The sequence below is a fragment of the Pseudomonas sp. JY-Q genome (assembly GCF_001655295.1).
Classification (GTDB): Bacteria; Pseudomonadota; Gammaproteobacteria; order Pseudomonadales; family Pseudomonadaceae; genus Aquipseudomonas; species Aquipseudomonas alloputida.
In genome coordinates this window covers 3,418,682-3,475,310 of sequence record NZ_CP011525.1, presented here as the reverse complement: position 1 = coordinate 3,475,310, position 56,629 = coordinate 3,418,682, and the positions used below count along the sequence as shown (strand labels likewise).

Genomic DNA, 56,629 nt, shown 5'->3' with positions numbered 1-56,629 from the left:
ACTACCTGCATAACTTCCGCCAGGTCGTGCTGTGGGTCGAACAGCGCTACCAGGACCTGCTCGATGACCAGGAACTGGCCTTCATCCGTGCCTTCAGTCAACTGCAAGCGCCAGCCCAGGCCTTGATGGTGCGCATGGTGATGCGCAAAGGCGAGTTGTTTCGCAGCGATCGGCTCGACTACGCCGAAATCGGCGATACTGCGCTGGCGCTGCAGCCGTTGCTGGCCCTCGGCTGGGTACGGGAGCCCGAGCAACTGGACCTTGAACAGCTGTTCGCGTTGCTGCGCAAGGAAGAACTGGCCCGCTGCTTCGCCCGGCAACTGAACCGCCCGCGCGCGGCCAAGCATGAGTTGTTGGCACAGCTGCAACCCCTGGCGCTGGCAGCCCGGTCACTGGTCGAGTGGTTTCCTGACAGCGAGGTGCGCATCCTCCAGTGGTGCCTGCAACCTCTGTGCGACCGCATGCGCCTGCTGTTCTTCGGCAACCTGTACCAGGACTGGTCAGACTTCGTCCTTGCCGACCTGGGCTTGCTGCGTTACGAGCAGGTGCCGTTCAGCTCCGATTCGCGTGCCTTGCAGCAACGTGACGATGTCGACCTGGCCATGGCGCTGCACCAGTGCGCCGAGCGCCTGGAGCAGGGCGGCGACCCCCTGCCGATCCTTGCCACCCTGCAGGGCCTGCACAGCAGCAACCCCTGGCTGGCCCGGCGCCATGCGCGGCTGCAATTCGCTGTGGGCCAACAATGCGAACGCCTGGGTGAATGGGACCTGGCCACGACGGTGTATGCGCAATGCAACCATCCCCAGGCGCGCATTCGCCAGGTGAGGGTGCTGGAGCGCACCGAACAGTGGCACCAGGCCCATGCACTGGCGGTGCAACTGGCTGCGGCACCTGCCAACGCGCTGGAGGTGCAGGCGCTGCAGCGCATGCTGCCACGCCTGGCGCGCAAACTCGGCGGCCCGCCACAGCGGCGCCAGCGCACCACGCCGCTGGAACTGATCGAGCTCGAACTGCCCCGCGGGGACGCTGCACTGGGCGTTGAAGAAGCCGTGCGTCAGCACCTGATGCAAGAGGGGGGGCAGGCGCATTACGTGGAAAACACGCTGTTCAACAGCCTGTTTGGCCTGTTGTGCTGGGAGGCCATCTTCGCCCCGGTGCCCGGCGCATTCTTCAACCCGTTCCAGGCCGCGCCACAGGACCTGCACGACAGCGACTTCCAGCAACGGCGCAGTGCACTGTTCGAACGCTGCCTCGGGAGGCTCGACGAGGGTAGCCATCGCCAGGCGATTCTCGACTGCTACGTGGCCAAACAGGGGCTGCAGTCACCGTTCGTGTTCTGGTCCATGCTCAGCGAGGAACTGCTGGAGCAGGCCTTGGCTTGCCTGCCGGCCGCGGCGCTCAAGCAATGTTTCCTGCGCCTGTTGCAGGACATTCGCAACAACCGTACCGGCATGCCCGACCTGATTCAGTTCTGGCCCGAGCAGGGCCGTTATCGCATGGTCGAGGTCAAGGGGCCCGGTGACCGCCTGCAGGACAATCAGCTGCGCTGGCTGGAGTTCTGCAGGCAGCACGGCCTGCCGGTCGCGGTGTGCCACGTGCGCTGGAGCGAAACGCCTTGAGCTACAGCGTAGCGGTGCGCGCCTTGTGTGAGTTCAGCGCCAAGGTCGGCGACCTGGACCTGCGCTTCACGCCATCGCCCACCGCCCAGGAGGGTATCGAAGGGCATCAGCGGGTGGTGGCACGGCGGGCTGCTGGCTACGAGTCGGAAATCGCCCTTGAAGGCCAGTTCGAAACCCTCAGGGTGCGGGGCCGCGCCGATGGCTATGACCCTGGCAGCAATCGCCTGGAAGAGATCAAGACGCACCGTGGCGATCTGGCGCGTCAACCGGCCAATCACCGTCAGTTGCACTGGGCGCAGGCCAAGGTCTATGGCTGGTTGATGTGCCAGGCACGACAACTGCCCGCCATCGAGGTGGCGCTGGTGTACCTCGACGTGGACAGCGACAGCCAGACGCTGTTCACGGAGCACTGTTCGGCTGCCGAGCTGCAGGCCTTCTTCGAAACCCAGTGCCAGCGCTTTCTGGGCTGGGCCCGATCGCAGCAACGACGCCTGGCCGACCGTGACCAAGGCCTGCTGGCGCTGAGTTTCCCCTACCCACAGTTCCGAAAGGGCCAGCGGCAGTTGGCTGAAACCTTGTACAAGGCGGTGAGCACCGGCCGTTGCCTGATGGCCCAGGCCAGCACCGGCATTGGCAAAACCCTTGGTACCTTGTTCCCGCTGCTGAAGGCCATGGTGCCGCAGCAGCTGGACAAGCTGTTTTTTCTCACCGCCAAGACACCAGGCCGGGCACTCGCCCTGGATGCCCTGCGCCAGATCACCGATGCCACGCCGCAACCTGCCCTGCGCACATTGGAGTTGATCGCCCGCGACAAAGCCTGTGAGTACCCGGACAAGGCCTGTCATGGTGAGTCCTGCCCATTGGCCGCAGGTTTCTACGACCGTTTGCCGGCTGCGCGCGAGGCTGCAGCAGCACTGCCGTTGCTCGACCGCGCCAACCTGCGTGAAGTGGCTTTGGCGCACCAGGTGTGCCCGTACTACCTGGGCCAGGAGATGGCGCGTTGGGCCGACGTGCTGGTCGCCGACTACAACTACTACTTCGATGCGCATGCTTTGCTGTTCGGCCTGACCCAGCTCAACCAGTGGCGAGTGGCAGTACTGGTGGACGAAGCGCATAACCTGGTCGAGCGGGGGCGCGGCATGTATAGCGCCAGCCTTGACCAGGGCCAGCTGCTGGCGTTGCGCCAGAGCAAACCGCCTGGGCTGGTCAGTGCGCTGGACCGCCTGAACAGGCAGTGGAACGCGCTGTATAAAGAGCAGCGTGCGCCGTACCAGGCCAGTGAGTCGCTGCCTGAAGGCCTGCTGCGCGCCCTGCAGCAGTGCGTCGGGGTGATTCAGGAGCAGATGAACCAGGCCCCCACGCACATCGACCCCCAGGTGTTGCAGTTCTACTATCAGGCCTTGCAGTTCTGCCGGGTTGCCGAGCTGTTCGACGAGCACTTTCTGTTCGACATCAGCCAACGCCAGGGCCCGCGCAAGCGGCGGCTGGCCACGCTGTGCCTGCGCAATGTCACCCCGGCGCGGCTGCTGGCACCGCGCATGCAGGCGGCGCGCAGTGTGACGCTGTTTTCCGCCACGTTGAGCCCACGGCACTTCTACAGCGACCTGCTGGGCATGCCAGCCGATACCGCCTGGCTGGACGTGGCCGCGCCGTTCCGTGCCGAACAGCTGGAGGTGCGCATTGCCAGCCAGGTGTCCACCCGTTACCAGCAGCGCCAAGCCTCCCTGGCGCCGATCGTTGACCTGATTGCCCGGCAGTATGAGCGCATGCCGGGTAACTACCTGGCGTTCTTCAGCAGCTTCGAATACCTGCAACAGGTGGCAGGGCTGTTGGCCGAGCAGCATGGGCAGATTCCGCTGTGGTCACAGGAGCCGGGCATGGACGAGGCAGCTCGCCAGGCATTTCTCGATCGCTTTGTCGCCGATGGCCGAGGTGTGGGCTTTGCCGTATTGGGCGGCGCTTTCGGCGAAGGGGTGGATTTGCCCGGCACGCGGCTGATTGGTGCGTTTGTCGCTACCCTGGGGCTGCCTCAGGTCAACCCGGTCAACGAGCAGTTCAAACAGCGCCTGGGGCGGCAATTTGGCGCGGGTTTCGATTACGCGTACCTCTACCCGGGCGTGCGCAAGGTGATCCAGGCGGCGGGCCGGGTTATTCGAGGTGACCAGGACCGCGGCGTACTGGTGCTGATTGACGAACGCTTCGCCGAGCCCCGGGTGCAGCAGATGTTTCCAGGGTGGTGGGCGGCGGCTATTGTCTAGCGGTCTTTCGCCTTGGGCGATCAGACGCAGTCAGGAGGGTGAGCAAACCACCCACCAAGTTCCCCTCATGGCACACCGCCGCACGGCGGCCCAAGCACGTCAACCGGGCATTCCGTCTGCCCGGGGCCGCAGCAGGATGGGCAGGTAATGGCGCAGGAACAGCAACAGCGCCAGGCTCCAGCACAGTGCCGAAACGCTTACCCCCAGCGATGTGAACAGCGGCAGAATCACCCGGGCCAAGGTCGCCAGTTGCATCAGGGCAAAGGCCCAGGCAATGCTGGTCGGCACCTGCAATGGCCTGCCGGTGTGGCCCAGGCTGACCCGCGCCATCATAGCCAGGATCAGCCCGGTCATGGCGCCAACGGTCAGCGCGTGGGTCACCAGGCTCGGGCTCAGGGCCACCCCGCTATGCCACAACGCCATGCCCAGGCAGGCCAGGGCGAGCCAGGCGTAGGCCAGGTGTAGCGACCATAGCAACGGTACGCGCCACAGGCCACGGTCGTGCCACAGCATCAGTCGGGTCGCATGCAGCGCGAACAAGGCAAAAAACAGCACCGCCAGGCTTGCTTGCGGCGTATCGGCCAGGCCGGTGGCAAACGCCAGCGGTACTGCGACGCCGAGCAACAGGCAGGCTCGGTCCAGCCATGGGCGGGCAGGGGCCGCGTCAAGGTAACCCAGGCCACGGCGGGTAAAGAATGGTATGACCCGGCCGCCGAGTACGGTCATCATCGCCGTCACCAGCCACAGCCCGGCAAATATTCCACGACGCTGCCACAGTTCGTCCTGGTGTAACCAGCCGGCCAAGGTCAGCCACTGGCAGGCGGCAATCAACAGCACCAGTACGACGATCGGGTAGTTGTTGCGCAGGCGCCGTTGCAGGATCGGTCGTGCCAGGCTCAATGCCACCAATGGCAGGAAGCTGCCCTCGACCAGTACCAGCAAGCTACCCGGTAGTGGCATAAACCAGCTTACCCGCCCCAGCAGCCAAAGCAGGAACACACCCTGCAGCGCCCGCCCGCTCAAGCCTGGGATGCCGCTCCAGTTCTGCACGGCGGTCAGCAGAAAACCCGCGATAATGGCGGCGGCGAAGCCGTAAAGCATCTCGTGGCGGTGCCAGGCGAGCATACCCCCGGGCGGTGCAGGGGCCAGTGCCCCAGCCAGTACGCCGGCCCACAACAGCAGGGCGATCAGCGCAAACAAACTGCCACCCAGGAAGAACGGGCGAAAACCCAGGCTCCAGACGGCTTGGCGTGGGCGTGAAGCAGTGGGTTGCACGAGCATGGGCAGTCCTTGGTTCGTTCAGTAGGCTTCAATTGGGGTAAGATCACGATCCGTGCCAGTTGCAAAGCCCTTGAATATCAAGGTGATGGCACTTCTCAGGGTCCGAATGACACGCGCGTATTGCGGTCATTCAGACTGGCTTGTATGTCGTTTTGACTTGCTTCAGGGTTTGCCTGGTTCAGTGCCGGCTGACGCTTCGCTACAGGATTCACGTTTTGTCCGACCTCTCGAAAAATCCGCTGCTGCAGTACATGGCCCGTCTGGCCCCATCCAGCCAGCAAACCATGCGCTACATTCTTCAGGACGCCGCCGACCGGCTAGGTTTTGTCGACTGCAACATTGTCGATGTGCCTTGGCATCGGCTCGAGCCGGGCCATGTGATTGCACTGGTGGCTGCCCTGCGTGCCGATGGCTACGCGCCCAACAGCTCGTCGCTGTACGTCAACGCGATTCGCGGGGTGATGAACGAGGCCTGGCGTCAGGGCCTGATCGACCACGAGCAGCTGTTGCGTATTCGCGAGGTCAAGCCCGCCACGGGCAGCCGCCTGCCGCCAGGGCGCAACCTGCGCCGCAGCCTGATCCGCGAGCTGATGGATGTGTGCGCCGCCGACCCGCGGCCACAGGGGGTACGTGATGCGGCGATCATTGCCTTGCTGTACGGCACCGGCATGCGCAAGTCGGAGTCGGTCGACATCGACCTCGACCAGGTCGACTTCGAGGCGCGCAGACTGCAGGTAGTGGGCAAGGGCAACCACCAGCTGGTCAAGTACGCACCGCCGTGGGCGTTCGAGAAGCTGCAGGCCTGGCTTGAACTGCGCCGCCAGGACCTGCCTGCCGGGGCGGAAGATGACCCGTTCCTGTTCAACCGCATCCGTCGCGGCAACCACATTACCCGGGCGCGCATTACCAAGCATGCGATCTACTACATTGCCCGCCAGCGCGGCGCGCAGGTGGGGGTGAAGATCATGCCGCACGATTTTCGCCGGGCATTCATTACCCGGGTGATCGAAGAGCACGACCTGTCGATTGCGCAGAAGCTGGCGCACCATGCCAATATCCAGACTACGGCCATCTATGACCGGCGTGATGACAACGAGCGTCGGCGTGCCGTGGACCGCTTCGATTACTGAGGCTTGATATTGTGGGGCTCAAAGCAGCCCCCTTTTCACGTATGCCGGCACCGAAACAGGGCCGACACACGCCCCTGCTTTGTGCGCCATTCCCCCGCGTGCCCGATGCCAGAGCGGGCACCGCACAGGTTTCATCATCGTTCACCTGCGAAGTTGGCCCGCAACCTGCTATATCCAGCCTGCGAATTTGATCGAGTGGTCAGGCCGTGCGCGCTAGCAGGCGCCCGCGCCGGACCCTCTAAACGGCCAGCAGGCCACGGATTTCAGGGGCCGCAGGATGTCGCTCGCGGAGCAGATCGAACAACAGCAAGACGATGCAGGCTGGAGTGCTCACCTGCAGTTGCGCTTTGTGCAGCGTGACGGCGTGACCCGCCTTGGTGCGTGGAAGCATTTCGGACCTCTTTTGGTGCAGCGGCCTTTCTATCCTGAAGGTGCGCCGTGCCATGTCTATGTCCTGCACCCGCCGGGCGGTATCGTCGCCGGCGACCGCCTGGAACTGGACATTCACCTGGAGCCGGGTAGCCACGCGCTGCTGACCATGCCCGGCGCCAGCAAGTTCTACCGCAGCATTGGCCCGACCGCGCGGTTGACCCAACGCTTCCACATGGCCACGGGCAGCACCCTGGAGTGGCTGCCGCAGGACAGCATCTTCTTCTCCGGCGCCCGCGCCAGCCTCGCCAGCCGTTTTACCCTCGAGCCGGGCGCCCGCCTGCTGGCCTGGGAAACCCTGTGCCTGGGCCGTCCGGTCATGAACGAGCGTTTCGGCCACGGCGCCCTCGACAGCCTTTTGCACATCGAACTGCCTGACGAAGTTGGCCTGCATGAGCGCCTGCGGCTCGCAGGCGGGCACCTGGGCAAGCTGGGTGGGCATCCGCTACTCGCCACCTTTTGTGCCGCACCTGCCGATCAGGCAGTACTGGAGCAGGTGCGCCCGCTACTCGATGAACTGGGCAACCCGGCCGGTGCGACCCTGCTCGGGTCGTTGCTGGTGATCCGCGTGCTCGACCATGACAACCAACACCTGCAACGCACCCTGCAACGCCTGTGGCATGTGCTGCGCCCGGCCATCCTCGGCCTGCCAGCCTGTCCGCCGCGTATCTGGGCTACCTGAGAGAGCGCCATGGAGCTTACCCCGAGAGAGAAAGACAAACTGCTGCTGTTCACTGCCGCGCTGCTGGCGGAGCGGCGTCTGGCCCGTGGCCTGAAGCTCAACTACCCGGAGGCCGTGGCGCTGATCAGTGCCGCGGTGCTCGAAGGCGCCCGCGATGGCCGCACAGTCGCCGAACTGATGAGCCTGGGGCGTGAAGTGCTGACCCGTGAGCAGGTAATGCCCGGTATCGCTGAGATGCTTCACGACGTGCAGGTCGAAGCGACCTTCCCGGATGGCACCAAGTTGGTGACCGTGCATGACCCCATCGTCTGAAACCGCCAAGGAGCGTCGCATGATCCCAGGTGAAATCCAGGTCGCCACGGGCGACATCGAGTTGAACAGTGGCCGAGAAACGGTCAGCGTCAGTGTGGCCAACCATGGCGACCGGCCGGTGCAGGTCGGCTCGCACTACCACTTCTACGAGGTCAACGACGCGCTGGTATTCGACCGTGCGCCAACCCTGGGCTTTCGCCTGGACATCCCGGCCGGCACTGCCGTGCGCTTCGAGCCGGGTCAGGCGCGTACCGTGCAACTGGTGGCGTACGCCGGCAAGCGTGAGGTCTATGGTTTTCAGGGCAAGGTGATGGGCGCGCTGGAGGGCAGGGCATGAGCCGTATTTCCCGTCAGGCCTATGCCGACATGTTCGGCCCCACGGTTGGCGACCGCGTGCGCCTGGCCGACACTGCGCTGTGGGTGGAGGTCGAGAAAGACTTCACGATCTACGGCGAAGAGGTGAAGTTCGGCGGCGGCAAGGTTATTCGTGATGGCATGGGGCAGGGCCAGATGCTGGCGGCCGAGGCCATGGACCTGGTGTTGACCAATGCGCTGATCATCGACCACTGGGGCATTGTCAAAGCCGACATCGGCATCAAGCATGGACGCATTGCGGTGATCGGCAAGGCCGGCAACCCCGATGTGCAGCCGGGCGTGAACGTGCCGGTTGGGCCGGGGACCGAGGTGATCGCGGCCGAGGGCAAGATCGTCACTGCCGGGGGTGTCGATTCGCATATCCACTTCATTTGCCCGCAGCAGGTGGACGAGGCATTGAACAGCGGTGTCACCACGTTCATCGGCGGTGGAACCGGGCCGGCCACTGGCACCAATGCCACCACCTGCACGCCCGGCCCTTGGTACCTTGCGCGCATGTTGCAGGCCGCCGACAGCTTGCCGATCAACATCGGGTTGCTGGGCAAGGGCAATGCCTCGCGGCCGGACGCGCTGCGCGAGCAGATTGCCGCAGGTGCTGTCGGGCTCAAACTGCATGAAGACTGGGGCTCTACGCCAGCAGCCATCGACTGTTGCCTGGGCGTGGCCGAGGAAATGGATATCCAGGTGGCGATTCACACCGACACCCTCAACGAGTCGGGCTGTATCGAAGACACGTTGGCGGCCATCGGCGACCGCACCATCCACACCTTCCATACCGAAGGTGCCGGTGGCGGCCATGCCCCGGACATCATCCGTGCGGCGGGGCAGGCCAACGTGCTGCCATCCTCGACCAACCCGACCCTGCCGTACACGATCAACACCGTGGACGAGCACCTGGACATGCTCATGGTCTGCCACCACCTGGACCCGAGCATCGCCGAGGACGTGGCCTTCGCCGAGTCGCGCATTCGCCGCGAAACCATCGCTGCCGAGGACATCCTCCACGACATGGGCGCCTTTGCCATGACCTCGTCCGACTCCCAGGCCATGGGCCGGGTTGGCGAGGTGGTGCTGCGCACCTGGCAGGTGGCGCACCAGATGAAGCTGCGTCGCGGGCCGCTGGCACCGGACACCCCATACAGCGACAACTTCCGGGTCAAGCGCTACATCGCCAAGTACACCATCAACCCGGCACTCACCCACGGCATCGGTCACGAAGTGGGCTCGGTGGAGGTCGGCAAACTGGCCGACCTGGTGCTGTGGTCGCCAGCGTTCTTTGCGGTCAAGCCGGCTTTGGTGCTCAAGGGCGGGATGATCGTCACTGCGCCCATGGGTGACATCAACGGCTCTATTCCCACCCCGCAGCCGGTGCACTATCGGCCGATGTTCGGCGCGCTGGGGGCGGCTCGGCATGCCACACGCATGACATTCCTGCCCCAGGCGGCAATGGACCGCGGGCTGGCCGAGGCGCTGAACCTGCGCAGCCTGATTGGCGTGGTCAACGGCTGCCGGCGGGTACGCAAGCCGGACATGGTCCACAACACCCTGCAGCCGCTGATCGAAGTCGATGCGCAGACCTATCAGGTGCGTGCCGATGGCGAGCTGCTGGTCTGCGAACCGGCCAGCGAACTGCCGCTGGCCCAGCGCTATTTCCTGTTCTGAGGAGCACAAATGATTGTCTTGAGCCGCCGTATCTCCGAACCCGGCACGCGGGTTGTCAGTGGCACTGTCACCCTTGACGTGGACAGCCGTATCAAGAGCCGCCTGCGAGTAACCCTGGACGATGGCCGCGAAGCCGGGCTGATGCTGGAGCGCGGCCACCTGCTGCGCGGAGGTGAATTGCTGGCCGATGCCGAGGGCACCCAGCTGATCCGCGTGCTGGCGGCGCCCGAGGCGGTGTCGACGGTGCGCTGTGCCGATCCACACCTGTTGGCCCGCGCCGCCTACCACCTGGGTAACCGCCATGTGCCGCTGCAGATCGAACCCGGACTGTTGCGCTTCCAGCACGACCATGTGCTGGACGACATGCTGCGGGGGCTGGGCCTGACGGTAGAGGCCGAACAGGCCCCGTTCGAGCCTGAAGCGGGCGCTTACCAAAGTGCACCGCATGGCCACAGCCACAGTCATGCCCATGGCCACGATCACCCGTTCGTACGCCTGCCTGCCCATTCCTGAACTGCCCTGGAGCAACCGATGAAAAAGACTTTCGCCCTGTTTCTGTTGATGCTGGCACTGCCAGCCTTCGCCCATCCGGGCCATGACAGCAACCCGCTGCAGGACGGCCTGCTGCACCCGCTGACCGGGCTTGATCACCTGCTGATGCTGCTGGGCACCGGCGTGCTCGCCGCGTTGACCCGGCGCAACCTGACATTGCCCCTGGCGACCCTGGCGGCCATGTTCGGTGGCGCCGTGTGCGGTCACCTGTTCGGCGATGTGCTGGGCATGGAAACCCTGATTGCCGTGTCGCTGCTGGTGGCTGCCGGGGCGGTGCTGCTGCCGAGCCGCCAGTCGCTGCTGGCCATGGCCATGCCGGTGTTCGCCTTGTTCCATGGTTGGGCACATGGCGTAGAAGCCACGCCGAGCGCGTTTTGGCAATTCAGCGCGGGGTTTGTCGTGGTCAGCGGCTTGCTGCTGGCGGCGGGCTTTGCAGTCGGTTGCCTGCTGCGCCGCCACAGCGGCCTGCAGAAGGCCTTTGGCGGTGGCCTGTTGGCCGGCGCCGCGCTGGTGCTGGCCGGTTGATGAACAGCGACCTGGCGCTGCTGCGCCTGCTGCAGTTGGCCAGCCCCGGCTTGCCGGTGGGTGGTTTTACCTATTCGCAAGGCCTGGAGTGGGCGGTCGAGGCCGGCTGGGTTCGGGGCGTGGACAGTTTTGTCGGCTGGCAGCGTGAGCAGGTTCACGACACCCTGGCCTGCCTCGACTGGCCGGTGCTGGCGCGTCTGTACCACGCCTGCCAGGCTGAGGACGCCGAAGCGTTCGGTCACTGGAGCCGGTTCTTGCTGGCCAACCGCGAAACCGCCGAGCTGCGCCTGGAAGAACAGCAGCGCGGCGCAGCGCTGGCGCGGTTGCTCGACGGCTGGCAACTGGGCCAGGCACCGGCCTGGCGCGCCAGCCTTGAGCTGACCCAGTTGGGCGGTATGGCCTGGCTGGCTGCACACTGGGCCATCCCGCTGCGCCAGCTGGCATTGGGCCATGGCTTTGCCTGGTTGGAGGGCGCGGTCATGGCTGGCGTCAAGCTGGTGCCCTTCGGCCAACAGGCTGCCCAGACCTTGCTGCGCGACCTTGGCGCCGACTTGCCCGCTGCACTGGACCAGGCGCTGGCCCTGGGCGATGGCCAGCTCGGCGGCGGCCTGCCGCTGCTGGCCATCGCTTCATCGCGTCACGAAACCCAATACACCCGTTTGTTCCGTTCCTGAGGACTGCCTGCATGCAAAGCTATCAACAACCCCTGCGCGTCGGTGTCGGCGGCCCGGTCGGCTCTGGCAAGACCGCTCTGCTGGAAGCGCTGTGCAAGGCCATGCGCGATCACTACCAGATTGCCGTGGTTACCAACGACATCTATACCAAGGAAGACCAGCGCATCCTCACCGAGGCCGGCGCCCTTGAGCCGGAGCGCATCGTTGGCGTTGAAACTGGCGGCTGCCCGCACACGGCCATTCGTGAAGACGCCTCGATGAACCTGGCGGCGGTCGAAGCGCTGGCGCGCAAGTTCGGTAACCTCGAAGTCATTTTCGTGGAAAGCGGCGGTGACAACCTCAGCGCCACGTTCAGCCCGGAGCTGGCTGACTTGACCATTTACGTGATCGACGTGGCCGAGGGCGAGAAAATCCCGCGCAAGGGCGGCCCAGGCATTACCAAGTCCGACTTCCTGGTGATCAACAAGACCGACCTGGCGCCTTATGTAGGGGCTTCACTGGAGGTGATGGAGCGCGACACCCAGCGCATGCGGCCACAGCGGCCCTGGACCTTCAGCAACCTGAAGAAGGGCGAGGGGTTGCAGGCGGTGATCGACTTTATCGTCGAGCGCGGGATGCTGGGTGTGCGAGCCTGACAGATCGAGGTCTCTGTGCGGTCATGTCCGCACAGAGACCAACGCGGTGGCTGGCACCGGCTCTGCCGGTGTTCGCGGGTGAACCCGCTCCTACGACGGGCTGTGTCCAATCACCGATGTGTGTCCACCAACGATCTGTGTGTAGGAGCGGGTTTACCCGCGAATACGGTAGCGGCTGCGACGGTGAACGGCGGGTCGAGATTGGCCAGCAGGCCCGGCCCTTTCGCGGGTGAACCCGCTCCTACACGACGGGCTGTGTCAAACCACCGATGTGTGTCCACCAATGATCGTGTGTAGGAGCGGGTTTACCCGCGAATACGGTAGCGGCGGCAACGGTGAACGGCGGGTCGAGATTGGCCAGCAGGCCCGGCCCTTTCGCGGGTGAACCCACTCCTACACGACGGGCTGTGTCCAATCACCGATGTGTGTCCACCCCCGATCAGGTGTAGGAGCGGGTTTACCCGCGAATACGGTAGCGGCGGCAACGGTGAACGGCAGGTCGAGATTGGCCAGCAGGGCCGGCCCTTTCGCGGGTGAACCCGCTCCTACGGGGCGACCGCGCAAGCCTTCGAATGTTGATCAAGACAGTTGCCCCACAGGTGTGTGTTGCCTGCATCATTTGTGACAGCAGTGAGGCTTGTCCGGTTGCCCTTCATAGCGGTCATGGTGCCGCACCCAGTCCATGGTCCCACCTTCATTGCGCCCCAGTGGCGCAATGTCGAGGAAGTTGTAGGTGTTGACCAGAATGTCCAGCCCGCGAGCGTAGGTTGAGTAGGTGTGGTACACGCTGCCGTCGCCTTCGCGGAAAAACGCACTCAAGCCGGGCAGCTCGCTTTCATTGCCCACATACGGCTCATAGTTGTACTGCCGCTGGCCTTCACTGCCGACACTGACGCCAAAGTCCTCGTTGAAGGGGCTGCCATGCGACGAATACCACGGGAACTGCCAGCCCATGCGCTGGCGAAATGCCTGAAATTCGGCATACGGGGCCCGTGACACCGCCACCAGCGACACATCGTGGTGGGCCAGGTGCAGGTTGGCGCCGTCAAAGTGGTCGGCCAGAAAAGAGCAGCCGGGGCAGCCCTCGCTCCAACCCTCGGCGAACATGAAGTGGTAAAGCAACAACTGGCTGCGGCCTGCGAACAGGTCGGCCAGGCTCAACGCGCCGTTCGGGCCGAAGAAGCGGTAATCCTGCTCGACCTTTACCCAAGGCAGGGCGCGACGGGCTGCAGCTAGCGCGTCGCGGTGGTGGGTAAACGCCTTTTCGTGCAGCCACAGTTGCTGGCGGGCTGCCAGCCACTGGCTGCGGGAAACCACCGGGTGCCTGCTTTCGCGGGTGCTCATGGTGCTGTCTCCTCGCTGGGGGATTCACACCTTGGTCGAGTACGACCAGGTCGATTCGACAAGCACCGGTGACCGGGCGATGAGCGGTACCTGCTTAGCCCGAATGAGCGAAATGCCCCTCGGCCAGCTCATCGGCGCCGTCATCCTCACCCGGCAGGGCGGTGATCACGCTGAAGTCGCTGACTTCTACCTTGCCGCCGCCATAGCCCAGCAAGTGGAAGGAAAACGCCTTGCGCTCGGTCGGGTTGTCGAAGCTGAACTCCATCTCCAGTGGCGCGTCGGCAGTGACCTTTACCTCTTCTGGCAGGCCCAGCGGCACGTCCTGTTCCAACTGCTTGGCCTTGAGCCGGATATAAGCCGCACGTTCAGGGTCCAGCGAGCGGACCTTGACCCGCACGCGGGTATGCGAGCCTCCGGGCATTTCCAGATACTGGGCGCCAATGAGGTTGTCGGCCCAGTCATCGTCAATGCGCTTGCGCAACTTGATCGGCGAAGGGCCGCCGAACTGGTAGCGCAGGTTGAGCGGGGTTTGCAGCAAGGATTGGTCGAGCACCCCGGCCAAGGCGCCGATCTGTTGGCCCAGCAGGCTGTCGGCCGGACCGAGGTAGCGGGCCTGGTCGGCGATAAAGCCCTCACTGGCATAACGCCGGCAGCGCTGTTGGAAGTCACATTCAGTGAACAGGCCCTGGCCATTGTGGTAGCGCAGCATGCCGTTGGTGTAGGAGATCATTTCGCGGCCGCTGTCGTAGTCGCGGTACAACGAGCGACCGCCAAGCGCCACAGGAATGGGCAGTGCGAAGTAGTCGAGCAGCGAGGTGGCCAGGTCGATATGGCCGTAGGTGCCGCGCTTGATGGTTGGCAGCTGGGCTTGCTCCGGCGCCAGGGTAAGGTTGAAGCCCCAGGACGACGCCAGGCGCACGCCATCGATGCCGTGAGACTCGTCGGAAGTCACCACCACCAGTGTGTCCTTGAGGACGCCCTGGCGCTCGAGATTGTCAAGAAATGCCCCGACTGCGTCATCCAGGTAGGCGACCGCTGCCTGTTTCGGTGTGTCGAAGCGCTCGAGGTACTCGGCCGGTGCCGAATAGGGCTGGTGGGTGCCCACGGTGAGCAACGTCAGCATCCATGGCTTGTCCTGCTTCTGCAGCTGGCCCACATAGCCCAGGGCACCTTCGAAGAAGGCGCGGTCATCCTTGCCCCACGGGAAGTCCAGGTAGTTCTTGTTGGCGAACCACTCCTGGCCATGCACCGAATCGAAACCGATGTGCGGCATGATGCGGTCCTTGGCCATGAAGCGCAGGCCCGCGCCTTGCAGGTAGTGGGTGGTGAAGCCGGCCTGGCGCAATTGCGCCGGCAGGCAGGCCTGGTTGCGTTCGTTTTGGGTCAGCAGTTCTACGCCCTTGGGCGTGCCGTTGGCCAGCTTGTCGTAATCGCCGCACAGCATCGCATACAGGCCACGGATGGTCTGGTGGGTGTGCAGCACGTAGTCTGGGGTGTTCATGCCGCGCTCGGCCCACTTGCTGAGCTTGGGCATCAAGTCGTCGTTGAAACGGCTGTTCAGCGCCTGGCGGTTAGGCTGCAGGTAGGCGCCCGGGATGCCTTCCAGGGTAATCACCAGCAAGTTGCGGGCGCTTCCCGGGCCGGCAAGCAGCCTTTGCCCATGCAGGTCGGATTGAGTCAGGCCGCTGCTGGCCAGCGGGGTGAAGGGTTGCGTGCGGCCCATCCAGCCTTCGACCTGGCGTTGCAGGTTACCGACGCCGGCAGACATCAACTGGTGGGGGAGGTTGTATTGCCGCCACTGGTCGGCATCGGAAGGTAGCAACTGCTGGCTGCCCCAATGCGCGCCGAACAGCAGTACGGGTATGGCCCAGGCTTTGCGCGGCAGTGGCAGGTTACGCCGTGCACGGCTGCGCCACGCACAGGCCAGCCAGGCCAGCAAGCCGCCACCCAGGGCCCAGGGCAACCAGGCATGGGCCAGGCCGCCACCGGTCGAATTCTCCATGAATTGCGGGTCGGTCAGGTAATTAAGGTCGGCGCTGGTGGGCAGTCGGCCCACTGCGCTTACCAGCTCGGCCGAGGCCACCCACAGCGCCGCCCAGGCCAGCAGCACGGGCAGCGCCAGCCACCACGGCCTGCGGTGTAGCAGCACTATCAACAGGCTGCCGAGGGCGAGATCGGACAGGTAACCGAACGGGTTGGACCAACCCAGCATGGCGCGCGTACCCAGTGGGATCACCAGCACCAGGGCCGCCAAAGCGGCAAGCCGGGTGCTTGGGTGGTCGGACAGGTTCTTCACAAAAACTTCCCTTTTGCCATTAAATCGTCATGCATCTGTGCTTGATGATATCAGGCCTGGGCAGGGAAGGCGGCCGGTTACAAGGCTTGTAACCAAAGCCGGGCCCGTTCGCACAGGCCCGGCCGATGGCAACTATCAGAAGTAATAAGGGAATTTCAGGCTGAAAGAAAAGTCAGGTGCGTCATCGGTCAGACCAATGGACAGGTTGGGCACGATGGTCAGGTTGTCGGTGGCGGCGAAGGTCAGGCCAATGTTGAAGTTGGCGGCGTTGTAGTCACTGTTGGAGATCGATTGCCAGTCGCCGCCATCAGGTTTGATCTTGCTCTTGCGGGCGAACTGGTCGGATACCGAGAACGACATACTCATCTTTTCGTTCAGGGCAAAGGCGATGCCACCGCCGATCTGCCACGAGTCGCCAAGCTTGACGTCACCCGGCACCTTGCTGTTCACCTGCGGACTGATGTCGCTGAACGAGTCTTGCATGTTGTAGGTGTAGGACAGGCTGCCGAACAGCACGGCCGGGTCGAAGGTCTTGACCAGCGAGATGCCCGGTGTGATCGACCATACACCGTTGCCGGTCGGTAGGCTTTCCGGTACCGCGAGGTTGTTGTTGCCGTCCACCTCGCGCAGTTTGATGCCATAGGGGTCTTTGCCGGTCGGCGCCTTGATTCGCAGGGTGGCCACTGCGTCAGGCCAGGTATCGTCCTCGTCGAGGAATTTATAGGCCACCCCAACGTTGATATCGCCGATTTCCGGGTCGCGGGTCACGCTGGCATCGGAAGTGGTTGCCCCGGCTCCCCCCGCACCGCCAGACGAGTAGGTGGATTCGCGGTAAACCACGGGGACGTTGATATCGAACTGCCAGCGCTGCGCCAGGTTGTAGCGCGCGGTCATGTCCAGGGTCCAGTTGTCAGCCTTGATCCGGTCAAGGTTGATGCTGCCGAGGAAGATCGAGTCCAGTGCCAGAAAGCCATTGAGGGTCAGCGCACGGGTATCGTAATGGGTATAGGTGACGCCGGTTTCGAAGCTGAACTTGCCCCCGCCAAAGAATCCGCTGGCTTCGTCATACAGGTTGGAAACGCTTTGCGCCGGCTCGGAATCGGCTGTCAGCGCCTGGCCGTAGGAGCTCCCTGTAGTGCCCGGTGCGCCAGAGGCGACGGTCTGCGCACCTTTCACCCCCTCGGCCGGAGACTTGACCAAGCGTTTGGGTTGCGCGGCAGCAGGGGCCTCCTCGACCTGACGCACACGTTGCTCCAGCACCATCAGTGCCTGTTGCTGTGCCTCATAGCGGCGTTTGAGTTCAATCAGTTCCTGTTTCAGCGCTTCGACTTGTGGGTCGGCGGCTGCGTAAAGTGCGGTGGCGGGGGCCAAGGTAGTCAAGCACACAAAAGCTCTGAGCGTAAAAGATCGGTACATGGAGTTGCCGTCCCTTCCAACTACTTTTGATGAGACTGAGCGTAGATCAGTATCCGAAGGTGCGAAGACCTTTGAGCTGGTCGAGGCTACCGTTGAGGGAAGCCGCTGTCGGCACGCTCTCGCGCATGACAACGTTCAGGGTGGTGACGTTGTTGACCAGGTTGCCGTTGCCAAGCAGCGTCGAGTTCTGCAACAGGCCACCTTGAGCCAGGCGTTGTACGCTGCTGCCCTGGTTATTGCTGGCATTGATGTTGAGCTGCACGCCCACACCGCTTGAGGAGACACTGAGCGCGCCGGCGCCATTTTCCCCGACCAGGGTCTGGCCGGCGGCCAGTACCTGGCCTTGCTGTTGTGCAGCGGGGGCCTGGTTGGCTTTGGTCACGTTGATGTCGACGTTGTTGTAAGCGGCGTTGTTGTCACCGGCTGCACGGACCACCTGGGTCACACCTTCGGTGGTGGTCAGGCCGTTGCCGCCCGTTACCACGCCAGTCCCGGCCGCAGACGCGCTGCTCGGCGCCGCACCTGCGCCTTTTCTATCGATCATCGATACATAGAACTGGGGTTTGATGGTCGATTGCTGAACCTGCAGCGTGGACGTTGCCCCGATCACATCCCCTTTTGCATTTTGCCAGGTGCTGGACATGACAATGCCGAAGCTCACGATTCGTCCGGGCATCACATAGCGGCCCCGCAGGTTGGCCAGCTCCTGGTCCTTCAGTTCGATGGGTTTCAACGCCTCTGCGTGACTGGGCAGGCTGGCTGCCAGGCAGGCGATGGCCAACCACAATGAAGTCTTCATGAAATGCTCCCTGGAGCCTCATGCTCCTTGTCATTAGAACAGTCGTTAGAAGAAGTCGCTTCTGATGAAGCCGAAGTCCAGCAGCTCTGAGTCCTGCACGGGGGTGAAGTTGTTCACCCGGCCCTTGGCGGTCAGTGGCAGGGGCGGGTCGAGCAGGATGTTGTTCTTGTCGTAACCCTGGCCGATCACCGCGAAGATGATGCCGTTCCAGCCCTTGAGGAAATCATCGACCTTGTATCGCCTGTGGCCCAGCACCGGATCACCGATGTACACCCAACCTTTGTCGACTTTCTGCATGACCACGAAGTGCTTGTAGCCGCGCACATCCATCAGCACCACGACAGGAATGCGTACGCTGTGCAGGGTTTCAGGCGCCACCCGGTAACCGCGGGCACGCATCCCGAGGCTTTCGACGTAGCGCTTCATGTCGAGCATCGAGAAGCCTTGCGTACGCACAAGGTCCTGGTCGGCGTGGGCCAGCATGCCTTCGATGATCTGATGTTCGTCCACATCCAGCCAGTACGCCTGGCGCAGGATGGTCGCCAGCGCGGCGGCGCCGCAGCTGAAGTCGGTCTTTTGTTGCACCAGGTCGGCGAACTTGCGTTCACGCAAGCTCTGGATCGGTTTGAACACCACAGCGCCGCCCGGCAGGACGGACAGCGGCATTTGTGCAGCTTCGCTCACGCTGGCCAGGCACAGCAAAAACGCCAAGGCGAAAATACGCATGATCGGATGCCTTAGGGTGTGTTGAAGAAAGGCCCCCCGAAGGGGGCCTCAAGCACAGCGGTCAGAACGAAGTGTTGGAGATGGCCAGCGAGTTGCTTTGCTGGTTGCCCACACCGGCTGCTACGTTCACGCCCAGGTTACCGCTGCCACCGTTCACCGAACCGCTAAGGGTTGCAGTGTTGGTAACTGGGTTGGCCCAGCCGGTCGGGGTCAGCACTTGGAAGGACACAGTATTGCTCAAGTCGTAGGCGCTGCTTTCGCTGTAGCTCTTCGAAACGTCGTTCGAGGATTGTTTCGATTTCTCGCCAGACTTCGAGAACTCAGACGCCGAAGCATTCTCGTACGAAGAGTCGTGAGACTTGGTGTACGAAGATTCTTTGGACTTGTCATACGCCGATTGATGCGACTTGTCGTAGTTGGAGTCGAATGCTTTCTCGAACGACGAGTCGTATGCACTTTCGTGCGACTTGTCGACCGACACATCCAGCGACGCGCTCAGCGAACCATCGAAGGTGCTGGAGCGGGTGCGCTCGCGACGGCCATCATCGGTGGTAAAGGTACGCGTGGCGTTGGCTGCAGCGTCCAGCGAAGCTGCCAGGCTGGCGCTGCTCGAGGCGCTGTGGCTGCCGCTGGCAGAGCCACTGGCACCCCAGCCGCTCGAGCCACTTGCGCTCGAACTGTTGGAGCCGCTGGCATTGCTGGATTGCGAGCCGCTGGAGTTCCAGCCACTGGAGCCGCTGGAACTGGCGCTTTGCGCACCGGCGACGCTGAAGCTCGAAGACGAGCTGCGGTCGTCGGTCGAGTTGAAGCTGCCTTCCTTCGAGCTTGAACCGCTGGCCGATTTGGTGATGGTAATCGTATCCACCCGATAGGTGCGGTCGGCGCTGTTGTTTACAATCAGGCCTGGGCCGTCCTGATTGGCTGAAGCCGTGGCAGTGGCGTTACCCAGCGGGGCACCGGTGTTGGCGATGGCCATGGTGTTTTTCTGCTGGTTGAGGTCGCCACCGGCAACGTTGATGCCAATGTTGCCCTCAGCCCCGCTGGCCGAGCCGCTCATCACAGCCGAAGACTGGGTCGAATAGTTGTCGACCCGGTTGTTTCTGCTGGTTTGCACAACGTCAGCTGTGGCACTGGCCATGCCGAACACGAAGCTGTTGTCCAGGCTCGAGTCGGAGCCTGCGTTGGCAATGGCAGCGGCGTTATCTTGCTGGTTGCCGTTACCGGCCGCCACGTTTATGCCAACGTTGCCGCTGGAGCCGGTGCCAGAGTCACTCATCTCGGCTTCGTTGATGGTGCCTTCATTGGAGATGCGGTTGCCAGTGCTGGTTTGGGTGTCCCAGGCATTGGCCGTTGCATACACAGGGATCTTGGTGGGTGGAGGCGTGTGATGACCATTGTTGTGGTGGCCGTTATGGTGGTCATTACGCCGATCATTTTGCCCAGCTTGTACAGCAACAGCCATGACCGCAGCAATTGCGAAAACCAGAGGCTTGATTGCCATCGAGGGTTTCATGGTGATTCTCCGTACGCTATTAGGTTAAGTGTCGTTCTTAACTGCAGGGTCAATCCGCGACCCGGATGCTCAAGGTGTTGGCCATTCGGTTTCCCACCCCGGCACTCTGGTTCAACTGGATCACCCCTCGGCTACCGGTGAAGGCCTGGTCACTGGTGGTGACCTGGCGATAGCCTGCTGGAATGTCAGTTGCTCCGGAGTTGTTGATCAGCGCCACGTTCTGCTGCATGAGGACGCTGTCGTCGATGCTTTGCGGTTGTGCACCAATGCTGATGTTCAGTGCGTTGGCTTGCTGGGTGTTGGCACCTGCGCTCTGGTTGACCCCCAGGGCACCGCTGCCGTTGCTGAAAGCGTTGCCCTGGATGGTTGAGCGGGCGTCCATCGCGGGGTCGGCGGGCGTGTCGAGCCGTTGCCGGATCTGGGTGCTTGCATTGGCTTCGGGGCCGACGGCGATGGCGCGCGCATTGACTTGCTGCTGTTTGTCGCCAGCGGCCTGGTTGACAGAGAGGTTGCCCTGATAGCGGCTGCCTGAGCTGTCGATATCGGCGTTGTTGATGACGGGAACCAGGGATTGCGCAAAGGCCGGTGCAGTGCAAAGGGCGGCCAGCATCAGCAGTGTGCGCTTCATCTCACTTGCCCCCGCCGGTCAGAATCTGCAGCGGCGCGAGGCCACGCTGCACGCTCGAGTTGACCATGTTCGAAATACCGTTACCCGACCCCGTGCCGCGTCCGCCCGCCAAGTTGGGAAGCTGGTTCTGGTTGCCGAGGTTGCCACCCAGGTTGTTGGTCTGCTGGGTGACCAGGTTGCTGATGCCTGCACCGCTGCTGATGCCGGCGAAGTCGCCATCGCTCAGCTCGTTGGTTTGCTTGAGCACGTGGGCAGAAGGGTTGGCATTGACGGTGGTAGGGCTCGGGTCTGGGATCAGAGGGGGGATGGTCGCGTTGCGCACCTGCACATCGCGCTTGATGATGATGATCCCCTTGTCCGCCTGAGCCGTCAGGCTGAGTGACCCCAGTACACAACCCACCAGTAATAGGTGATAGAGGCGTTTGTCACGTTTCCTCACGACGGCAACTCCTTCTTTGAGCGCTGGCCCTGTTCAGCGATGCGAACGACAGAGCAGAAGGTGTGCCGCTTTTTAGAATCTGTTTTAGATCAGATAGTTAGGGCAAGAGGCTGACAAAGTGCGACGCATGCTGTCTCAGGCTTGAAACAGCTTGCTTCGAGCGTTGCCGGCAAAGGCAGCTGTGGCCTTGATTGGAAGGGTTTTTGCAGGTGTGTTTCACAGGCTTGACACTGCACCCAGGACAGGGGGAAGCCCCGCAATTTCGGGGGCTTTGCCCCAACGGGGTGTGTCAGTGGTTTAACACTCGGCTGGGCATGCTGGCGCATCGCTACCAAGCAGCATAGCAACCGATTGCAAGGCCAGCAATTGGCGCTGCGGCCAATTGCCATCAAGTATTTGGTGCGGCTGGTTGTGCCGTGTCAGCCACGCCTGGCTGTCGTCGAAAAAGCGTTGACGATCGCTGAGGTCGGGTTGGCAACGCTGACCATCGGCAATCCAGTCCACCCCTTGCGGGCTGAGCAACAGGTGCAGGTCGTAACGCCGTGCCAGCAGTGCCTCTTCCAGCCAGGTTGGGCAGTCGTCGAACAGTGCCTGGCTCCAGAGCATGTTGCTCAGCAGGTGGGTGTCCAGAATTAGCAGTGGGGGTGCCTGCTCACGCGCACGGTCCTCCCATGCCAGTTGCCCGCGGGCGATGGCGGGAATATCGGCGTAGCAGGTGTCACGGCATTGCTGGTCGATGAAATGGCGCACGTACTCGCCCACCACCACGCCACCAAAATGTGCCTGGATCACCCCGCTAAGCCAGCTTTTGCCACTGGATTCTGGGCCGCACAGTACCAGCACTTTCATTGCTTGCTGCGCACTCATGGCTGTACCAACGCCGGGTCGCGGCGCCATTCCAGCCAGCCGCGTACAGCAATGAGGGTGAGCACGGCGAAGAAGCCTGCGGTGAAATACAACTGCTGATGCAGGTATTGGCCCACATAGATGATGTCGACCACCACCCACAGTGGCCAGCACTGCAGGCGTTTCTGCGCCATCCACAGCTGCGCTACCAGGCTGAATCCGGTCAGGGTGGCATCCAGCCAGGGCAGGGCGGCATCGGTCCAGTTGGCCATGGCCGCGCCCAGGGCGGCGCTCAGCAGCACCCCGGTGGCCAGGCCGGTGAACAGTGCCGGGCGTTGCAGGCGGGAGACCTGACGGGCGTCTTCAGCGTGGCCGGGGCGCTTCCATTGCCACCAGCCGTACAGTTGCAGGATGGCGTAGGCCACTTGCAGCAACATGCCCGAGTACAGCTTTACCTCGTAGAACAGCCAGCCATAAATCAGCACCATGACCAGGCCAATTGGCCAGCACCAGGCGTTCTGCTTGACCGTGAGCCAGACAGCGGTTACGCCGAGGAGGGCGGCAATGAGTTCAAGGCCGGACATCGGCGATCCTTGGAGGCTACGGGGAAGGGGCGAGATTGTAGCGGGTCGGCCGGTGAAGGTGTAGGGCGCAGCCGGTTGTAGGAGCGGGTTTACCCGCGAACACCGGCAGCGCCGGTGCCATCCACCGCGTTGCTTCCTTCGCGGGCATGCCCACAAAGGATCGGCGGCGCCTTGATTACCAGCGCCCCGCCGCATCCTGGTCACTCTGCTTCCCCTCCACCCATCCAGTGGTGTGTCAATCAGCTTTGCCGGTGAAGATGACGCGTATCATCACTGACCTTCAGCGGGCTACACGCGCCCTGTGGGAGCGGCCTTGTGTCGCGATTGGGCCGCAAAGCGGCCCCGGGATTTCGGCTTTGATGCGCAGATTGTCGGGGGCCGCTACGCGGCCCTTTCGCGACACAAGGCCGCTCCCACTCCAATCGCGCCAGCTTTCAGAAATTGAGCAAGACAGTTGCTCCCACAGGTTGCAGCGCAGGCTTGAAGGTCACTCGATACCTGCGGGAGCAGGCATGCCCGCTCCCACAAAGGGCTTGTTCTCAGACCCGGAACTGCCGCAACAACTGCTCCAGCTCTTCGCTCAACCGCCCCAATGCCACCCCGGCATCGCTGGACTGACGCGCCGCATCGGCGGTCTGCTGCGACAACCCGGCAGTATCCAGCACATTGCGGTTGATCTCTTCGACCACATGCGACTGCTGCAAGGTAGCGCTGGCAATGGAGGCATTCAATGCGGTGAGGTTGTTCAGCACCTGGTTGATGGCGTCCAGGCTGGCGCCGGCCTCGCGGGCTTGTTCGACAGTCTGGCGCGATGCCTCGCTGCTGGTGTCTATGGCCTTGACCGCAGCGTCCGACTGACTCTGCAGGTGCTCGATCATGGTATGAATCTCGGCCGTCGATTGTGCTGTACGCTGGGCCAGCAGGCGCACCTCGTCGGCGACCACGGCAAAGCCTCGGCCTTGCTCGCCAGCCCGTGCAGCCTCGATGGCGGCATTCAGCGCCAGCAGGTTGGTCTGTTCGGCAATGGAACGAATCACGTCCAGCACGCCGCCGATGCGCGTGCTGTGGCCGGCCAGGTCGCGGATTACCTGTACGGCCTCATCGATGGTCAGCGACAGGCGGTCGATCTGCGCCAGGCTGCCGTGGATGGCCTGCTGGCCGTGCGTCACCTGTTGTTGTGCCGTCCGCATCTCTCCGGCGGCCTGTTCAGCGGTCTTGGCCACGTCCTGCACGGCGTAGGTCACCTCATTGACTGCAGTGGCCACCTGGTCCATCTGCAACGATTGCTGGGCACTGCGCTGTTGTGCGGCACCCGCATTGTCACCGACGTGCCCGGCGGACTGGGCCAATGCGTGGGCCGCGCCTTGCAGTTGGCCGACGACACCTTGCAGTTTGCCGTTGAAGCGGTTGAAGTGCTCGCCCAGGTGGGTGATCTCGTCGCTGCCATGGGTGTCCAGGCGCCGGGTCAGGTCGCTTTCGCCGCTGGCGATGTTGCCCATCGCCTGCACCGCTTCCTGCAGCGGGCGGGCGATGCTGCGGGCGATCAGCATGACCACCAGCGCCATCAGCAGGGCAATGCCCACGCCAACCAGCGAAGCGTCGCGCAACTGGCGAGCGAATTCGGCCTGCACGTCATCGACGTACACGCCCGAACCGATGATCCAGCCCCACGGCTTGAACAACTGAATATACGAGGTCTTGGCTACCGGCTCACTGGCGCCGGGCTTGGGCCAGCGATAGTTGACCGGGCCGGCGTCCTGCTGGCGGGCAAGGGCGACCATTTCGTTGAACACGGCGAAACCATCGGGGTCGCGGATGGCTGAAAGGTCCTGGCCGTCGAGCTTGGGGTTGGCCGGATGCATGATCATCTTCGGCCCCAGGTCGTTGATCCAGAAATAGTCGTCATGGTCGTAGCGCAGCGCGCGCACTACCTGCAGCGCCTGTTGCTGGGCGGCTTCGCGGCTGAGCGTGCCGGCAGCTTCCAGGCCTTGGTAATAGGCCAGCACACCCGCGGCGGTTTGCACCACATGGCGGGTTTTCTCCGCCTTGGCCTGGTACAGGTCGCCATGGATCTGCCGCAGCATCAGCAGGCCCAGTACCACCAGCATGGCCACTGCCACCACAAGGATCAGCCACAGGCGCTGACTGATTGACATCGATCTCAGAGTGTTCATCCATCAGCTCCCGCATTGTTCTTTTTATTGAGGTGCATCGAAGCATGCTTTGCAGCGAGCCCACACCCGACTAATGGCTAAGTGCTATGTTGGTGATAGTCTGCAACGGGTCGGGTAAAGCAATTGCCAAGGGGCTCTGTCAGGATTTCGGCCGCGCAAGATGAAACCTTTAACAGGCATGAACTTTTCCGCTGGCGTTGCGCCCAACAGTCGCTGTAAAACAGCCGGGCCGTGTAAGGCAATTTCAAGCAAATCAAGAACAAGGGGCCTGCGACAAGCAGCGCTCCATCCGGGGGAATGATGGATTTTTGGACTGCCTTCCAGGCAATCATCTTAGGCGTGGTCGAAGGGCTGACGGAGTTTCTGCCGATCTCCAGTACCGGTCACCAGATTATCGTCGCCGACCTGATCGGTTTTGGCGGCGAACGGGCCATGGCTTTCAACATCATCATTCAGCTGGCGGCAATCCTGGCGGTGGTGTGGGAGTTTCGCAGCAAGATTTTCGAAGTGGTCTTCGGCCTGACCCACCAGCCCAAGGCGCGCCGCTTCACGGGCAACCTGCTGCTGGCGTTCATGCCGGCGGTGGTCCTGGGTGTGCTGTTCGCCGACCTTATTCACGAATACCTGTTCAACCCCGTCACCGTGGCGGCGGCTTTGGTGGTGGGGGGCGTCATCATGCTCTGGGCCGAGCGCCGTGAGCACCGCGTGGAGGTGGACCATGTGGACGACATGCGCTGGAGCCATGCGCTGAAAATAGGCTTCATCCAGTGCCTGGCGATGATCCCGGGCACGTCGCGCTCCGGTTCGACCATTATCGGTGGCCTGCTGTTCGGCCTGTCGCGCAAGGCAGCGACCGAGTTCTCGTTCTTCCTGGCAATGCCGACCATGGTCGGTGCGGCGGTATATTCGGGCTATAAATACCGTGACTTGTTCCAGCCCGGCGATCTGCCGGTGTTCGCGCTCGGCTTCGTGACTTCGTTCATCTTCGCCATGATTGCCGTACGGGCGTTGCTCAAGTTCATTGCCAACCATAGTTACGCGGCATTTGCCTGGTATCGCATTGTGTTCGGCCTGTTCATTCTGGCGACCTGGCAGTTCGGTTGGGTTGACTGGTCCACGGCACATGGCTGAGGCGCTTCGTGGGCAACGGGCTGAAGGCGTGCGCAATGTGCGCCTGAAGCTGCTGCTGTTGGGCGTGCTTTGCCTGTTGCCCGGCCTGGGGGCGGCGCGCATGGCCTGGAACGATCAGGCCTGGTGGCCGTTGGCGTTGTACCCGGCCATGAGCCTGATCAGCCTGTTGCTGTATTGGCAGGACAAGCAGCAGGCACGTAACCAGGCCTGGCGTACACCCGAGAAAGTGCTGCATGCCAGCGAGTTGCTCGGTGGTTGGCCGGGGGCGCTGTTGGCGCAGCAGCTGTTTCGGCACAAGACCCGCAAGGTGTCGTTCCAGTTGGTGTGCTGGGGGATTGTGCTGCTGCACCAGGTGTTCTGGGCAGACTGGCTGTTTCTTGACGGGCGTTATCTGCCCCTTGGTTGATGTGCAGTTGTGCCGGCCTCTTTGCGGGTAATGCCGCGAAAGGGCCGGTACAGGTAGATCACATGACCAACCCCACCTGCAACCGCTTGGGCAACCGACGCACGACCAGCTGGTGCGACCGCTGCAACACATCACACAGTTCATCACGCCCCATGGGGTAGGGCGGCGCCATGCTGACCCATCGCGCCCGCGCCAGGTAAGGCGCCGGCCGTATCCCGGGGCGATCGCAATAACCCAGAAACAGCTCGTCGGCTACCTTGAACGACAACCCGGCACCCGCCAGGTCGAGCACCGCGAACATCTTGTTTTCGGCCACCGAAAACACTCGGATGCCGCCCCATTTGTAGTCTTCCCGCGCCCCCGGCAGGCTCAGGCAAAATGCCGCCACCTGGGCCTCGCTCATCTTCCGTTCAGACATACCGCTCTCCACAAGCCTCGAATGACGCCGCCAGGTGATCGATCCACACTCGGACCGCAGGCAGCAGGCCGCGCCGGTGTGGGTAAACCGCCTGCAGGTAGCCACCCGGCAGCGACCAGTCTGGCAGCAGGCGCACCAGTTCGCCGCGTTCCAGTTCCTCTTCACAGAACATGCTGGGCAGCGCAGTGAACCCCAGCCCGGCACGTACAGCAGCGTTACGTACTACGAAATCATCGATCGCCAAGCGTGGCTCCAGCGCTATTTCCTGCTGCTTGCCATGGGGGCCGAACAGGCGGAAGTGTACCAGCCGATCCGCTTCGGCTGCGCCCAGCACGGGCAATGATGCCAGCTCGCCCGGTTCGCGAATGTGGTCGGCAAAACCGGGTGCAGCCACCAGTTGCATTTGTGCCTGGCGCAGGCGGCGGGTGACCAGGGCCGGGTCTTCGTCGCCCAGGTCGCGTACGCGCAACGCTACGTCAATGCCTTCGGAAATCAGGTCGACCCGGCGGTTGAGCAATACCATGTCCAGTTGCACCAGCGGGTACTGCTCGAGAAAGCGGCTGATCACATCCGGCAGGAAGGCGTGTGCCAGTGCCACCGGGCAGGAAACCCGCAAACGCCCGCGCGGTTCACTGCTCATGCTGGCCACGGTTTCGTCGGCGGCTTCGGCCTCCAGCAGCATGGCCTGACAATGATGCAAGTAACGTTCACCTACTGCGGTGAGCTTGAGTTGCCGGGTGGTGCGCTGCAACAGGCGTGTGCCCAGGCGCTCTTCAAGCTCGGCGATACGCCGCGACAGGCGCGACTTGGGGATGCCCAGCTGGCGCCCGGCGGCGGCAAATCCGCCGGCTTCGACGACGCGCGCGAAGTAGAAGAGGTCGTTGAGGTCTTGCATGGGGAATGTCTCACTGTTCCATCTGTGGGACAAACTAACGCATTTTTGCTTACTTATCAGCTATTGATCACTTCGATAGGATTCTCCCCATCGTGATCGCCCACAGATGCGGTCTTCACTCACAGGAGAGTCCCATGAAACTGTTGCACATCGATTCGAGCATCCTGGGCGACAATTCCGCCTCGCGTCAGCTGAGCCGCGAAGTGGTCGAAGCCTGGAAGGCTGCAGACCCTAGCGTTGAGGTGGTTTACCGCGACCTGGCTGCCGATGCCATTGCCCACTTCTCCGCCGCCACCCTGGTCGCTGCAGGCACCCCTGAAGACGTACGCGACGCGGCCCAGGCTTTCGAAGCCAAGCTGAGCGCCGAGACGCTCGAAGAGTTTCTGGCTGCCGATGCCGTGGTGATTGGCGCGCCAATGTACAACTTCACCGTGCCGACCCAGCTAAAAGCCTGGATTGACCGTGTGGCCGTCGCCGGCAAGACCTTCAGCTACACCGAAGCCGGCCCGCAAGGCCTGTGCGGCAACAAGAAAGTGGTGCTGGTTTCCACCGCGGGTGGCCTGCACGCTGGCCAGCCGACTGGCGCCGGGCATGAAGACTTTCTGAAAGTGTTCCTGGGCTTCATCGGTATTACCGACCTGGAAATCGTCCGGGCCCACGGCCTGGCCTATGGCCCGGAGCAGCGCAGCCAGGCGATCGATGCTGCACAGGCGCAGATTGCCAACGAGCTGTTTGCGGCTGCCTGATCAAGGGAGCGGTTGGTTGCAAGCGTGGCCCTGTCGAGGGACAAGGCCACTCCAACCTGTAGAAGCGTTCAGGCTACCGGAATAAGCGGATCAGCTGCTGCCAAGGCTGCTGCACGGTCGGCCGCTGGCGGATAAATCCACACTGAATTGATCTGGCGCTTCAGCGCCTTGGCTTCGGCCTTGTCCTCCGGTGGCGAAACCTCACGGTCCCATCCTTCGGTGTACACCGCGCCCCAGGCCCCCAGGTCCAGGCACGTCACGTACTTGGGCTGGCTGTAAGCCATTGGTGCTACGCCAAGCAACTCGGCAGCGGCATTGTTGCCCGCATGGCGCCCCAGCGGAATCGCATGTTGGCACGACATCACGGCATGATTGCCAAGCTCGTCACAGGTGGCGTAAGCCACGTCTCCAGCTGCATACACGGCATCATTGCCCTTGACCTTCAGGTTGCCATCGACATGCAAGCGGCCGCGGTTGTCGCGCTCGCCGCTGATCTGTTCGGTGAGCGGGTTGGCCTTGAAGCCAACCGTCCAGACCACCGTGCTGGCGTCGATACGCTGGCCGTTGTCCAACTGCACACCGGCAGGGTCTACCGAAACCACCGTGGCACCGCAAACCCACTCCACGCCCAGGGCCTCGCATGCCTGCTCGATGGCTGGGCGAATGCCGTTACCCAAGGCTGCACCAATCCTGGCGCCGCGGTCGATTACCACTATGCGCAACGCGGCGTCTTCACCCAGTATCGCGCGCAAGCGGGCCGGCAATTCGGTGGCCGTCTCGATGCCGGTAAAACCGCCCCCGGCTACCACCACGGTATTGCGTGCCGGCGTGTTCGGCAGGCTGGCCAGTGACTTCAGGTGGGTTTCCAGGCGTGCGGCGCTGTCGAGCTTGTCGACGTCGAAGGCATGCTCGATGCCGACCATGTCAGGGCGCTCGAGCTCACTGCCGCAGGCCATGATCAGACGGTCATAGGGCAGGGTGCAGCGAGTGCCGCTGCGGGTGCGATAGCCCACGCGGCGGGCCGCTTCATCGATGTGGTATGCCGTGCCCTGCACGAAACGGACATTGACAGCGTCGAACAGCGCCTGCAGGGGTGCGGCCAGGGTATGCACGTCTGGCTCGTAGAAGCGCGGACGCACATGCAGTTCAGCCTGGGGCGCGAGCGAGGTGACCTCGACGCCCTTGCTGCCGTTGAGGTCAAGCTGGCGGATGGCGCTGAGTGCGCTCCACAGGCCGGCAAAGCCCGCACCAATGATCAGGATCTGCTTCATGGTTGTGCTCCTTTGAAGTTCGGTGGACAAGGTAGACCGTATTGCCGGTCAACGGTGTTACCAGTGCTTGCCGGAGTGCTTCAGAATGTTGGCGGTGTGATCACCCAGATCACCACGGCATCCACTTCACCGGGGTTGCCGTAGCGATGGGGTTCATGGCTCGAGAAGCTGAAGCTGTCGCCTTCACTCAGCTGGAAATGCCGCTCGCCCACCCACAGCTCAAACGTGCCGCTGAGCAGGTAACCGGCTTCTTCGCCGTCGTGGCTGTAGCTTTGCTGGCTGTAAGTACCTGGCGGGAAACGTGAGTGCAGCATCTCCAGCTGGCGGTTGGGCTGGGGAGTGAGCAGTTGATCGACGATGCCATCTTCGTAATGCACGCTCAGGCGGCTGTTGCGTCGCACCACATAGCCTTGGTCTTCGGGCGCGGTGGTGGCTTCGCTGGCGAAGAACCACTGGATGGTCACGCCCAGGCTGCGGGCGATATTGAACAGCGCCGGGATCGACGGGTAGGAGAGGTTGCGCTCCAGCTGGCTGATGTAGCCTGCGGTCAGTTCACTGTGTGCGGCCAGCTCCGCCAAGGTCATGCCGCGGCGCTTGCGCAGGCCGCGGATGCGGGTGCCGAGGAACTGCGGCGCGGCGCCCCCGGGTTCGCTGGCGGTGGGCTGGGAGGGTTGGCTCATGCGCGTCGGTCCATCGCAAAAGCCGCAGTATGTACAGCCTCAGAGTGCCCAGGCAACCGTCAGGCCATCGTGAATCGCTTCTTCGGCTGTGCGCGGCGCCAGGCAGTCGCCAATCCGCCGTACGTCCACCACACCTGCCAGTTCAGTGGCCAGGCGGTCTTGCGGTTGATGCCCCATGCACAGCACCAGGGTGTCGATGCCTTCGAAGATCATCGGATCGCCGCTGGCGGTGTGCTGCAGATACACCGTGTTGTCGTCGCTGCCATACAGGCGTGCGTATGGGGTGACAGGGATACCCAGGCGATGCAGCTCGCCGGCCAGTTGGTCACGTACATAAAGCGGCAGGCTCTCGCCGCAATGAGTGCCGTTGACCGCCAACTGGACCTGATGACCTTCGCGCACCAGGCGTTCGGCGATACCGGGGCCGATCCAGTCACAGCGCCAGTCGATCACCAGCACCGAACGCCCCGGTTTCACCTCATTGCGCAGCACTTGCCAGGCGTCCACTACCTGAAGCTCGCCGGTACGCTCGAACGCCGGCCAGTAGGGGGTGGCGCCGGTAGCGGCAATGACCAGATCAGGGCGCTCACGTTCGACCAGCGCGCGGTCGACCCGGGTGTTGCGCACCACTTCTACGCCTGCCAGGGCCATTTCCCGTTGAAGGTTGGTGCTGGCACCCCCGAACTCGCTACGCCGTGGCAGTAGCTGGGCCAGCAGCACCTGCCCACCGAGCTGCGGGCCCGCCTCGTACAGCGTGACCTGGTGCCCGCGCGCGGCGGCCACGGCGGCGGCCTTCATGCCGGCAGGCCCGCCGCCGGCGACCATTATGCGCTTGGGCGAGGAAGTGGGCGTGAGGTGCCCATACTGCAACTCACGCCCGGTTTCCGGGCGCTGGATGCAGGAAATGGGCAAACCACGATGGAAATGGCCGATGCATGCCTGGTTGCAGGCGATGCAGGCGCGCACGTCTTCGACCTGGCCGCGTTCGGTCTTGCCTGGCATCGACGGATCGCAGATCAGCGCCCGGGTCATGCCGCACACATCAGCCTGGCCGCGGGCCAGGATCAGCTCGGCTTCCTGGGGCTGGTTGATGCGCCCGGTGACGAACAGGGGGATAGCCAGCTGTTGCTTGAAGGTGCCAGCCTCGCGGGCCAGGTACGCCGGTTCGATGGCCATTGGTGGCACGATATGGACCGCGCCACCCAGCGAGGCCGAGGTACCGGCGACGATATGCAGGTAGTCGAGTTGGCCCTGCAAGGCCACGGCAGCAGCCAGTGACTCGTCTTCACTCAGGCCCTGGCTGTCGCGCTCGTCAGCGCTGATGCGCAGGCCAATGATGAACTGCTCATCGGTGGCGGCGCGCACCGCGGCCAGCACTTCGCGCAAGAACCTCAGGCGCTGATCCAGGTCACCGTTGTAGCCATCACTGCGTAGGTTCACCCGGGGGTTGAGAAACTGCGCGGGCAGGTAGCCATGGCTGGCCACCACCTCGACGCCATCCAGGCCGGCCTGGTGCAGGCGGCGTGCGGCGCCGGCATAGCCCTGGACGATTTCGTCGATCATTGCCTGGTCCAGCGCCCGTGGCATCACCCGGAAGCGCTCATTGGGCACCGCAGAGGCCGAGTAGGCTACCGCCAACAGGCCGTCTGCCGATTCCATGATCTCCCGCCCGGGGTGAAACAGTTGCGACAGCACCACGGTGCCGTGCGCGTGGCAGGCCTCGGCAAGCTGGCGGTAGCCGTCGATGCAGGCATCGTCCGTGGCCATTAGCACATGCGAGGTGTAGCGGGCACTGTCGTGCACCCCGGCGACCTGCAGCACGATCAGGCCAACGCCGCCGGCAGCGCGGTCGCGCTGGTAGGCGATCAGTTTGTCGTTGACCAGGTTGTCGGTGGGCAGGCAGGTGTCGTGCCCGGTGGACATGATGCGGTTTTTCAAACGTTTGCCGCGGATCTGCAAGGGCTCGAACAAGTGTGGGAAGGCGGTCTGCATACAGGCGGCTCCGGTACGGTGTTGTTATTTTTCTATCAAAGTGTAGCGATAGTAAAAAATCAACTTGTTTTTTTACTGGCGTCTGTCTAGGTTTTCCTCACTCGCATGGCGAGGGTGTGACCTCAAAACAACAAGAAAACGGGCCCGTCGGGCACCGCCAGGAGGAAACTACGATGCAGCTATATCCACGTGTGACCGGCCTTTGTGCAGCCTTGCTGGCCCTTGGCCTGAGCACTGCGCAAGCTGCGCAGCAGATGGTTGTGGTCGGTTATGGCGGCGCGGGCCAGAAGGCCCAGGATGAGGCGATTTTCAAGCCCTTCATTGCCCAGGACGGCAGCCAGCTGATCCAGAGTGAATACAACGGTGAAATGGCGCGGATCCAGGTCATGGCAGACACCGGCAACGTCGATTGGGATGTGGTGCAGATCGAAGGCCCTGACTTGATGCGCGGCTGCGACGAGGGGATCTACGAGCACCTGGACTGGCAGCGCCTGGGCCATGCCGCCGAACTGATCCCGGCAGCCGCACAGGATTGTGGGTCGGCCGCGCTGGTCTGGAGCGTGGCTATTGCCTACGACCGCAGCAAGCTGGCCCAGGCGCCGGCGTCGTGGGCCGACTTCTGGGACGTCGACAAGTACCCTGGCAAGCGCGGCCTGCGCAAACGTGCGGTGTACAACCTGGAATTCGCGCTGTTGGCTGACGGGGTCAAGGTCGAGGACGTATACCGGGTATTGTCCACGCCGGCAGGTGTCGAGCGGGCCTTCGCCAAACTCAGCGAACTCAAACCCCATATCCAGTGGTGGGACGCCGGCGCTCAACCCGCGCAATGGCTGGCAGCCGGTGACGTGGTGATGACCTCCACCTACAGCGGACGAATTGCGGTGGCGGCGCAGCAGGGCAGCCCGTTGGCCGTGGTATGGCCTGGCAGCCTGTACGGTATGGACTATTGGGCGATCATCAAAGGCTCGCGGCATGTCGACCAGGCCAAGCGGCTGATTGCCTATGCCAATCAGCCGGATACCCAGGTGCGGTATGTACAACAAATCCCCTATGGGCCAACCAATACCCAAGCTGCGGCCAGGCTTGACCCGGCGCTGGCCAACTGGGTACCCACTTCGCCACAGAACCTGCAAGGGGCGCTGGCCATGAACGTGGAATTCTGGGTCGATCATGGCGAAGAACTGGAGCAACGCTTCAACGCCTGGGCCAGCAAATAGCGCTCAGTAAAGGGGCAACAAGATGACTGAAACGGAACTAAGCCTGCGTCGGGAGCTGGCTGCCTGCTACCGGCTGATCGCGCACTTTCGCATGAGCGATCTCATCTTCACGCATATCTCCTTGCGCCTGCCTGGGCCGGAGCACCATTTCCTGATCAACCCGTATGGCCTGCTCTTCGAGGAGATCACAGCGTCCAGCCTGGTGACGATCGACCTGCAGGGGCGGCCGGTGGGGGCTGCCCGTCACCCGGTCAACCCGGCCGGGTTCGTCATTCACAGTGCCATTCACGCTGCCCGCGAGGATGCCCAGTGCGTGCTGCACACCCACACCCGCGCAGGTTGCGCGGTGGCCGCACTGGAATGTGGCCTGCTGCCGGTCAACCAGATGTCCATGGAGTTTTACGGCAATGTGGCTTACCACGCCTACGAGGGCGTCGCGCTGGACATGGATGAACAGCAACGGCTGGTGGTCGACCTTGGCAACAAGCCGGTGATGATGCTGCGCAACCATGGCCTGTTGACCACGGGGCGCAGTGTGGCTGAAGCCTTCTTGCGCATGTACTACCTGGAGAAGGCTTGCGAGATCCAGTTGGCGGCGCAAAGTGCTGGGCAACTGATATTGCCGACGACCGAAGTGTGCGTGCGTACCGAACGGCAGTTCAACGCGCCGGAGAGAGGGTTGAAGCAGGGGGAACTGACCGACCCGGATGCGCTGCAATTGGCGTGGGCGGCGTTGTTGCGAATGTTGGAAAAGGTGGCGCCTGGTTATCAGGATTGAACCTGTGCTTGCTGATTTGGCAGTTAGTCGTCCAAACGACAGCGGGCAGACGGAACAGTCACTGTAGTGCAACCATTGGTTTCAACTGTGCTGGTCCCTTCTCAAGGAGTACCGTTATGCTGTAACGAAATATGTCTAAAAAGCCTGCAGAAGGAAGTCGCAATGCCACTCAAGGACCTGCTTATCGCCCTGGTGGTGATTGTCGCCTGGGGCGTCAACTTTGTGGTCATCAAGGTTGGCCTCGACGGGCTGCCACCGATGTTGCTGGGGGCATTGCGTTTCTTGCTGGTGGCGTTTCCGGCGATCTTGCTGGTCAGGCGGCCCAAACTGCCGTGGCGCTGGCTGATCGCTTACGGTGCGACCATTTCACTGGGCCAGTTCGCGTTCCTGTTTCAGGCCATGTACAGCGGCATGCCGCCAGGGTTGGCTTCGTTGATCCTGCAGTCGCAAGCCTTTTTCACCCTCGGTTTTGCGGCGTTGTTTCTCGGTGAGCGGCTGCGCCTGGCCAGCGTGCTGGGGCTGCTGGTGGCGGCCGGCGGCTTGGCACTGATCGGCAGCGAAGACGGCGGCCATGTGCCCATGCTGGCGTTGGTGCTGACCCTGTGTGGCGGTGCAATGTGGGGCCTGGGCAACATCATTACCCGGCGGTTCGGCTCGGTCGACCTGGTCGCGTTGGTGATCTGGGGTGGGCTGATCCCGCCACTGCCATTCCTGGCACTGTCCTGGTGGCTCGAAGGCCCCGAGCGCATTGGCCATGCCTTGGCCAATATCAGTTGGAGTTCGGTGCTGGCCCTGGCGTATTTGGCCTTTGTGGCCACCATGCTCGGCTACAGCCTGTGGAGCAAGTTGCTGTCGCGTCATCCGGCAGGCAAAGTGGCGCCGTTCTCGCTGTTGGTACCGGTGATTGGCCTGAGTTCGTCGGCGTTGCTGCTGGGAGAGCGCCTGACCGCTACGCAGGGCTGGGGCGCATTGTTGGTGATGGCCGGCCTGCTGGTGAATGTATTCGGTGCGCGCATCGGTCAGCGTTTGCGGGCTGCCAACGCGTAAAGCGCTTAAATCCGCCGACCTGCGCTCTGTTAGAATCGGCCTCTTTTTGCCAGGCCAACGGAGCGCATCCATGATCATTTCCACCACCAGCCAGCTCGAAGGCCGCCCGATTGCCGAATACCTGGGCGTGGTCAGTTCCGAATCGGTGCAGGGCATCAACTTCGTGCGCGATTTCTTTACACGGTTTCGCGACTTTTTCGGTGGCCGCTCACAAACCCTGGAAAGCGCGCTGCGCGAGGCCCGGGAGCAGGCCACTGAAGAACTCAAGGCCCGGGCACGACAGTTGCAAGCCGATGCGGTAGTGGGGGTGGATTTTGAGATCAGCATGCCGTCGGTACAGGGCGGCATGGTTGTGGTATTTGCCACCGGCACGGCAGTACGCCTGAAGTAAAGCCTTTTGCCATTGGTCGGCTGCAAGGTTCTTGTCCGGTCGGTCCGCAAATGACCAGCTAGTCTCATTTTCACAGGCCGCGTTTCCTGGGCAACTTGTCTGGTTGCCGACGCGACCGCCACTGGAGGGAGACTGGGCATGAGCGAATCCTTTTTCGAAGACCTGAACGACGCGTTCCCGATCAACAGCCAGGTGCGTTGCGGCCAGGCGGCATTTCGCCTGGGTTTCGCCCACATGACGCTGGATGATTCCGAACAGCTCCAGCCTGCACATTTGCAGCGCAGCAAAAAAGGCCGCTTCATGCCGCGGGTACCGCTCAAGAAGTGATCCCGCGTCTGCACACGCCCCGCCCAACGGCGGGGTTTTTATTGCCATTCGTTGATCCGCCTCATGGTATTGCCCGGTAGCGCTCGCCGGATGGCCCGGCCTGTGGTTTTCTGACGCGGCATTCCAGCAACGGAGGATTGAATGCTCATGCGAGTCAGGGAAGAAACCTATTGGCAGTGGGCCGACGCACAGTTGCACAGCCGCTGCCACGACGAAGCACTCAGCGACGGCACCACACTGGACGTGCAGGTGCGCTTGTCGCGCCTGGGGGCGACGCAGCTGTTTCTGGGGTTGTACGCCGGGGATGGGCGGGCGTTGCTGGAAGAGTATTACCCTGCGCTGCCGGGCGAGACCATGACCCGTGCGCTGGTGTGGGGTGTCGACCGCGCCCGGGCGATGGCAACAGGCGCCTTGCCTTTGCCGGAAACCCGTCTGCAGCGGCGCCAGGCATGAAAAAGCCCGGCCTATGCGGGCCGGGCTCTGGTAAGGGTGCGAACCCTCAATTTAGCGGTTCGATCACCTTGACTGCCTGCTGCTCACGGGCAGCGGGCCATTCTTGTTGCAGGGTCTGCAGCACGCGGCCAACGAATTCGGTGTCGGCGGCGGCTTTCTTGCCGACGTAGCCTTGGCCACGGCGGTAGACCTTGAAGCGGGCACGCATGCTGGGCAGGTGCTCTTCAAATTCATCTTCGACGGTGTTCGGTGGCAGGCGATCGAGGCGCACTTCACCGGTTTGGCTAACCCACAGCAAATGGTCGTCAAGGCTGTCCTTGCGCACGGCGAACAGCTGGGCCAATTGGTCGATAGTCGGATTGTTGTTCAAGTTCATCATAAAGCCCCCATTACCCATTCATAGGTGATTTTCACAGTTGGCGCTATCACGGTGTAGCGCACTACCAAGGCTGCTACAGCAGCATCGCAACAGGGGCTTTCTCACGCTGCCTTTTGGACAGTTTCCCTCTCCACGGACGGCCTGCGTTACCGCGCAGGCCGTCTGGAACACCCTTGCCACCGCTCCCGATCGGGGAGACGGCTTCATCATGCCCAAGCGCGATGAACGGCGTCAACCATTTTGTAGTGAATATTTTTGCTCACTACATTCTGTCGTTTTGTCCGACAATCAACGCGAGCGTTATAAGCCGGAAAGGATGTCGAAGGCGGCTTGCACCCGCGCCTGGTTGGGGTAATTCCGATTGGCCAGCAGCACGACTGCCAGCTGTTCTGCCGGCACGAACGCGGCGTACGCGCCGAAGCCGTTGGTGGCGCCGGTCTTGTTGTACCAGGCTGCCGGTAGCGCGGGCAGGGCCGGCTGCAAGCGAGTGGTGGCCTGCGGTTCGCGGATCAGCCGTGGGCTGTTGCCATCGATCAATGTGCTCAGCGTGACCGGGTAGGGGTAGCGTTCCCAGCCCAGGCCTTGCGTCATGCCGCCAACCTGGAAATAGCCCTGCTGGGTAATGGCGGTGGCTTTCACCAGGGCCGGTGGCAGGCCCTGCGGCTGCATGTGCAACCGCACATAGCGCAGCAGGTCGCTGGCGCTGGTTTTGATGCCGTAGGCCTCATCGGCGTAGGGGCCGGGCCCTACACGCACCGGCTTGTCGTCGGCGTCATACCCTTGGGCATAAAGCCCCTGGGCGCTGGCCGGAACCTGAAGGTAGGTATTTTTCAGGCCCATCTTCGTCAGCAGGCCCTCACTCATCAGCGTGGAAAACGGTTCATGCTGCGCACGGGCAGCCAGGTCACCGAACAACCCCAGGCTGGGGTTGGAGTAGCAGCGCTGGGTGCCGGGTTTGGCGCGAGGTTGCCAGTGGCGGAAGAAATCGACTACCTGCTGCGGTGTTTGCACGGTGTCGGGGAACTGCAGTGGCAGGCAGTCGGCGCTATAAGCGCCCAGTTCCAGCACCGTCGCGTCGCCGATGGGGACGCCGGCCAGTGCCGGGTGATAGCGCTTGGCCGGGGCCTCGAGGTCAAGCTTGCCCTCGGCGCTGGCAAGCGCGGCCAGGGTGGCAGTGTAGGTCTTGCTCAGCGAACCGATTTCGAACAGCGTATCGCGGCTGACCGGTACGTTGTCGGCCTTGCTGGCCACACCGTAACTGAAGTAATGCGCGTGGTCGCGTGCATAGATGGCCACAGCCATGCCGGTGATGCCTTGTTCCTGCATGAGCGGGCGGATGATCTGGTCGACCTTGGCCTGTAACTGGTCGGCGGCCTGGACGCTGGCATGGCCCAAGGCAAGGGTAATGGCGGCTGCAAGTGCAGCCAGACGTGGGCGGAGCATGGTGAGTCCTTTTTGTGGAACGTGTCCGTTGAGCGATACCGCTCGGGGTTCCGGCGTTAGCGACGGAGAGCCAAAGACCTTATCGTCTGCCCAGCCACCATGACAAGATGGATACAGTGATGAAGTATTTGCGCATGTTATTTGACAATTTCACCTTGGCCTTGCTCGGTGTAGTACTCATCGCCACCGTGCTGCCTTGCGCGGGCGATGGCGCGGTGTATTTCGGCTGGCTGACCAACCTGGCCATCGGCCTGTTGTTCTTCCTGCATGGCGCCAAACTGTCCCGTGAAGCCATCATTGCTGGTGCCGGGCACTGGCGCCTGCATCTACTGGTGTTCTCCTGTACTTTCGTATTGTTCCCGTTGCTGGGCCTGGCGTTCAAACCCCTGTTCGTACCGCTGGTGGGTAACGAGCTTTACCTGGGCATCCTGTACCTGTGTGCCTTGCCTGCAACCGTGCAGTCGGCCATTGCCTTTACCTCGCTGGCCCGCGGTAACGTGCCGGCCGCCATCTGCAGCGCGGCGGCCTCTAGCCTGTTGGGTATCTTCCTCACCCCGTTGCTGGTGATGCTGCTGCTGGGGGCCGGTGGTGATACAGGTTCCGGCCTGGATGCGGTGTTGAAGATCACGTTGCAGCTGCTGGTGCCGTTCGTTGCCGGGCAGGTCGCGCGGCGCTGGATCGGCGCCTGGGTCAAGCGCAATGCGCGCTCGCTCAAAGTGGTGGACCAGGGTTCGATCCTGCTGGTGGTGTACACCGCCTTCAGTGAGGCCGTGGTTACCGGGCTGTGGCACACCGTATCGCCGCAGCACCTGGCGGGGTTGTTCGTGGTGTGCGCAATTCTGCTGGCAGTGGTGCTGTTTGGCACCCGCTTGCTTGGCAAGGCGCTGGGCTTCGACCTTGAGGATCGCATCACCATCCTGTTTGCCGGCTCCAAGAAAAGCCTGGCTACGGGTGTGCCCATGGCCCAGGTGTTGTTCGTGGGCAGTGGCATCGGCGCGATGATCTTGCCGCTGATGCTGTTCCACCAGATACAGCTGATGGTGTGTGCTGTGCTGGCGCAGCGTTATGCAAGCCGCGAGCAGGAGGTGGAGGCTTCGGCGGTGTCGTGAGCGCCTTTGCGTTCCCATTAGATACACTGTTGGCGGTCAAGCTTTTCTGCGGTGCTCAGCGCTGAAAAGCTTGGTCGTATTAAATGGTTGATGGCCGCGAAGAGGCCGTGCCTGCTGGCCAGTTTCCACCCGCCGTTCACCGTTGCAGCCGCCGCCGTATTCGCGGGTAAACCCGCTCCTACAAAGTCACCACAGTTCTGAAGTGTTGTGGCTTACCTGTGGGGGCGGTGTCATGCCCTCAGTCTTGCAGCCGTTCCGGGCTGTTGAAGTTGCTTAGCCGGCGATCGCTCTCGGCGCACTCCAGCCCTTGCACCGCCTCGCGCAGCAAGGCCTTCTGCAAACTCCGCTCACCCGCTGCCCAGGCCTGCTCCAGCACCGGCAACACCCGCTTGGGCAGCACGCTGAACATCGGCTGCCAAAAACCACCCTGACGCACCATTGCCGCGCTGTTACCGGCCACTGCCAGCCGCAGCAGGTCTTCGATCAAGTCGCGATCAACCAGGGGGGCATCGCAGGCCAGCAACACCACCCACGCATGACGTGCCACCTTGAGCCCGGCAATCACCCCCGCCAGCGGCCCGGGGAAGTCGGCTTCTGCATCGCCCACCCACTGGTCGGCGTATGCTCGGTAAGCCGCCTGGTTGCGATTGCAGGAAATCACCAAGTCGTCGCTCAGTGGCCGCACCGCGCGATGAACATGTGCAATTAACGGCTCGCCTTGCCAGTCCACCAGGCCCTTGTCACGGCCGCCCATGCGCTGGCCGCGGCCACCGGCGAGAACGAGGATTGAGCAGGGGGGGAGTGCATCAGGCATGAAAAAGGGTTCCGGGCAGTCATTGCCGGGAACCCTCCCATTTCACGCGGGGCTTGTCCAGTCAGCTTTCGCGGGGCACGGGTTGCCCGTCGCTGTCATGCGCCTGGCGTCGCTGTGACAGGCGCATCACCACCACGAAGAACACCGGCACGAACACCACCGCCAGCGTGGCGCTGAGCATGCCGCCGATCACCCCGGTGCCAATCGCTTGCTGGCTGGCAGAGCTTGCGCCGCTGGCGATGGCCAGTGGAACCACGCCGAGGATGAACGCCAGCGAAGTCATCACGATCGGCCGCAGGCGCAGGCGGGCCGCTTGCACGGCGGCGTCGACGGCGTCCACGCCCTGGTCTACCAGATGCTTGGCAAACTCGATGATCAGGATGGCGTTCTTCGCCGACAGGCCGATCAGCGTGATCAGGCCAACCTTGAAGAACACGTCGTTGGGCATGCCGCGCAAGGTCACCGCCAGCACCGCACCGAGCACGCCGAGCGGAACGACCAGCAGCACCGCAGTCGGGATAGACCAGCTTTCGTACAGCGCAGCCAGGCACAGGAACACCACCAGCAGCGACAGCGCCATCAGCAGGGGGGCCTGGCTACCGGACAGCCGCTCCTGCAATGACAGGCCGGTCCATTCCAGGCCGGTACCGGCCGGTAGCTGCGCCACCAGCCGCTCGACTTCGGCCATGGCTTCGCCCGAGCTGTAGCCGGCGGCTGGCTCGCCAGAGATCGACACCGCCGGGTAACCGTTGTAGCGGGTCAGTTGCACCGGGCCGCTGACCCACCTGGCCTGAACGAACGCACCCAGTGGCACCATCTTGCCGCTGTCGTTGCGCACGTGAATGTTCAGCAAGTCTTCAACCTGGCTGCGCTGGTCACCTTCGGCCTGCACCACCACCCGCTGCATACGGCCCTGGTTGGGGAAATCGTTGACGTAGCTGGAGCCTACGGCCACGTCCAGCACCGTGCCGATATCGGCAAACGACACGCCCAGTGCATTAGCCTGGCGGCGGTCGATTTCCAGTTGCACCTGCGGGCTTTCCGCCAGCGAGGCTTCGCGCACGTTGGTCAGCACCTTGCTTTTGCTGGCGCTTTCGAGCAACTGGTCACGGGCTGCCATCAGCTCGGCGTGGCCCATGCCGCCACGGTCCTGAAGGCGAAATTCGAAACCGGTAGACTCACCGAGCCCGTCGATGGGGGGCGGCAGCACCGAATAGGCTATCGCGTCCTTGAGCTGGGTGAAGGCCATGGTCGCGCGGTCGGCGATCGACTGGGCGCTGTCGTCGGCGCTGCGCTCGGACCAGTCCTTGAGGGTGGTGAAGGCCAGCGCCGCGTTCTGCCCGCTACCGGAGAAGCTGAAGCCGAGGATCAAGGTGGTGTTGCCCACGCCTGGTTCTTCGGCGTTGTGCGCCTCGATCTGCGCGGCTACCTGTTCGGTGCGCATGCGGCTGGCGCCCGGCGGCAGTTGAATGTCGGTAATGGTGTAGCCCTGGTCTTCGGTGGGCAGGAACGCCGTAGGCAGCTGGCTGAAACCGTAGCCCAGCACCGCCAGCAGCACCGCGTACACCAGCAGGTAGCGGCCGCTGCGCTTGAGCGCCTGCACCACCCAGCGCTGGTAGCCGTTGCTCATGCGTTCGAAGCGGCGATTGAACCAGCCGAAGAAGCCTTTGCGTTCATGGTGCTCGCCCTTGGCCACGGGTTTGAGCAGGGTGGCGCACAATGCCGGGGTCAAGCTGAGGGCGAGAAACGCCGAGAACAGGATCGACACCGCCATCGACAGCGAGAACTGCTGGTAGATCACCCCCACCGAGCCTTGCATGAACGCCATGGGCAGGAATACCGCCACCAGCACCAGCGTGATGCCGACGATTGCACCGCTGATCTGGCCCATGGCCTTGCGTGTGGCGTCCTTGGGCGGCAAGCCTTCTTCGGCCATGATGCGTTCGACGTTCTCCACCACCACAATGGCATCGTCGACCAGAATGCCGATGGCCAGTACCATGCCGAACAGTGTCAGCACATTGACCGAGAAACCCATGGCCAGCATCACGGCGAAGGTGCCCATCAATGCCACTGGCACGACCAGGGTCGGGATCAGTGTGTAGCGCAGGTTCTGCAGGAACAGGAACATGACTGCGAACACCAGCAGCATGGCTTCGAACAGGGTGTTGATGACCTGCTCGATCGACACCTTGACGAACGGCGAGGTGTCGTAGGGGATGTCGTACTTGACGCCTTCCGGGAAGTAGCGCGCCAGGTCCTGCATCTTCGCCCGTACCAGGGTAGCGGTTTCCATGGCGTTGGCGCCGGGTGACAACTGCACGCTGAAGGCCGTGGCCGGTTTGCCGTTCAGGCGCGTGCCGTACTGGTATTCCTGGGCGCCGATTTCAACCCGGGCGACATCCCCGATGGTGACCGTGGAGCCGTCCGGGTTGGCACGCAGGACAATGGCAGCAAACTCTTCGGGGCTGCTCAACTGGCCTTTGACCACCACGTTGGCGGTGATTTCCTGGGTGCTGCGGCTGGGCAGATCGCCGATGCTGCCAGGGGCCACCTGGGCGTTCTGCGCGGCGATGGCTTCGGCCACATCGTTGGGCGTGAGGTTGAAGCCAATCAGCTTGCGCGGGTCGATCCAGATGCGCATAGCGCGTTCGGAGCCATACAACTGGGCCTTGCCGACGCCCTTGAGGCGGCGGATTTCGTCCATCACGTTACGTGCCAGGATGTCCGACAGCGCGGTTTCATCGAGCTTGCCGTCTTCGGAAGTGAGGGTGGCCAACAGCAGGAAGCCGGTGGACACTTTCTCCACCTGCAGGCCCTGCTGGGTGACCGGGCGTGGCAGGCGCGACTCGACCACCTTCAGGCGGTTCTGCACGTCGACCTGGGCCAGGTCCGGGTGGGTGCCCGGGGCGAAGGTGGCGGTGATGGTGGCGCTGCCCAGGCTGCTCTGCGACTCGAAGTACAGCAGGTTGTCGGCGCCATTGAGCTCTTGCTCGATCAGGCTGACCACGCTTTCGTCCATGGTCGCCGCCGAGGCGCCTGGGTACACGGCGTAGATTTCCACCTGCGGCGGTGCCACGTTGGGGTACTGGGCCACCGGCAGCTGCGGGATGGCCAGCGCGCCGGCCAGCAGGATGAACAGTGCGACCACCCAGGCGAATACCGGGCGATCGATGAAGAATTGCGGCATGAATCAGGCCCTCACTGGCCGGTATGCTGTGCGATGGGCGGGGCAGCGGGTGCGTTGTCGACCTGCACCTGGTCACCGGCCTTGATGTGCTGCAGCCCTTCGACCACCACCCGCTCGCCGGCCGCCAGGCCCTCACTGACGACCCAGCGGTCGCCCTGGGCGCTGCCCAGTACAACCTGGCGGTCGCTGACCCGGGCGTGCTGGTCTACCACCAGCACCTTCGGCACACCGGCGCTGTCACGCAGGATGGCGCGTTGCGGCACGCTCAGGCCCTTGGGTTGCACCGCTTGCTCCAGGCGTACCCGCACGTAGCTGCCAGGCAACAGGTCGAGGTCCGGGTTGGGGAACTCGCTGCGCAGGGTGATCTGGTTGGTGCTGGGGTCGACGCTGATGTCGGAGAACAGCAGCTTGCCCGGCAGCGGGTAGGCGCTGCCGTCATCCTGGATCAGCGTGGCGCGTGCCTGGCCGTCGCCCACCTGCTGCAATTCGCCAGCGCGCAGGGCGCGGCGCAGCGCGTTGAGCTCACGGGTAGACTGGGTGACATCGGCATGGATCGGGTCCAGCTGCTGGATGGTCGCCAGCGGGGTGGTTTCGTTTTGCCCGACCAGCGCGCCTTCGGTGACCTGGGCGCGGCCGATACGGCCGGAGATCGGCGCGGTCACGGTGGCATAGCCGAGGTTCAGCCGGGCGCGCTCCAGCGCCGCCCTGGCTTCGGCCACTTCGGCATCGGCCTGCAGGAAACTGGCCTTGGCGTTGTCGTATTCCTGGCGGCTGACGGCTTTGTCGTCGACCAGCTCGCGGTAGCGCTGCTCTTGCAGGCGCGCCTGGTACCGGGTGGCCTCGGCCTTGGCCAGCGTGGCGCGGGCGCTGTCGTGGTCGGCTTTGAACGGTGCCGGGTCGATCAGGAACAGTACATCACCCTGCTTGACGTCGCTGCCTTCGCGGTACACCCGCTTGAGCACCACGCCTGCGACCCGCGCACGCACTTCGGCGGTGCGTGGCGCGAGGATACGGCCGCTGAGTTCGCTGCTGATGGCCAGTGGCTGCAGTTGCAGGGTTTCCACGCGCACTTGCGCAGTGGGTGCCTGTTCGTCTGGCTCGGCGCTGTCGCTGCAACCGGCCAGGGACAGGCTCAGCAATGCCATGAGCGCCAACGGGCGCAGGCACGGGGAGAGGGTAGTAGGCATGCGGATCTTCCGATGATGACCGTGTATATGCTAAGGCAGACGCTGGCTGGGCGGCTGTTAATACCTGTAGGACGAGTGTGAAAAAGTGTGAAGAATGGTCCTGTCGAGTGGTTGGGTTCTATATTCTGCATGGGCCTGTGCTGGCCTCTTCGCGGGTGAACCCGCTCCTACGGGGACCTGCAGGAGCGGGTTTACCCGCGAAGTGCTCGCCACAGGCTTACTTCAACCCAGACGCCCAAGCACCTATGCCGAACATTTTCCTGGTCGAGGACGACAGCGCCCTGTCCGAGCTGATCGCCAGCTACCTGCAACGTAACGACTTCCATGTCCAGGTGATCGCCCGGGGCGACCATGTACTGGACGAGTACCGTCGGCAAAGGCCTGACCTGGTCATCCTTGACCTGATGCTGCCGGGCATCGATGGCCTGCAGCTGTGCCGGCTGCTGCGCCAGGAGTCGCAGACCCTGCCAATCCTCATGCTGACGGCCCGCGACGACAGCCATGACCAGGTGCTTGGCCTGGAAATGGGGGCCGACGACTACGTGACCAAACCCTGTGAGCCACGCGTGCTGCTGGCCCGCGTGCGCACGCTGCTGCGCCGCAGCAGTGTCAACGAACCGCGCCTGGAAAACGACCTGATCCTGATTGGTGGCCTGCGCATCGACCTGGCCGAGCGCACGGTGAGTTGGCGCGGCGAGGAGGTGGAGCTGTCCAGCGGCGAGTACAACCTGCTGGTGGTGTTGGCGCGCAATGCCGGTGAGGTGATGAACCGCGACCGTATCCTGCAACAACTGCGTGGCATCGAGTTCAATGGCACCGATCGCTCCGTTGACGTGGCCATTTCCAAACTGCGGCGCAAGTTCGACGACAACGCCGGCGAAGCGCGCAAGATCAAGACCGTGTGGGGCAAGGGCTACCTGTTCAGCCGTGTCGAGTGGGAGTGCTGATCGGCCATGCTCAAGATCCTGGTGCGGTTGTACCTGGTGATCATCGTCGCCTACGCCGGCGCATTGCTGTTCATCCCTGACACCATTGTCGGCCTGTTCCGCGACCGGTTCATGGCCTACAACCTGGACCAGGCCAAGGGCGTACAGGCGTTGATCGTGCGCCAGTTCCGCCAGGCCCCGCGCGAGCAGTGGCCAGCGGTGGAGCAGGAACTGGCCAGTGATTTCGCGCCGCTGGAGCTGCAGCTGCTGCGCAGGGATCAGGCCGGTTTGAGCGATGAGGAGCAGGCGCGCCTGGCGCAGGGGCTGTACGCAGTGCGCATTGCCGAGTGGGGCTATTACGAGACGGTGCTGGCGCCGCTGGACAAGGAGTGGCTGGTACGCCTGCATTCCCCGCCGGACCCGCTGGACATCAACGTGCTGTCGTGGGGCGTGACCGTATTGATTGGTGCAGCCATGCTGGGCTGCCTGCTGCTGTGGGTATGGCCGCACTGGCGTGATCTGGAGCGCCTCAAGGAGACCGCTCGGCGCCTGGGCCAGGGGCAGATGGCTGAGCGTACGCACATTTCGCCTCACTCCAACATTGGTGAGCTGGCCGGGGTATTCGACACCATGGCCAGTGACCTGGAACGCCATGTCAACCAGCAGCGTGAACTGCTCAATGCGGTATCGCACGAGTTACGCACGCCACTGACCCGGCTGGACTTCGGCCTGGTGCTGCTGTTCGACGAAGTGCCGCCAGCCAGCCGCAAGCGCCTGCTGGAGCTGGTCGGGCATGTGCGCGAGCTGGATGAACTGGTGCTGGAGCTGCTGTCCTACAGCCGGTTGTACAACGCCGATCAGGCGCGGGAGCGGGTGGAGGTATCGCTGCTGGAGCTGGTCGACAGTGTGCTTGGCGGCTTTGCCGAGGAGCTCGATGGCCGGGGTATCCATTGGGAAGTGCGGGCCGAGGGTGAGTTGCCGCGCTTTGTACTGGACCCGCGGCTGACGGCGCGCGCGGTGCAGAACCTGGTGCGCAATGCCATGCGCTACTGCGATGAAAGCCTGTTGCTGCGCTTGCGCCTGGAAGCCGATGGCGCCTGCTTGCTGACGGTGGAGGATGACGGGATTGGCGTCCCTGTGGAGGAGCGCGAGCGGGTGTTCCAGCCGTTCTACCGTCTGGACCGCAGTCGCGATCGCAACACCGGTGGTTTTGGCCTGGGGTTGGCCATCAGCCGTCGGGCGATCGAGGGGCAGGGTGGCACCTTGACCCTGGCGCAGTCGGCGCTGGGTGGGGCGCAGTTCAGGATTCGTTTGCCCGCCGGATGATGTTTCGCCTGTTCTGCCAGCTGGCTTGATCACAACGCAAAGCGGTCTTGGCTTCCTGCAACACCTGGGCAGGGACGGCGCCGCCACGCGCTGCTCGGCCCCAGCGGGTCCAGCCCTTCAACGCCTATCGCGAACGCTTCACCTCACAGCCGGGTAGCCAAGCGCGAAGTTGTCCAGCGTTCGGGCTTTTTCTTGGGGGCTACATCTTGTAGCTTTACAGGTCGTTTATTCAGGGAGCTGAACATGCAAGGCAAGGCCCGCAAGATCGTCCAGGCCATTCTCTATGAGGCCATCGCCGTCGCCTGTGTGGCGCCTGCGCTGGAGCTGGCGTTCGGCGCCGGCATGGCGCAGTCGACCGTGCTCTCGGTGCTGATGTCGGGTATCGCGATGAGCTGGAACATGGGCTACAACTGGGTGTTCGAACGTTGGGAAGCGCGCCAGCACAAGCGTGAGCGCACCTTTTTACGGCGCCTGCTGCATGCGCTGGGTTTCGAGGGTGGGCTGGTGGTGATTCTGCTGCCGCTGGTGGCGTACTGGCTGGACGTGAGCCTGTGGGCGGCACTGCTGACCAACCTGGCGCTGTTCGTGTTCTTCTTCGTTTACGCCTTTGTCTTCCAGTGGGGCTTCGACAAGGTGTTCGATGTGCCGCTTTCGGCGCAGCAGGCCAAGTGTTGACTTCTGGCTGTGAGGCAGGCTAAGTTCCTACCCATGAACACATTCCCGCACGTGAACGCCATTATTATTACCGCCATTATCAGTTTGGCGGGCTAGCGCGTACGTGCACCGAACCCGCCCTGGAGGCGGGTTTTTCTCTCTGACTCCTGGGCAACGTAAAAATAGCCAAGGAGTCATCGATGACCAGCTTCAGTGTCCCTCGTACTACCGTCACCCCCCAGCAACTGCTGTCGGAGCAGGTGCGGCGCATTCTTGCCGCGCCGGTGTACGACCTGGCCATCGAAACGCCCCTGCAAGCGGCCCCGGCCTTGTCTGCCACCCTGGGCAACCAGGTGTTGCTCAAGCGCGAAGACCTGCAGCCTACGTTTTCGTTCAAGATTCGCGGTGCCTACACTCGCCTGTCGCGTCTGACCGATGTGCAGCGTGAGCGCGGGGTGATCACCGCTTCGGCGGGCAACCATGCCCAGGGCGTGGCCTTGGCGGCATCGCATCTGGGTATCAAAGCAACGATCGTCATGCCTACCACCACGCCATCGTTGAAAGTGGAAGGTGTGCGTTCGCGCGGCGGGCATGTGGTGCTGCATGGCGAGAGCTTCCCGCATGCGCTGGCCCATGCACTGAAGCTGGCCGACAGCGAAGGCGCCACCTTCGTGCCACCGTTCGATGACCCGGATGTGATCGCCGGGCAGGGTACCGTGGCCATGGAAATCCTCCGTCAGCGCCCGGGGGCGCTGGACGCGATCTTTGTGCCCGTGGGCGGTGGTGGGTTGATCGCCGGGATCGCCGCCTATGTGAAGTACCTGCGCCCTGAGGTGAAGGTGATCGGCGTCGAACCGGTGGATTCCAACTGCCTGCAGGCTGCCATGGCCGTCGGCGAACGCGTGATCCTGCCGCAGGTCGGCACCTTTGCCGATGGCGTGGCGGTGGCGCAGATCGGCGCCCATTGCTTCGAGCTGTGCCGCCACTTTGTCGACGAGGTGGTGACGGTGAGCAGTGACGAGCTGTGCGCGGCGATCAAGGATATCTACGACGACACCCGTTCGATCACCGAGCCGTCCGGGGCCTTGGCCGTGGCCGGGATCAAGAAGTATGTGGCGCGTGAAGGTGTGCAGGGGCAGACCCTGGTGGCCATCGACTCCGGGGCCAACGTCAATTTCGACCGCTTGCGCCACGTGGCCGAGCGGGCCGAGCTGGGTGAGCAGCGCGAGGCGATCATCGCCGTGACAATTCCGGAACAGCCGGGCAGCTTCCGGGCCTTTTGCCAGGCACTGGGCAAGCGGCAGATCACCGAATTCAACTACCGCTTCTACCCTGGCAAGGAGGCGCGCCTGTTCGTGGGCGTGCAGACCCACCCGGTGCACGACCCACGTGAGCAGTTGCTGGCCAGCTTGCGGGAGCAGGGGTACAGCGTGCTGGACCTGACCGACAACGAGCTGGCAAAGCTGCATGTGCGCCATACCGTGGGCGGGCATGCCGCGTCAGGGGCTGATGAGCGGGTCCTGCGCTTCGAGTTTCCCGAACGGCCAGGGGCGTTGCTGGGGTTTCTGGAGCGGTTGGGCAAACGTTGGAACATCAGCCTGTTCCATTACCGCAACCATGGTGCGGCGGAGGCGCGGGTGTTCGCTGCTTTGGAAGTGCCAGCGGACGAATTGGCGAGCTTGCCGTTGACGCTGGACGAGATGGGGTATCGGTATTGGGACGAGACTGACAACCCGGCGTACAAGCTGTTCCTGGGCTGAGGCACCTGTGCGGCCAATGCAGGCGTGTCTAGCCGCTTGCTTGCCGCCTTTGTTCGCAGCGTGATCGCCCCGTCCAAAGGGCAGGGCGATCTCCTGCAAGAAACTGCGCGAGCCAACGCGTGGGTTTCAACGCTCGCGCATGAAAAAGCCGGCAACGAACTTGCGGAACGTTTCAAGGCTTTTGAAGTCGGCGTAGCGCTTGAAGTTCTCGGTATCCGGCTCGGGGCCGATGGGCTGTTCCAGCAGCGACACTGACAACACCCGGTCCTGGTCCGAGGTCAGCACCAGTTCATCCATCACCTGCCCACCGATCACGGGGCGACGCATCTGCACTTTCACCCCTTTACTGGCCATCCAGTCGATCAGCGACACCAATGCCTTGAGCGGCTCGCGTTCTTCATCGCGGTACACCGGGAACAGGTGCGCGCGCGACAGCACGGGCACACTGGCCACATGGATCAACTCATAGAAATGGCTGCCGGCGCTGGTCGGCGAGTAGATCATCAACGCCAGCAACGGCCCGGTGGTGCGGCTTCCGCCCCAGTACAGGTGATGCCCCTGGAAGTCGAAGCCGTCCTCGCTGCGGTTGTTGAGCAGCTTGCGCCCTTTGATCTGGTCGACGCAGTCCAACAGCAGGCCGTGGCGGCGGTGGTTGCCAAACACAGAGGCCTCGCGCAGACGGGACTTGAGCATCATCATGTGCTTCATGTCCAGGCGGGTTTCCAGGTAGTTGCTGGCGGGCACCCGCTCCAGCAGCGGATAGCGGCTGGCCACGCTGCGCAACTCGGCAAACTGCGTGGTCAGGTCTTTTTTCAGGTGGGTGGCGTAAAGGTTGAGCCCGCTGGTTTCAATCCAGGTCAGCAGCAGTGACAGCAGGCGCTGCTGTTCGCGTCTGTCGTTGCCATCACCGACGGCGCCGGCCGTGCCAGCACGGAAGTCGCTGATCAGGCGCAAGGGGGTGTCGGGTGGCAGCCAGGCGGCGGGTGGTGCGGGGTCGTTTTCGCGTTCGGCGGCTTCCCGCTCGTCCTTGGTGAACGGGCAGCCTGGCGCGTGCTCGGCAGTGCCCGGGTTGTTCTTGAGGAAGAGCGTACCGGTGCTGCCGTTGAGGGTGACGTTGAGCACCGGCAAGGCATCGTTGCGGCAGTCGCAAGCCAGCCACTGGTTGGCGTTGCGCACTTTCATCAGTAGCTGGTTGGCCTGTAGCAGGCGCGGGCCGGCGAGGCTGCCGGTGGCAAAGCCGACCAGCAGTTCCTCTTCAGCGGGGGTCAGGCTGCGCACCTGGGTGGCGGTTTTGTCGATGATTCGCATGAAGCAGCTCCAAGCTACGAGCCTCAAGCTTCAAGCAAAGTCGCGCGGCTTTCAACTCGTCGCTTGGCTGCCGCCGAACATCTTCGCGGCGCGGGCGCGAATCTCGTCGGGGGTCAGGTCCTCTTTGTGGGTGGACACGAACCAGATGTTGCCAAACGGATCTTTCAGGGTGCCGCTGCGGTCACCGTAAAACTGGTCGGTCAAGGGATGTAACTGGATGCCCCCGGCGGCCAGGGCCTGGGCGTAGACCTTGTCGCAGTCTTCAACATACAAGTGCAGGCCAACACCCGCACCGCTGAGCTTCTGGCTGGCGGTGAGGCCGCCTTCCATGTCGCAGGGGTCGCCCAGCATCAGCGACGAATCGCCGATTCTCAGTTCGGCATGGCCAACGCGACCGCCCGGGGCATCGAGGCGGAACATTTCCTTCGCGCCAAAGGCTTGCTTGTAGAACTCGATGGCCTTGGCGGCGTCGTTGATGGCCAGGTAGGGCGTGATGCTGTGCTGGCCTTCGGGGATGGGTTTGACTGCCATGTTCGACTCTCCTTGCAATGGGCGCCGAAAGGCGCCCTGTTGCTTAGAGTCGTTCGCCCAGATGGAAAATCGACAGTGACGCTAGATCGATTGTCTATAAGCGCGGCGGTCAGAAGATGTAGTCGGTGGTCAGGAAGCTCGACTGGCGGTTGCGAATGATCTCGCTGATCAGCGCTTTGTTGGCCTCCTGGAAGCGGGTGGCGACCAGCGTCCGGATGGAGAACACACGCAAAGCGTCATCCACCGAGAGCGTGCCCTCGGCGCTGTTCTTGCGGCCGTTGAACGGGTAGGTGTCCGGCCCGCGTTGGCACTGAGCGTTGATGTTGATGCGCCCGACCTGGTTGGCGAAGATGTCGACGAGGCTGCCGATGGTGGCCGGGTCGTTGCCGAACAGGCTCAGTTGCTGGCCGTAGTCGGAGTCCAGCACATAGTCGATCACTGTCTGCAGGTCGCGGTAGGGCACCACCGGAACCAGCGGGCCGAACTGCTCCTCGTGGTACACGCGCATTTCCCGGCTGACCGGGTACAGCAAGGCCGGGTAGAAGAATGAGCCGCGGCTGTGCCCGCCATTTTCGTTGAGCACGCGCGCGCCCTTTTCCGTCGCATCGGCAACCAGGCCATCGAGGTAGTCGACCTTGCCAGGCTCGGGCAATGGTGTCAGCGCCACGCCAGGTTCCCACGGCATGCCGGGCTTGAGCGCCGCCAATTTGCGCTGAAACTTGTCGAGGAAGGCCTCGACCACATCCTCATGCACGAACAGGATCTTCAGTGCCGTGCAGCGCTGGCCGTTGAACGACAACGCCCCGGTGACGGCCTCTTCGACAGCGTTGTCGAGGTCGACCTGGGGCAGCACGATGCCCGGGTTCTTGGCGTCCAGGCCCAGTGCGGCGCGCAGACGATGCGGGCGTGGGTGCAGTTTTTTCAGGTCGCTGGCGGCCTTGTGGGTGCCGATGAAGGCGAATACATCGACCTTGCCGCTGGCCATCAGCGCGCTCACCGTTTCCCGGCCGCGTCCATAGATGACATTGATCACGCCTGCCGGGAAGCTGTCGCGGAACGCTTCGAGCAAGGGGCGGATCAGCAGTACGCCGAACTTGGCCGGCTTGAACACCACCGTGTTGCCCATGATCAGCGCCGGAATGAGCGTGGTGAAGGTCTCGTTCAGCGGGTAGTTGTAAGGCCCCATGCACAGGGCCACGCCCAGTGGGGCGCGACGGATCTGGCCGAGGGTGCCTTGTTCCAGCTCGAAGCGGCTGGAGCGGCGGTCCAGGTCCTTGAGGGCGTTGATGGTGTCGACGATGTAGTCGCAGGTGCGGTCGAATTCCTTTTCTGAATCCTTCAGGTTCTTGCCGATCTCCCACATCAGCAGCTTGACCACGGCCTGGCGCTGTTCACGCATGCGGGCAAGGAAGGATTCCACATGCTGGATACGCTCGGCCACGCGCATGTTCGGCCAGGCGCCACGGCCTTTGTCATAGGCCTGCACGGCAGCATCGAGGGCGGTCAGCGCGGTCTCGGCATCCAGCAGCGGGGCGCTGCCCAATATGACCTGATGCTCTTCGTCGCCTTGCTTGAGCCACACCGGGCTGCGCACCGTGGCCAACGGGCCGTCCCAGCGCCTGAGCTCACCGTTGACCAGGTAGTCGCGTTGTTCCAGTGGGGCTCCCAGACGCCAGGTTTCCGGGATGTTCTCGGCGCTGGGGAAGAGTGAATCGAGCAAACGGTCCATGGGTACTGCACCTCACATCAAAGGGCGGTTTTCAAGTCAGTTGAATCGTTTCAGCTTGGAGCATGCACTGGCTGCCGGAAAAACACCAGTCTGGTTCAACATGGCCATCCATGCCTGCCCGGCAATCCGTCAGAGGCCTGAGAGACGTTGATGCAAGTCGTCAAAGGTTATTCATGGATAGCGAAGTGGCCAGCGGAGCTTGATGGGCACGGTTATAGCAAATGTGTTGTTGAGCGTCGGTTTGATGCGGGGAATTTGACGCCATGAAACTTGATCTAAAGTCAGCCAGAAGCCGCTTGCCAAAGCGTTTGCAGGCATCTTAAATTGTTACTGAATGTGATTAGAAAGTTGCAAGCCATACTATAAAAATCAAAGTGTTAAGTGTTTTTGCTGGATTTTTCTCTTTTTCCGATTGGCCAATAGTGCACTTCAAAAGGACGTCGAAGAAGAAATGAAAAAGACCTTGACGACTGTGGCGCGCAAGCTCCTGTCGCCCTCCATGCGCTACGAAATCAGGCTGCTGGCCAGCAAAATGCGAGAAATGATGGCGCGTGCCTGTCTCTGGCGTTGGGAAGTCGCCAGGTTTCGCCCGCAACAGGAGAGCCCGTACGAAATCCTCTACATCGGCCGCAAGCAGCAACGGGAAATGGCCAAGCTGCTGATTGGGGGCAAGGGCCAGGGCAGCGCATCGATCGTGGACGGTGCAAGTGCCACGGCGGCTGCCAGCCACGTCGTGGTCATCAGCGAAATGCCCACGTCGGGGGCGCTGTCAGTGCCGCACTACCTGAGCGCCGTGGTGCCCTTGGGGCGCCCTCTGGAAGACATCACGGCCCGCTACGACAGCGAACTGCGGCGCAGCATTCGCAAGAACCGGCCGCTGTATCACATGCGCCAAGCTCTTTCGGACGAAGAAATCGCCATGGCCGACCGGGATCTGCTGCGCCCTTATGCTTCGGCCCGGCAGGGCATTCATGCCGCGCAGTTTCCTACCGAAGAGGTGTTCCGTATTGCCAAGAGTGTCGGCCGGCTTGACTTGATCATGTTGGGCGATGAAGTGATCGGCTGTCACCTGGGGTGTGAAGTGGTACGCGGCGGCAAGCGTTACTGGAGCACGTTGCGCTTTGGCTATTGCGAGGCGGTGTTTTCCGATGCGAAGAAACTGCGCGAGGTGAATTCGATCACCACCTTCATGGCGCTTGAATGGGCACTGGAGCAGGGCTTCGATTATTACGACATCGGCCTGTGTCTGGCGCGCCCGGACGACGGCCTGCTGAAGTGGAAGCGCCGCCGCGGTGGTGATATCGATTCGCTGGGTAACCATGCGTACCTGTTTGTCCGCCTGCCCAAGACCGGTACGGCAAAGTTCTTGTGGGATACGCCGATGTTCGCGGTCGAAGGCGACAAGCTGACGTTGCATCTGGGGCTCCCGGATGGCCCAAGCGATGAGGAAGTTGCCAGTCGCTATCACGAAATGGTGTTTGGTGGCCTGCACAAGATTTATCTCTATGGCGGCAGCGGGGCAGGCGAACCGTTTGTGCAAACGTTGCGCAGCCGTTACGCCAGCTTGCAATCACCGCCCACCATGGAAAGAGTCACGAGCAATTGAGTAACTGCCAGGGATGCTTTGATCTGGCGCCTAGGCGCTGTAAGAAAAGCCTTGATACTTGTTCATGCAGCGTTGAAAACAGCCTCGGAATGCTAATGTACTCCAGTACAGTCGGGCGCGACCCCGGCCGTTCCTCGGCTGTTTTCGCCTTGCCTGACCCGCGTCTCAAGACTTTTCGTACAGTGCCTAGCGCCGGGCTCCACACTTCGCCATCAAGGGAGGACGCTTCATGGGAAGCGACATCTCGCAGTTCAGTGCATCGCCCGCAGCCAGGCAACACAGCTGGACCTTGGCCGCCTACCGCCACATGGCGCGCAAACGGCTGGGTGGAAAAACGGCGACCGATCTCAAGAGCGTCGCCACCAAGTGCTGGGACATCGCCCCGGGCGAAGCCACGGTTTCGCCGCCGGCCATTTTCCTGCCTGGTCAGCTGGAGCGGGTGACGGGCTGGGAAGGTAAGCGGTTTTACCCCTACGTGCACCCGGCGCAGACCATGGAGGGGGGCGTCAACACATTGCAAGGGCCAACCCGTGGCTACTTGATCAAGGATGTATGGCTGGTCGAAGGGGCGTTGTACAAGGGCAAAGCCAGCCATTGGCTGTCACAGAAGCCGAGTACCTTCCCGACCATCCTCATCGACAATGAAATCGACCGCGCTGCAATCTACTGCACACAAAACGGTAACGCCTGGTTCGGCACCTGGTTGATGGAAGACTGTCCGACCTATGCGCTGGCTTGCAACGAGGGCATCCCGGTGACCACCGCCCCGTCTGCCAGGTATCCGCTGTTTACCCAGGCACCGGCCTATGAAGACTGGCTGGACATGAAGCCTTTGCGCCTGCGCAGTGCGTTCTTCCGTGAGCTGGTGCTGTTCGATGACCAGAGCAACAACCGCAGCCGGCATGCTCGCTACCGAGCCATGGGTGACAAGCTGCTCTCGCATGTGTCGTACACGCAGCACCCGGGGGTTTTCCTGTTGCGGGGCGGTGATGGTGACCTGCGCCTGTTGCGCAACGAGCTGGAGCTTGCCGAACACTTGCGTACTACCCGCGGTTTTCGCATCGTCAACCCGCTGAAGTCCGATGTGCCGAGCATTATCGCGGCATGCGCCGGGGCTAAAGTGGTCATCGGGGTGGAGGGTAGCCAGTTGGTGCATGGCGTGAATGTGCTACAGGCTGGAGGCTGCCTGCTGACTTTGCAGCCGCCGAACCGTTTCGTCAGTTACTACAAATACCTGACGGATCGTGACCAGCAGCATTTTGGCTTTGTGGTGGGCCTGCCGGAAGGCGATGGTTTCAGGATCGATATTGACGAAGTGGAGCGCACGTTGGATCTGTTCCCACGATAAGTGTGTAGTATCGGTGCATGGATCCGCGGCGGGCAGGGCAGTAGAGGATGATCGAGGTATCACGGTTTTGGCGCGACCCTGCCTTGCCGTTCGTCGAAGCCCGACGGGTAGGGGACGGGCGCAAGGTGTGCTACGCCGCGCACTCTCACGAGAGCTTCTCCATCGGGGTGATCACGGGGGGGCGTAGCACTTACATCAACAGTGACCAGTGCGTTGAGGTGGGGGCGGGTACCACGGTGTTGATGAACCCGGGCGTGGTGCATACCTGCAACCCTGTTGCCGGGGAACCCTGGTCTTACCTGATGCTGTTCGTCGATCAGCCTTGGTTGCAGGCAGTGGGTTTTACCCTGCCAACACAGACCTGGAGCCGCTCGCCTGTGTTGTACGGGCGGCTGTTGCAGGCCTTTGCCGACCTGTTCGACGCCAGGCTGCCTGATCGGGAAACTCGCCTGGCGGCCCTGTTCAGCGAGCTGCCGGGCATGCTTGCCCGTAATGCCAGCGAGATTGACCAGGGCAATCCACGGCTGGATGCAGCGGCTGCTTTCATACGCGCCCACCGCAGTGACCCGCTCAGCCTCGAAGACATCTGCGGGGCTTGCGGCCTGTCCCGTTCCTACCTGATTCGTGCCTTTCGCCAACGCTTCGGCCTGACGCCGCATGGTTACCTG

General features: G+C 62.9%; 53 protein-coding genes (2 of these 53 cut by a window edge). 28 read left to right on the top strand and 25 right to left on the bottom strand.

The annotated features are described in order from the left end of the window. Both AA098_RS15765 and AA098_RS15760 read left to right on the top strand, forming a co-directional pair. A protein-coding gene (locus tag AA098_RS15765; protein ID WP_012052578.1) for a VRR-NUC domain-containing protein crosses the window boundary here: on the top strand, positions 1-1,619 show its 3' portion. 31 nt of this gene lie to the left of the window's left edge; only the last 1,619 of its 1,650 coding nucleotides appear in the window; its start codon lies beyond the left edge, outside the window; it ends in the stop codon at positions 1,617-1,619. Further along, positions 1,616-3,877, top strand: a complete 2,262-nt coding sequence (locus tag AA098_RS15760) for an ATP-dependent DNA helicase (RefSeq protein WP_064614710.1) — start codon at positions 1,616-1,618, stop codon at positions 3,875-3,877. The genes AA098_RS15765 and AA098_RS15760 overlap by 4 nt, the downstream gene beginning before the upstream one ends. A gap of 99 nt (positions 3,878-3,976) precedes the next feature. Here AA098_RS15760 and AA098_RS15755 read toward each other — a convergent pair whose 3' ends face one another. Then, complete coding sequence (locus AA098_RS15755; protein WP_064614708.1) at positions 3,977-5,158, bottom strand: NnrS family protein; 1,182 nt, start codon at positions 5,156-5,158, stop codon at positions 3,977-3,979. A gap of 215 nt (positions 5,159-5,373) precedes the next feature. Between AA098_RS15755 and xerC the strand changes: the two genes are divergently transcribed. From xerC to ureG, 9 genes are all read left to right on the top strand, one after another. After that, a complete protein-coding gene (gene xerC, locus AA098_RS15750; RefSeq protein WP_064614706.1) occupies positions 5,374-6,288 on the top strand; it encodes a tyrosine recombinase XerC in 915 nt (304 codons plus the stop codon). A gap of 277 nt (positions 6,289-6,565) precedes the next feature. Continuing rightward, a complete protein-coding gene (locus AA098_RS15745; RefSeq protein WP_064614704.1) occupies positions 6,566-7,399 on the top strand; it encodes an urease accessory protein UreD in 834 nt (277 codons plus the stop codon). Between the two features lie 9 nt (positions 7,400-7,408). Next, positions 7,409-7,711: an urease subunit gamma gene (locus AA098_RS15740; RefSeq protein WP_003253929.1), complete on the top strand. Its 303-nt coding sequence runs from the start codon at positions 7,409-7,411 to the stop codon at positions 7,709-7,711. A gap of 19 nt (positions 7,712-7,730) precedes the next feature. Then, a complete protein-coding gene (locus AA098_RS15735) occupies positions 7,731-8,048 on the top strand; it encodes an urease subunit beta (RefSeq protein ID WP_003253928.1) in 318 nt (105 codons plus the stop codon). Next, positions 8,045-9,748 carry an urease subunit alpha gene (gene ureC / locus AA098_RS15730; RefSeq protein ID WP_003253927.1) on the top strand — a complete coding sequence of 568 codons (1,704 nt, stop codon included), beginning with the start codon at positions 8,045-8,047 and terminating at the stop codon, positions 9,746-9,748. Before AA098_RS15735 ends, ureC begins: the two co-directional genes overlap by 4 nt. A 9-nt stretch (positions 9,749-9,757) precedes the next feature. Then, entirely contained in the window at positions 9,758-10,261 is a 504-nt protein-coding gene (gene ureE, locus AA098_RS15725) for an urease accessory protein UreE (protein ID WP_003253926.1), read from the top strand. 18 nt (positions 10,262-10,279) lie between these two features. Continuing rightward, on the top strand, positions 10,280-10,825 hold the full coding sequence (locus tag AA098_RS15720; RefSeq protein ID WP_003253925.1) for a HupE/UreJ family protein: 546 nt from the start codon (positions 10,280-10,282) through the stop codon (positions 10,823-10,825). Then, positions 10,825-11,499, top strand: coding sequence for an urease accessory protein UreF (locus AA098_RS15715; RefSeq protein ID WP_014756407.1), 675 nt, complete (start codon positions 10,825-10,827; stop codon positions 11,497-11,499). Before AA098_RS15720 ends, AA098_RS15715 begins: the two co-directional genes overlap by 1 nt. 11 nt (positions 11,500-11,510) lie before the next feature. Continuing rightward, positions 11,511-12,134 carry an urease accessory protein UreG gene (ureG, locus tag AA098_RS15710; protein WP_003253923.1) on the top strand — a complete coding sequence of 208 codons (624 nt, stop codon included), beginning with the start codon at positions 11,511-11,513 and terminating at the stop codon, positions 12,132-12,134. Between the two features lie 615 nt (positions 12,135-12,749). On the opposite strand, the gene AA098_RS15705 is transcribed toward ureG, so the two are convergent. The 11 genes from AA098_RS15705 to mcpP form a co-directional block, all read right to left on the bottom strand. Further along, positions 12,750-13,478, bottom strand: a complete 729-nt coding sequence (locus tag AA098_RS15705; RefSeq protein WP_064614702.1) for a thioredoxin family protein — start codon at positions 13,476-13,478, stop codon at positions 12,750-12,752. 94 nt (positions 13,479-13,572) lie between these two features. Beyond that, entirely contained in the window at positions 13,573-15,774 is a 2,202-nt protein-coding gene (locus tag AA098_RS15700) for an LTA synthase family protein (protein WP_064614700.1), read from the bottom strand. Positions 15,775-15,909: 135 nt separating this feature from the next. After that, positions 15,910-17,190, bottom strand: a complete 1,281-nt coding sequence (locus tag AA098_RS15695) for a hypothetical protein (protein WP_064614698.1) — start codon at positions 17,188-17,190, stop codon at positions 15,910-15,912. Between the two features lie 46 nt (positions 17,191-17,236). Further along, positions 17,237-17,989, bottom strand: coding sequence for a hypothetical protein (locus tag AA098_RS15690; RefSeq protein WP_064614697.1), 753 nt, complete (start codon positions 17,987-17,989; stop codon positions 17,237-17,239). A 45-nt stretch (positions 17,990-18,034) separates the two neighbouring features. Then, positions 18,035-18,715, bottom strand: a complete 681-nt coding sequence (locus AA098_RS15685; RefSeq protein WP_003253917.1) for a C39 family peptidase — start codon at positions 18,713-18,715, stop codon at positions 18,035-18,037. A 61-nt stretch (positions 18,716-18,776) separates the two neighbouring features. Beyond that, entirely contained in the window at positions 18,777-20,228 is a 1,452-nt protein-coding gene (locus AA098_RS15680) for a hypothetical protein (RefSeq protein ID WP_060545033.1), read from the bottom strand. Between the two features lie 49 nt (positions 20,229-20,277). After that, positions 20,278-20,856 (bottom strand): hypothetical protein, encoded by a 579-nt coding sequence (locus AA098_RS15675; protein ID WP_003253915.1) that lies wholly within the window; start codon positions 20,854-20,856, stop codon positions 20,278-20,280. Between the two features lies 1 nt (position 20,857). After that, a complete protein-coding gene (locus AA098_RS15670) occupies positions 20,858-21,295 on the bottom strand; it encodes a hypothetical protein (protein ID WP_003253914.1) in 438 nt (145 codons plus the stop codon). A 297-nt stretch (positions 21,296-21,592) separates the two neighbouring features. Further along, positions 21,593-22,162, bottom strand: a complete 570-nt coding sequence (locus AA098_RS15665) for an AAA family ATPase (protein WP_060538424.1) — start codon at positions 22,160-22,162, stop codon at positions 21,593-21,595. Then, positions 22,159-22,725: a nicotinamide riboside transporter PnuC gene (gene pnuC, locus AA098_RS15660; RefSeq protein ID WP_003253912.1), complete on the bottom strand. Its 567-nt coding sequence runs from the start codon at positions 22,723-22,725 to the stop codon at positions 22,159-22,161. Before pnuC ends, AA098_RS15665 begins: the two co-directional genes overlap by 4 nt. A gap of 539 nt (positions 22,726-23,264) precedes the next feature. Continuing rightward, a complete protein-coding gene (gene mcpP / locus AA098_RS15655; protein ID WP_003253911.1) occupies positions 23,265-24,899 on the bottom strand; it encodes a methyl-accepting chemotaxis protein McpP in 1,635 nt (544 codons plus the stop codon). 300 nt (positions 24,900-25,199) lie between these two features. On the opposite strand from mcpP, the gene AA098_RS15650 reads away from it, so the two are divergent. Then, complete coding sequence (locus AA098_RS15650; RefSeq protein ID WP_003253910.1) at positions 25,200-26,030, top strand: undecaprenyl-diphosphate phosphatase; 831 nt, start codon at positions 25,200-25,202, stop codon at positions 26,028-26,030. Further along, entirely contained in the window at positions 26,023-26,436 is a 414-nt protein-coding gene (locus AA098_RS15645) for a DUF1294 domain-containing protein (RefSeq protein ID WP_003253909.1), read from the top strand. The genes AA098_RS15650 and AA098_RS15645 overlap by 8 nt, the downstream gene beginning before the upstream one ends. A gap of 58 nt (positions 26,437-26,494) precedes the next feature. Here AA098_RS15645 and AA098_RS15640 read toward each other — a convergent pair whose 3' ends face one another. Together AA098_RS15640 and AA098_RS15635 are read right to left on the bottom strand one after the other, a co-directional pair. Next, positions 26,495-26,854 carry an MmcQ/YjbR family DNA-binding protein gene (locus AA098_RS15640; RefSeq protein WP_012052560.1) on the bottom strand — a complete coding sequence of 120 codons (360 nt, stop codon included), beginning with the start codon at positions 26,852-26,854 and terminating at the stop codon, positions 26,495-26,497. Further along, positions 26,847-27,749, bottom strand: coding sequence for a LysR substrate-binding domain-containing protein (locus AA098_RS15635; protein WP_003253907.1), 903 nt, complete (start codon positions 27,747-27,749; stop codon positions 26,847-26,849). Before AA098_RS15635 ends, AA098_RS15640 begins: the two co-directional genes overlap by 8 nt. A gap of 134 nt (positions 27,750-27,883) precedes the next feature. On the opposite strand from AA098_RS15635, the gene AA098_RS15630 reads away from it, so the two are divergent. Continuing rightward, entirely contained in the window at positions 27,884-28,495 is a 612-nt protein-coding gene (locus AA098_RS15630; protein WP_003253906.1) for an FMN-dependent NADH-azoreductase, read from the top strand. Between the two features lie 68 nt (positions 28,496-28,563). Here the strand turns inward: AA098_RS15630 and AA098_RS15625 are convergent, their stop codons facing one another. The 3 genes from AA098_RS15625 to AA098_RS15615 all read right to left on the bottom strand — a co-directional run bounded on the left by AA098_RS15625 (position 28,564) and on the right by AA098_RS15615 (position 32,438). Then, complete coding sequence (locus AA098_RS15625) at positions 28,564-29,766, bottom strand: NAD(P)/FAD-dependent oxidoreductase (protein ID WP_064614694.1); 1,203 nt, start codon at positions 29,764-29,766, stop codon at positions 28,564-28,566. Between the two features lie 80 nt (positions 29,767-29,846). Continuing rightward, positions 29,847-30,446 carry a helix-turn-helix domain-containing protein gene (locus AA098_RS15620; RefSeq protein WP_003253904.1) on the bottom strand — a complete coding sequence of 200 codons (600 nt, stop codon included), beginning with the start codon at positions 30,444-30,446 and terminating at the stop codon, positions 29,847-29,849. A 39-nt stretch (positions 30,447-30,485) separates the two neighbouring features. Then, positions 30,486-32,438 (bottom strand): FAD-dependent oxidoreductase, encoded by a 1,953-nt coding sequence (locus tag AA098_RS15615; RefSeq protein ID WP_004577469.1) that lies wholly within the window; start codon positions 32,436-32,438, stop codon positions 30,486-30,488. A 173-nt stretch (positions 32,439-32,611) separates the two neighbouring features. Between AA098_RS15615 and AA098_RS15610 the strand changes: the two genes are divergently transcribed. The 6 genes from AA098_RS15610 (at position 32,612) to AA098_RS15585 (ending at position 36,651) form a co-directional block, all read left to right on the top strand. Then, positions 32,612-33,655, top strand: coding sequence for an ABC transporter substrate-binding protein (locus AA098_RS15610; RefSeq protein ID WP_064614692.1), 1,044 nt, complete (start codon positions 32,612-32,614; stop codon positions 33,653-33,655). Positions 33,656-33,677: 22 nt separating this feature from the next. Then, entirely contained in the window at positions 33,678-34,433 is a 756-nt protein-coding gene (locus tag AA098_RS15605; protein WP_003253901.1) for a class II aldolase/adducin family protein, read from the top strand. Between the two features lie 162 nt (positions 34,434-34,595). After that, a complete protein-coding gene (locus AA098_RS15600; RefSeq protein ID WP_003253899.1) occupies positions 34,596-35,480 on the top strand; it encodes an EamA family transporter in 885 nt (294 codons plus the stop codon). A gap of 70 nt (positions 35,481-35,550) precedes the next feature. Beyond that, positions 35,551-35,871 (top strand): YbjQ family protein, encoded by a 321-nt coding sequence (locus tag AA098_RS15595; protein ID WP_003253898.1) that lies wholly within the window; start codon positions 35,551-35,553, stop codon positions 35,869-35,871. 138 nt (positions 35,872-36,009) lie between these two features. Beyond that, entirely contained in the window at positions 36,010-36,198 is a 189-nt protein-coding gene (locus AA098_RS15590) for a hypothetical protein (RefSeq protein WP_003253897.1), read from the top strand. Between the two features lie 141 nt (positions 36,199-36,339). Beyond that, a complete protein-coding gene (locus AA098_RS15585) occupies positions 36,340-36,651 on the top strand; it encodes a hypothetical protein (protein WP_010953779.1) in 312 nt (103 codons plus the stop codon). Positions 36,652-36,697: 46 nt separating this feature from the next. Here AA098_RS15585 and AA098_RS15580 read toward each other — a convergent pair whose 3' ends face one another. Beyond that, on the bottom strand, positions 36,698-37,030 hold the full coding sequence (locus tag AA098_RS15580; protein ID WP_003253895.1) for a hypothetical protein: 333 nt from the start codon (positions 37,028-37,030) through the stop codon (positions 36,698-36,700). A gap of 300 nt (positions 37,031-37,330) precedes the next feature. Next, positions 37,331-38,473, bottom strand: coding sequence for a class C beta-lactamase (gene ampC, locus AA098_RS15575; protein WP_060545039.1), 1,143 nt, complete (start codon positions 38,471-38,473; stop codon positions 37,331-37,333). Between the two features lie 107 nt (positions 38,474-38,580). Here ampC and AA098_RS15570 point away from each other — a divergent pair, with 107 nt between their 5' ends. Then, positions 38,581-39,582, top strand: coding sequence for a bile acid:sodium symporter family protein (locus AA098_RS15570; protein ID WP_064614690.1), 1,002 nt, complete (start codon positions 38,581-38,583; stop codon positions 39,580-39,582). Positions 39,583-39,820: 238 nt separating this feature from the next. Here AA098_RS15570 and mobA read toward each other — a convergent pair whose 3' ends face one another. The 3 genes from mobA to AA098_RS15555 form a co-directional block, all read right to left on the bottom strand. Next, entirely contained in the window at positions 39,821-40,396 is a 576-nt protein-coding gene (gene mobA / locus AA098_RS15565; protein ID WP_004577474.1) for a molybdenum cofactor guanylyltransferase MobA, read from the bottom strand. 61 nt (positions 40,397-40,457) lie between these two features. Next, positions 40,458-43,586 (bottom strand): efflux RND transporter permease subunit, encoded by a 3,129-nt coding sequence (locus tag AA098_RS15560; protein ID WP_004577475.1) that lies wholly within the window; start codon positions 43,584-43,586, stop codon positions 40,458-40,460. A gap of 11 nt (positions 43,587-43,597) precedes the next feature. Further along, the gene (locus AA098_RS15555) at positions 43,598-44,773 is read right to left on the bottom strand and encodes an efflux RND transporter periplasmic adaptor subunit (RefSeq protein WP_003253890.1); all 1,176 of its coding nucleotides are present in this window, start codon (positions 44,771-44,773) and stop codon (positions 43,598-43,600) included. A 245-nt stretch (positions 44,774-45,018) separates the two neighbouring features. On the opposite strand from AA098_RS15555, the gene AA098_RS15550 reads away from it, so the two are divergent. From AA098_RS15550 to ilvA, 4 genes are all read left to right on the top strand, one after another. Beyond that, entirely contained in the window at positions 45,019-45,720 is a 702-nt protein-coding gene (locus tag AA098_RS15550) for a response regulator transcription factor (protein WP_003253889.1), read from the top strand. 6 nt (positions 45,721-45,726) lie between these two features. Continuing rightward, entirely contained in the window at positions 45,727-47,025 is a 1,299-nt protein-coding gene (locus AA098_RS15545; protein ID WP_004577476.1) for an ATP-binding protein, read from the top strand. A 243-nt stretch (positions 47,026-47,268) separates the two neighbouring features. Next, positions 47,269-47,700 (top strand): PACE efflux transporter, encoded by a 432-nt coding sequence (locus AA098_RS15540; protein ID WP_003253887.1) that lies wholly within the window; start codon positions 47,269-47,271, stop codon positions 47,698-47,700. A 179-nt stretch (positions 47,701-47,879) separates the two neighbouring features. Next, positions 47,880-49,439, top strand: a complete 1,560-nt coding sequence (ilvA, locus tag AA098_RS15535) for a threonine ammonia-lyase, biosynthetic (protein WP_082916906.1) — start codon at positions 47,880-47,882, stop codon at positions 49,437-49,439. A gap of 126 nt (positions 49,440-49,565) precedes the next feature. Here ilvA and AA098_RS15530 read toward each other — a convergent pair whose 3' ends face one another. From AA098_RS15530 to AA098_RS15520, 3 genes are all read right to left on the bottom strand, one after another. Further along, entirely contained in the window at positions 49,566-50,747 is a 1,182-nt protein-coding gene (locus AA098_RS15530; protein ID WP_064614688.1) for a hypothetical protein, read from the bottom strand. A gap of 51 nt (positions 50,748-50,798) precedes the next feature. Continuing rightward, a complete protein-coding gene (locus AA098_RS15525) occupies positions 50,799-51,278 on the bottom strand; it encodes a VOC family protein (protein ID WP_003253883.1) in 480 nt (159 codons plus the stop codon). A gap of 109 nt (positions 51,279-51,387) precedes the next feature. Beyond that, positions 51,388-53,007 carry an NADP-dependent glyceraldehyde-3-phosphate dehydrogenase gene (locus AA098_RS15520; protein WP_003253882.1) on the bottom strand — a complete coding sequence of 540 codons (1,620 nt, stop codon included), beginning with the start codon at positions 53,005-53,007 and terminating at the stop codon, positions 51,388-51,390. A gap of 451 nt (positions 53,008-53,458) precedes the next feature. Between AA098_RS15520 and AA098_RS15515 the strand changes: the two genes are divergently transcribed. From AA098_RS15515 to AA098_RS15505, 3 genes are all read left to right on the top strand, one after another. After that, positions 53,459-54,613 carry a hypothetical protein gene (locus AA098_RS15515; RefSeq protein WP_003253880.1) on the top strand — a complete coding sequence of 385 codons (1,155 nt, stop codon included), beginning with the start codon at positions 53,459-53,461 and terminating at the stop codon, positions 54,611-54,613. Positions 54,614-54,842: 229 nt separating this feature from the next. Continuing rightward, a complete protein-coding gene (locus AA098_RS15510; RefSeq protein WP_004576556.1) occupies positions 54,843-55,961 on the top strand; it encodes a glycosyltransferase 61 family protein in 1,119 nt (372 codons plus the stop codon). Between the two features lie 47 nt (positions 55,962-56,008). Further along, a protein-coding gene (locus tag AA098_RS15505; protein WP_003253877.1) for an AraC family transcriptional regulator crosses the window boundary here: on the top strand, positions 56,009-56,629 show its 5' portion. The gene runs 228 nt beyond the window's last position; the window shows 621 of its 849 coding nt (coding positions 1-621); the start codon lies at positions 56,009-56,011; its stop codon lies off the right edge, out of view.

Excerpts from the sequence above, each read along its gene's own strand:
- AA098_RS15755 (WP_064614708.1), bottom strand. The coding sequence starts at position 5,158 with ATGCTCGTGCAACCCACTGCTTCACGCCCACGCCAAGCCGTCTGGAGC.
- AA098_RS15745 (WP_064614704.1), top strand. The coding sequence starts at position 6,566 with ATGTCGCTCGCGGAGCAGATCGAACAACAGCAAGACGATGCAGGCTGG.
- AA098_RS15740 (WP_003253929.1), top strand. The coding sequence starts at position 7,409 with ATGGAGCTTACCCCGAGAGAGAAAGACAAACTGCTGCTGTTCACTGCC.
- AA098_RS15735 (WP_003253928.1), top strand. The coding sequence starts at position 7,731 with ATGATCCCAGGTGAAATCCAGGTCGCCACGGGCGACATCGAGTTGAAC.
- ureC (WP_003253927.1), top strand. The coding sequence starts at position 8,045 with ATGAGCCGTATTTCCCGTCAGGCCTATGCCGACATGTTCGGCCCCACG.
- ureE (WP_003253926.1), top strand. The coding sequence starts at position 9,758 with ATGATTGTCTTGAGCCGCCGTATCTCCGAACCCGGCACGCGGGTTGTC.
- AA098_RS15720 (WP_003253925.1), top strand. The coding sequence starts at position 10,280 with ATGAAAAAGACTTTCGCCCTGTTTCTGTTGATGCTGGCACTGCCAGCC.
- AA098_RS15715 (WP_014756407.1), top strand. The coding sequence starts at position 10,825 with ATGAACAGCGACCTGGCGCTGCTGCGCCTGCTGCAGTTGGCCAGCCCC.
- ureG (WP_003253923.1), top strand. The coding sequence starts at position 11,511 with ATGCAAAGCTATCAACAACCCCTGCGCGTCGGTGTCGGCGGCCCGGTC.
- AA098_RS15705 (WP_064614702.1), bottom strand. The coding sequence starts at position 13,478 with ATGAGCACCCGCGAAAGCAGGCACCCGGTGGTTTCCCGCAGCCAGTGG.
- AA098_RS15695 (WP_064614698.1), bottom strand. The coding sequence starts at position 17,190 with ATGTACCGATCTTTTACGCTCAGAGCTTTTGTGTGCTTGACTACCTTG.
- AA098_RS15690 (WP_064614697.1), bottom strand. The coding sequence starts at position 17,989 with ATGAAGACTTCATTGTGGTTGGCCATCGCCTGCCTGGCAGCCAGCCTG.
- AA098_RS15685 (WP_003253917.1), bottom strand. The coding sequence starts at position 18,715 with ATGCGTATTTTCGCCTTGGCGTTTTTGCTGTGCCTGGCCAGCGTGAGC.
- AA098_RS15680 (WP_060545033.1), bottom strand. The coding sequence starts at position 20,228 with ATGAAACCCTCGATGGCAATCAAGCCTCTGGTTTTCGCAATTGCTGCG.
- AA098_RS15675 (WP_003253915.1), bottom strand. The coding sequence starts at position 20,856 with ATGAAGCGCACACTGCTGATGCTGGCCGCCCTTTGCACTGCACCGGCC.
- AA098_RS15665 (WP_060538424.1), bottom strand. The coding sequence starts at position 22,162 with ATGAGTGCGCAGCAAGCAATGAAAGTGCTGGTACTGTGCGGCCCAGAA.
- pnuC (WP_003253912.1), bottom strand. The coding sequence starts at position 22,725 with ATGTCCGGCCTTGAACTCATTGCCGCCCTCCTCGGCGTAACCGCTGTC.
- mcpP (WP_003253911.1), bottom strand. The coding sequence starts at position 24,899 with ATGAACACTCTGAGATCGATGTCAATCAGTCAGCGCCTGTGGCTGATC.
- AA098_RS15650 (WP_003253910.1), top strand. The coding sequence starts at position 25,200 with ATGGATTTTTGGACTGCCTTCCAGGCAATCATCTTAGGCGTGGTCGAA.
- AA098_RS15645 (WP_003253909.1), top strand. The coding sequence starts at position 26,023 with ATGGCTGAGGCGCTTCGTGGGCAACGGGCTGAAGGCGTGCGCAATGTG.
- AA098_RS15640 (WP_012052560.1), bottom strand. The coding sequence starts at position 26,854 with ATGTCTGAACGGAAGATGAGCGAGGCCCAGGTGGCGGCATTTTGCCTG.
- AA098_RS15635 (WP_003253907.1), bottom strand. The coding sequence starts at position 27,749 with ATGCAAGACCTCAACGACCTCTTCTACTTCGCGCGCGTCGTCGAAGCC.
- AA098_RS15630 (WP_003253906.1), top strand. The coding sequence starts at position 27,884 with ATGAAACTGTTGCACATCGATTCGAGCATCCTGGGCGACAATTCCGCC.
- AA098_RS15625 (WP_064614694.1), bottom strand. The coding sequence starts at position 29,766 with ATGAAGCAGATCCTGATCATTGGTGCGGGCTTTGCCGGCCTGTGGAGC.
- AA098_RS15620 (WP_003253904.1), bottom strand. The coding sequence starts at position 30,446 with ATGAGCCAACCCTCCCAGCCCACCGCCAGCGAACCCGGGGGCGCCGCG.
- AA098_RS15615 (WP_004577469.1), bottom strand. The coding sequence starts at position 32,438 with ATGCAGACCGCCTTCCCACACTTGTTCGAGCCCTTGCAGATCCGCGGC.
- AA098_RS15610 (WP_064614692.1), top strand. The coding sequence starts at position 32,612 with ATGCAGCTATATCCACGTGTGACCGGCCTTTGTGCAGCCTTGCTGGCC.
- AA098_RS15605 (WP_003253901.1), top strand. The coding sequence starts at position 33,678 with ATGACTGAAACGGAACTAAGCCTGCGTCGGGAGCTGGCTGCCTGCTAC.
- AA098_RS15600 (WP_003253899.1), top strand. The coding sequence starts at position 34,596 with ATGCCACTCAAGGACCTGCTTATCGCCCTGGTGGTGATTGTCGCCTGG.
- AA098_RS15595 (WP_003253898.1), top strand. The coding sequence starts at position 35,551 with ATGATCATTTCCACCACCAGCCAGCTCGAAGGCCGCCCGATTGCCGAA.
- AA098_RS15590 (WP_003253897.1), top strand. The coding sequence starts at position 36,010 with ATGAGCGAATCCTTTTTCGAAGACCTGAACGACGCGTTCCCGATCAAC.
- AA098_RS15585 (WP_010953779.1), top strand. The coding sequence starts at position 36,340 with ATGCTCATGCGAGTCAGGGAAGAAACCTATTGGCAGTGGGCCGACGCA.
- AA098_RS15580 (WP_003253895.1), bottom strand. The coding sequence starts at position 37,030 with ATGATGAACTTGAACAACAATCCGACTATCGACCAATTGGCCCAGCTG.
- ampC (WP_060545039.1), bottom strand. The coding sequence starts at position 38,473 with ATGCTCCGCCCACGTCTGGCTGCACTTGCAGCCGCCATTACCCTTGCC.
- AA098_RS15570 (WP_064614690.1), top strand. The coding sequence starts at position 38,581 with ATGGATACAGTGATGAAGTATTTGCGCATGTTATTTGACAATTTCACC.
- mobA (WP_004577474.1), bottom strand. The coding sequence starts at position 40,396 with ATGCCTGATGCACTCCCCCCCTGCTCAATCCTCGTTCTCGCCGGTGGC.
- AA098_RS15560 (WP_004577475.1), bottom strand. The coding sequence starts at position 43,586 with ATGCCGCAATTCTTCATCGATCGCCCGGTATTCGCCTGGGTGGTCGCA.
- AA098_RS15555 (WP_003253890.1), bottom strand. The coding sequence starts at position 44,773 with ATGCCTACTACCCTCTCCCCGTGCCTGCGCCCGTTGGCGCTCATGGCA.
- AA098_RS15550 (WP_003253889.1), top strand. The coding sequence starts at position 45,019 with ATGCCGAACATTTTCCTGGTCGAGGACGACAGCGCCCTGTCCGAGCTG.
- AA098_RS15545 (WP_004577476.1), top strand. The coding sequence starts at position 45,727 with ATGCTCAAGATCCTGGTGCGGTTGTACCTGGTGATCATCGTCGCCTAC.
- AA098_RS15540 (WP_003253887.1), top strand. The coding sequence starts at position 47,269 with ATGCAAGGCAAGGCCCGCAAGATCGTCCAGGCCATTCTCTATGAGGCC.
- ilvA (WP_082916906.1), top strand. The coding sequence starts at position 47,880 with ATGACCAGCTTCAGTGTCCCTCGTACTACCGTCACCCCCCAGCAACTG.
- AA098_RS15530 (WP_064614688.1), bottom strand. The coding sequence starts at position 50,747 with ATGCGAATCATCGACAAAACCGCCACCCAGGTGCGCAGCCTGACCCCC.
- AA098_RS15525 (WP_003253883.1), bottom strand. The coding sequence starts at position 51,278 with ATGGCAGTCAAACCCATCCCCGAAGGCCAGCACAGCATCACGCCCTAC.
- AA098_RS15520 (WP_003253882.1), bottom strand. The coding sequence starts at position 53,007 with ATGGACCGTTTGCTCGATTCACTCTTCCCCAGCGCCGAGAACATCCCG.
- AA098_RS15515 (WP_003253880.1), top strand. The coding sequence starts at position 53,459 with ATGAAAAAGACCTTGACGACTGTGGCGCGCAAGCTCCTGTCGCCCTCC.
- AA098_RS15510 (WP_004576556.1), top strand. The coding sequence starts at position 54,843 with ATGGGAAGCGACATCTCGCAGTTCAGTGCATCGCCCGCAGCCAGGCAA.